General features: G+C 59.6%; 47 protein-coding genes, 1 other RNA gene and 1 pseudogene (2 of these 49 cut by a window edge). 23 read left to right on the forward strand and 26 right to left on the reverse strand.

Features of this window, described 5'->3' with window-relative positions; all coding sequences use genetic code 11:
- The 6 genes from carB to grpE all read right to left on the reverse strand — a co-directional run.
- Nucleotides 1-847 carry the beginning of a carbamoyl-phosphate synthase large subunit gene (carB, locus tag RB216_RS25140; protein ID WP_068935249.1) on the reverse strand. It extends 2375 nt beyond the left edge of the window, so only the first 847 of its 3222 coding nucleotides appear in the window; its start codon is at nucleotides 845-847; the stop codon falls past the left edge of the window.
- 105 nt (nucleotides 848-952) lie between these two features.
- Nucleotides 953-2089 carry a glutamine-hydrolyzing carbamoyl-phosphate synthase small subunit gene (gene carA, locus RB216_RS25145; RefSeq protein WP_028617975.1) on the reverse strand — a complete coding sequence of 379 codons (1137 nt, stop codon included), beginning with the start codon at nucleotides 2087-2089 and terminating at the stop codon, nucleotides 953-955.
- Between the two features lie 258 nt (nucleotides 2090-2347).
- Nucleotides 2348-3154 carry a 4-hydroxy-tetrahydrodipicolinate reductase gene (gene dapB / locus RB216_RS25150; protein ID WP_308908014.1) on the reverse strand — a complete coding sequence of 269 codons (807 nt, stop codon included), beginning with the start codon at nucleotides 3152-3154 and terminating at the stop codon, nucleotides 2348-2350.
- A gap of 10 nt (nucleotides 3155-3164) precedes the next feature.
- Nucleotides 3165-4289, reverse strand: coding sequence for a molecular chaperone DnaJ (gene dnaJ, locus RB216_RS25155; RefSeq protein ID WP_236318550.1), 1125 nt, complete (start codon nucleotides 4287-4289; stop codon nucleotides 3165-3167).
- 318 nt (nucleotides 4290-4607) lie between these two features.
- Nucleotides 4608-6524: a molecular chaperone DnaK gene (dnaK, locus tag RB216_RS25160; protein ID WP_028617977.1), complete on the reverse strand. Its 1917-nt coding sequence runs from the start codon at nucleotides 6522-6524 to the stop codon at nucleotides 4608-4610.
- 102 nt (nucleotides 6525-6626) lie between these two features.
- Nucleotides 6627-7187, reverse strand: a complete 561-nt coding sequence (gene grpE / locus RB216_RS25165; RefSeq protein ID WP_028617978.1) for a nucleotide exchange factor GrpE — start codon at nucleotides 7185-7187, stop codon at nucleotides 6627-6629.
- Between the two features lie 254 nt (nucleotides 7188-7441).
- Between grpE and recN the strand changes: the two genes are divergently transcribed.
- On the forward strand, nucleotides 7442-9115 hold the full coding sequence (recN, locus tag RB216_RS25170) for a DNA repair protein RecN (RefSeq protein WP_308908015.1): 1674 nt from the start codon (nucleotides 7442-7444) through the stop codon (nucleotides 9113-9115).
- Between the two features lie 85 nt (nucleotides 9116-9200).
- Here recN and fur read toward each other — a convergent pair whose 3' ends face one another.
- Nucleotides 9201-9605: a ferric iron uptake transcriptional regulator gene (gene fur, locus RB216_RS25175; protein WP_003194220.1), complete on the reverse strand. Its 405-nt coding sequence runs from the start codon at nucleotides 9603-9605 to the stop codon at nucleotides 9201-9203.
- Between the two features lie 98 nt (nucleotides 9606-9703).
- Between fur and RB216_RS25180 the strand changes: the two genes are divergently transcribed.
- Nucleotides 9704-10231 (forward strand): outer membrane protein assembly factor BamE, encoded by a 528-nt coding sequence (locus tag RB216_RS25180; RefSeq protein ID WP_078050224.1) that lies wholly within the window; start codon nucleotides 9704-9706, stop codon nucleotides 10229-10231.
- A gap of 63 nt (nucleotides 10232-10294) precedes the next feature.
- On the opposite strand, the gene RB216_RS25185 is transcribed toward RB216_RS25180, so the two are convergent.
- On the reverse strand, nucleotides 10295-10597 hold the full coding sequence (locus tag RB216_RS25185) for an RnfH family protein (RefSeq protein WP_028617981.1): 303 nt from the start codon (nucleotides 10595-10597) through the stop codon (nucleotides 10295-10297).
- Nucleotides 10590-11024: a type II toxin-antitoxin system RatA family toxin gene (locus tag RB216_RS25190; protein WP_005791512.1), complete on the reverse strand. Its 435-nt coding sequence runs from the start codon at nucleotides 11022-11024 to the stop codon at nucleotides 10590-10592. Before RB216_RS25190 ends, RB216_RS25185 begins: the two co-directional genes overlap by 8 nt.
- 168 nt (nucleotides 11025-11192) lie before the next feature.
- Between RB216_RS25190 and smpB the strand changes: the two genes are divergently transcribed.
- Nucleotides 11193-11675 carry an SsrA-binding protein SmpB gene (smpB, locus tag RB216_RS25195; RefSeq protein ID WP_005791513.1) on the forward strand — a complete coding sequence of 161 codons (483 nt, stop codon included), beginning with the start codon at nucleotides 11193-11195 and terminating at the stop codon, nucleotides 11673-11675.
- A gap of 35 nt (nucleotides 11676-11710) precedes the next feature.
- On the opposite strand, the gene RB216_RS25200 is transcribed toward smpB, so the two are convergent.
- Nucleotides 11711-12478 (reverse strand): GntR family transcriptional regulator, encoded by a 768-nt coding sequence (locus RB216_RS25200; protein ID WP_028617983.1) that lies wholly within the window; start codon nucleotides 12476-12478, stop codon nucleotides 11711-11713.
- Nucleotides 12479-12729: 251 nt separating this feature from the next.
- Here RB216_RS25200 and RB216_RS25205 point away from each other — a divergent pair, with 251 nt between their 5' ends.
- The 7 genes from RB216_RS25205 to RB216_RS25235 all read left to right on the forward strand — a co-directional run bounded on the left by RB216_RS25205 (nucleotide 12730) and on the right by RB216_RS25235 (nucleotide 21544).
- The gene (locus tag RB216_RS25205; protein WP_028617984.1) at nucleotides 12730-14424 is read left to right on the forward strand and encodes a lactate permease LctP family transporter; all 1695 of its coding nucleotides are present in this window, start codon (nucleotides 12730-12732) and stop codon (nucleotides 14422-14424) included.
- 57 nt (nucleotides 14425-14481) lie between these two features.
- Complete coding sequence (locus RB216_RS25210; protein ID WP_308908016.1) at nucleotides 14482-17292, forward strand: FAD-binding and (Fe-S)-binding domain-containing protein; 2811 nt, start codon at nucleotides 14482-14484, stop codon at nucleotides 17290-17292.
- 150 nt (nucleotides 17293-17442) lie between these two features.
- A complete protein-coding gene (locus RB216_RS25215) occupies nucleotides 17443-17721 on the forward strand; it encodes a PA2433 domain-containing protein (protein ID WP_010206635.1) in 279 nt (92 codons plus the stop codon).
- 104 nt (nucleotides 17722-17825) lie between these two features.
- Nucleotides 17826-18222: a transfer-messenger RNA gene (ssrA, locus tag RB216_RS25220) on the forward strand.
- A 382-nt stretch (nucleotides 18223-18604) separates the two neighbouring features.
- Nucleotides 18605-18856 carry a DUF6124 family protein gene (locus RB216_RS25225; protein ID WP_308908017.1) on the forward strand — a complete coding sequence of 84 codons (252 nt, stop codon included), beginning with the start codon at nucleotides 18605-18607 and terminating at the stop codon, nucleotides 18854-18856.
- Nucleotides 18857-18968: 112 nt separating this feature from the next.
- Nucleotides 18969-19994: a hypothetical protein gene (locus RB216_RS25230; RefSeq protein ID WP_308908018.1), complete on the forward strand. Its 1026-nt coding sequence runs from the start codon at nucleotides 18969-18971 to the stop codon at nucleotides 19992-19994.
- 116 nt (nucleotides 19995-20110) lie between these two features.
- Nucleotides 20111-21544: an ArnT family glycosyltransferase gene (locus RB216_RS25235; protein ID WP_308908019.1), complete on the forward strand. Its 1434-nt coding sequence runs from the start codon at nucleotides 20111-20113 to the stop codon at nucleotides 21542-21544.
- A 15-nt stretch (nucleotides 21545-21559) separates the two neighbouring features.
- Here RB216_RS25235 and RB216_RS25240 read toward each other — a convergent pair whose 3' ends face one another.
- Nucleotides 21560-22048 carry a TIGR00645 family protein gene (locus RB216_RS25240; protein WP_017253710.1) on the reverse strand — a complete coding sequence of 163 codons (489 nt, stop codon included), beginning with the start codon at nucleotides 22046-22048 and terminating at the stop codon, nucleotides 21560-21562.
- A 166-nt stretch (nucleotides 22049-22214) separates the two neighbouring features.
- On the opposite strand from RB216_RS25240, the gene RB216_RS25245 reads away from it, so the two are divergent.
- Nucleotides 22215-24038, forward strand: coding sequence for a hypothetical protein (locus tag RB216_RS25245; RefSeq protein WP_122683626.1), 1824 nt, complete (start codon nucleotides 22215-22217; stop codon nucleotides 24036-24038).
- Between the two features lie 3 nt (nucleotides 24039-24041).
- On the opposite strand, the gene RB216_RS25250 is transcribed toward RB216_RS25245, so the two are convergent.
- Together RB216_RS25250 and RB216_RS25255 are read right to left on the reverse strand one after the other, a co-directional pair.
- Nucleotides 24042-24350 carry a PA4575 family protein gene (locus RB216_RS25250; protein WP_028617998.1) on the reverse strand — a complete coding sequence of 103 codons (309 nt, stop codon included), beginning with the start codon at nucleotides 24348-24350 and terminating at the stop codon, nucleotides 24042-24044.
- Nucleotides 24351-24735: 385 nt separating this feature from the next.
- Complete coding sequence (locus tag RB216_RS25255; RefSeq protein WP_028617999.1) at nucleotides 24736-27174, reverse strand: Lon protease family protein; 2439 nt, start codon at nucleotides 27172-27174, stop codon at nucleotides 24736-24738.
- 267 nt (nucleotides 27175-27441) lie between these two features.
- Here RB216_RS25255 and RB216_RS25260 point away from each other — a divergent pair, with 267 nt between their 5' ends.
- The 4 genes from RB216_RS25260 to RB216_RS25275 all read left to right on the forward strand — a co-directional run bounded on the left by RB216_RS25260 (nucleotide 27442) and on the right by RB216_RS25275 (nucleotide 30982).
- Nucleotides 27442-27930 (forward strand): DUF3015 domain-containing protein, encoded by a 489-nt coding sequence (locus RB216_RS25260; RefSeq protein ID WP_016976782.1) that lies wholly within the window; start codon nucleotides 27442-27444, stop codon nucleotides 27928-27930.
- Between the two features lie 92 nt (nucleotides 27931-28022).
- Nucleotides 28023-29876: an Lnb N-terminal periplasmic domain-containing protein gene (locus RB216_RS25265; protein WP_122683622.1), complete on the forward strand. Its 1854-nt coding sequence runs from the start codon at nucleotides 28023-28025 to the stop codon at nucleotides 29874-29876.
- A 191-nt stretch (nucleotides 29877-30067) separates the two neighbouring features.
- A complete protein-coding gene (locus RB216_RS25270) occupies nucleotides 30068-30424 on the forward strand; it encodes a hypothetical protein (RefSeq protein ID WP_308908020.1) in 357 nt (118 codons plus the stop codon).
- A 69-nt stretch (nucleotides 30425-30493) separates the two neighbouring features.
- Nucleotides 30494-30982: a GreA/GreB family elongation factor gene (locus RB216_RS25275; RefSeq protein ID WP_308908021.1), complete on the forward strand. Its 489-nt coding sequence runs from the start codon at nucleotides 30494-30496 to the stop codon at nucleotides 30980-30982.
- Here RB216_RS25275 and gdhA read toward each other — a convergent pair.
- Both gdhA and ettA read right to left on the reverse strand, forming a co-directional pair.
- Nucleotides 30979-32316 (reverse strand): NADP-specific glutamate dehydrogenase, encoded by a 1338-nt coding sequence (gene gdhA, locus RB216_RS25280; RefSeq protein ID WP_068937628.1) that lies wholly within the window; start codon nucleotides 32314-32316, stop codon nucleotides 30979-30981. The genes RB216_RS25275 and gdhA overlap by 4 nt on opposite strands.
- 247 nt (nucleotides 32317-32563) lie before the next feature.
- The gene (ettA, locus tag RB216_RS25285; protein ID WP_028618004.1) at nucleotides 32564-34228 is read right to left on the reverse strand and encodes an energy-dependent translational throttle protein EttA; all 1665 of its coding nucleotides are present in this window, start codon (nucleotides 34226-34228) and stop codon (nucleotides 32564-32566) included.
- 159 nt (nucleotides 34229-34387) lie between these two features.
- On the opposite strand from ettA, the gene RB216_RS25290 reads away from it, so the two are divergent.
- The 3 genes from RB216_RS25290 (at nucleotide 34388) to glyA (ending at nucleotide 40367) form a co-directional block, all read left to right on the forward strand.
- A complete protein-coding gene (locus RB216_RS25290; RefSeq protein ID WP_122683620.1) occupies nucleotides 34388-34999 on the forward strand; it encodes a LysE family translocator in 612 nt (203 codons plus the stop codon).
- 116 nt (nucleotides 35000-35115) lie between these two features.
- Complete coding sequence (locus tag RB216_RS25295) at nucleotides 35116-38967, forward strand: bifunctional diguanylate cyclase/phosphodiesterase (protein WP_068937627.1); 3852 nt, start codon at nucleotides 35116-35118, stop codon at nucleotides 38965-38967.
- Nucleotides 38968-39113: 146 nt separating this feature from the next.
- The gene (glyA, locus tag RB216_RS25300; protein ID WP_028618007.1) at nucleotides 39114-40367 is read left to right on the forward strand and encodes a serine hydroxymethyltransferase; all 1254 of its coding nucleotides are present in this window, start codon (nucleotides 39114-39116) and stop codon (nucleotides 40365-40367) included.
- Between the two features lie 189 nt (nucleotides 40368-40556).
- Here the strand turns inward: glyA and yjiA are convergent, their stop codons facing one another.
- The 3 genes from yjiA to RB216_RS25315 all read right to left on the reverse strand — a co-directional run bounded on the left by yjiA (nucleotide 40557) and on the right by RB216_RS25315 (nucleotide 43951).
- Complete coding sequence (gene yjiA, locus RB216_RS25305) at nucleotides 40557-41516, reverse strand: GTPase (RefSeq protein ID WP_028618008.1); 960 nt, start codon at nucleotides 41514-41516, stop codon at nucleotides 40557-40559.
- A gap of 155 nt (nucleotides 41517-41671) precedes the next feature.
- Nucleotides 41672-41869: a YbdD/YjiX family protein gene (locus RB216_RS25310; protein ID WP_016976771.1), complete on the reverse strand. Its 198-nt coding sequence runs from the start codon at nucleotides 41867-41869 to the stop codon at nucleotides 41672-41674.
- A 15-nt stretch (nucleotides 41870-41884) separates the two neighbouring features.
- Nucleotides 41885-43951 carry a carbon starvation CstA family protein gene (locus RB216_RS25315; RefSeq protein WP_028618009.1) on the reverse strand — a complete coding sequence of 689 codons (2067 nt, stop codon included), beginning with the start codon at nucleotides 43949-43951 and terminating at the stop codon, nucleotides 41885-41887.
- A 174-nt stretch (nucleotides 43952-44125) separates the two neighbouring features.
- Between RB216_RS25315 and RB216_RS25320 the strand changes: the two genes are divergently transcribed.
- Complete coding sequence (locus tag RB216_RS25320) at nucleotides 44126-44494, forward strand: PilZ domain-containing protein (RefSeq protein ID WP_028618010.1); 369 nt, start codon at nucleotides 44126-44128, stop codon at nucleotides 44492-44494.
- Between the two features lie 55 nt (nucleotides 44495-44549).
- On the opposite strand, the gene radA is transcribed toward RB216_RS25320, so the two are convergent.
- From radA to katB, 3 genes are all read right to left on the reverse strand, one after another.
- On the reverse strand, nucleotides 44550-45917 hold the full coding sequence (gene radA, locus RB216_RS25325; RefSeq protein WP_016976768.1) for a DNA repair protein RadA: 1368 nt from the start codon (nucleotides 45915-45917) through the stop codon (nucleotides 44550-44552).
- Between the two features lie 35 nt (nucleotides 45918-45952).
- Entirely contained in the window at nucleotides 45953-46492 is a 540-nt protein-coding gene (locus RB216_RS25330; protein ID WP_068931974.1) for an ankyrin repeat domain-containing protein, read from the reverse strand.
- A gap of 104 nt (nucleotides 46493-46596) precedes the next feature.
- Nucleotides 46597-48138 carry a catalase KatB gene (gene katB, locus RB216_RS25335; RefSeq protein WP_068931975.1) on the reverse strand — a complete coding sequence of 514 codons (1542 nt, stop codon included), beginning with the start codon at nucleotides 48136-48138 and terminating at the stop codon, nucleotides 46597-46599.
- Between the two features lie 287 nt (nucleotides 48139-48425).
- On the opposite strand from katB, the gene mscL reads away from it, so the two are divergent.
- On the forward strand, nucleotides 48426-48845 hold the full coding sequence (gene mscL, locus RB216_RS25340; protein WP_010206685.1) for a large-conductance mechanosensitive channel protein MscL: 420 nt from the start codon (nucleotides 48426-48428) through the stop codon (nucleotides 48843-48845).
- Nucleotides 48846-48890: 45 nt separating this feature from the next.
- On the opposite strand, the gene RB216_RS25345 is transcribed toward mscL, so the two are convergent.
- The gene (locus RB216_RS25345) at nucleotides 48891-49667 is read right to left on the reverse strand and encodes a ferredoxin--NADP reductase (protein WP_028618013.1); all 777 of its coding nucleotides are present in this window, start codon (nucleotides 49665-49667) and stop codon (nucleotides 48891-48893) included.
- Between the two features lie 398 nt (nucleotides 49668-50065).
- On the opposite strand from RB216_RS25345, the pseudogene RB216_RS25350 reads away from it, so the two are divergent.
- Together RB216_RS25350 and RB216_RS25355 are read left to right on the forward strand one after the other, a co-directional pair.
- Nucleotides 50066-50776, forward strand: a pseudogene (locus tag RB216_RS25350) (helix-turn-helix transcriptional regulator).
- A gap of 157 nt (nucleotides 50777-50933) precedes the next feature.
- Entirely contained in the window at nucleotides 50934-52058 is a 1125-nt protein-coding gene (locus tag RB216_RS25355; RefSeq protein ID WP_068931978.1) for a methyltransferase, read from the forward strand.
- 79 nt (nucleotides 52059-52137) lie between these two features.
- On the opposite strand, the gene RB216_RS25360 is transcribed toward RB216_RS25355, so the two are convergent.
- Genes RB216_RS25360 through RB216_RS25370 form a run of 3 tightly spaced genes read right to left on the reverse strand, consistent with a single transcriptional unit; the run spans nucleotide 52138 to nucleotide 54769 of the window.
- On the reverse strand, nucleotides 52138-52305 hold the full coding sequence (locus RB216_RS25360) for a DUF2474 domain-containing protein (protein WP_068931979.1): 168 nt from the start codon (nucleotides 52303-52305) through the stop codon (nucleotides 52138-52140).
- A 12-nt stretch (nucleotides 52306-52317) separates the two neighbouring features.
- A complete protein-coding gene (gene cydB / locus RB216_RS25365; protein ID WP_028618015.1) occupies nucleotides 52318-53325 on the reverse strand; it encodes a cytochrome d ubiquinol oxidase subunit II in 1008 nt (335 codons plus the stop codon).
- A 1-nt stretch (nucleotide 53326) separates the two neighbouring features.
- Nucleotides 53327-54769: a cytochrome ubiquinol oxidase subunit I gene (locus RB216_RS25370; RefSeq protein ID WP_028618016.1), complete on the reverse strand. Its 1443-nt coding sequence runs from the start codon at nucleotides 54767-54769 to the stop codon at nucleotides 53327-53329.
- A 318-nt stretch (nucleotides 54770-55087) separates the two neighbouring features.
- On the opposite strand from RB216_RS25370, the gene RB216_RS25375 reads away from it, so the two are divergent.
- Nucleotides 55088-56329, forward strand: coding sequence for an MFS transporter (locus RB216_RS25375; protein WP_236318921.1), 1242 nt, complete (start codon nucleotides 55088-55090; stop codon nucleotides 56327-56329).
- Here RB216_RS25375 and RB216_RS25380 read toward each other — a convergent pair.
- Nucleotides 56326-57671: the 3' portion of a xanthine dehydrogenase family protein molybdopterin-binding subunit gene (locus RB216_RS25380; protein WP_308908022.1), read on the reverse strand. 838 nt of this gene lie beyond the right edge of the window; 1346 of the gene's 2184 nt are visible here — the last part of the coding sequence; the start codon falls outside the window, past its right edge; it ends in the stop codon at nucleotides 56326-56328. The two genes, RB216_RS25375 and RB216_RS25380, sit on opposite strands and share 4 nt — an antisense overlap.

A 57671-nucleotide genomic window follows, 5' to 3' on the forward strand; every position in this document is an offset into this window, starting at 1 on the left:
TGGAGCCGCCGGTTTCCACGCCGATTTCACGCAGTACCGCCAGCGAGGCGTTACGCATGATCTGGTATTCCTTGTCCGTCAGGGTCTGCGCCGGCGCAACTGTGATCGAGTCACCGGTGTGCACGCCCATCGGATCGAAGTTTTCGATGGAACAGACGATGATGCAGTTGTCCTTCTTATCGCGGACAACCTCCATCTCATACTCTTTCCAGCCGATCAGGGACTCGTCAATCAGCAGCTCTTTGGTCGGCGACAGGTCCAGGCCACGAGAACAGATTTCTTCGAACTCTTCACGGTTGTAAGCGATACCGCCACCGGTGCCGCCCATGGTGAAGGACGGACGGATGATGCACGGGAAGCCCAGCTTCTCGAGCACTGTGTTGGCCTCTTCCATGCTGTGGGCGATACCCGAGCGCGGGCAGTCCAGGCCGATGGACTTCATCGCCTTGTCAAAGCGCGAACGGTCTTCGGCCTTGTCGATGGTGTCGGCATTGGCGCCGATCATTTCTACGCCGAATTTCTCCAGGACGCCTTCGCGCTCCAGATCCAGGGCGCAGTTCAGAGCGGTTTGACCACCCATGGTTGGCAGCAGCGCGTCCGGACGCTCTTTCTCGATGATCTTGGCAACAGTCTGCCACTTGATCGGCTCGATGTAAGTGGCGTCAGCCATGTCCGGGTCGGTCATGATGGTGGCCGGGTTGGAGTTCACCAGGATGACGCGGTAACCCTCTTCGCGCAGGGCTTTACAGGCCTGGGCGCCGGAGTAGTCGAATTCGCAGGCCTGGCCGATCACGATCGGGCCAGCGCCGAGAATCAGGATGCTTTTTATGTCTGTACGTTTTGGCATGGGTTTGTCACTCAAATCCGCAGGTCAGTCGGCAAGCCGTCTTGAACAATCTTTGAAGAGCCTGCGGGGGCCGCCGACGTTCGGGGCCACCCGCAGGCCGCTCAGTCAGCGTCGCTTGGCCATCTCATTGATGAAACGGTCGAACAGCGGCGCTACGTCGTTCGGGCCCGGGCTCGCTTCAGGGTGGCCCTGGAAGCTGAACGCGCTCTTGTCGGTGCGCTCAATACCCTGCAGGGAACCGTCGAACAGCGACTTGTGAATGGCGCGCACGTTGCTCGGCAGGGATGCTTCATCTACCGCAAAACCGTGGTTCTGGCTGGTGATCATCACAACACCGGTGTCCAGGTCTTGAACCGGGTGGTTGGCACCATGGTGGCCGTGGCCCATTTTCAGGGTCTTGGCACCGGAGGCCAGCGCCAGCAGCTGGTGGCCAAGGCAGATACCGAACACCGGAATCTCGGTTTCCAGTACGTCCTTGATCGCCTGGATGGCATAGTCGCATGGCTCAGGGTCACCTGGGCCGTTGGACAGGAACACGCCGTCCGGCTGCAAGGCGAGCACTTCGCTGGCAGGCGTTTGCGCCGGCACCACGGTCACGCGGCAGCCGCGCTCGACCAGCATGCGCAGGATGTTGTATTTGACGCCGTAGTCGTAGGCCACTACGTGGTAAGGCAGGTCTGCAGCTTCGATAGTTGCATGGCTGTCGGTCTTCAGGTCCCAGACAGTGGAGCGCCACTCGTACTTCTCTTTGGCACTGACGACTTTGGCCAGGTCCATGCCTTTCAGGCCTGGGAAACCTTGCGCTGCGGCAATCGCCGCCTCTTCGGAGATATTGTCACCGACCATGATGCAGCCGTTCTGCGAGCCTTTTTCACGCAGGATGCGCGTGAGGCGGCGGGTATCGATACCGGCGATCGCCACAACGTTGTTGGCTTTCAGGTAATCGGACAGCGACATCGTGTTACGCCAGTTGCTCGCAACCAGTGGCAGGTCACGAATCACCAGACCGGCCGACCAGACGCAATCAGACTCGACGTCTTCCGGTGTAGTACCGGTGTTGCCGATGTGCGGATAAGTCAGGGTAACGATCTGTTGGGCGTAGGAAGGATCGGTAAGGATTTCCTGATAGCCGGTCATGGCAGTGTTAAACACTACCTCTCCAACGGTCTGACCGTCGGCTCCAATGGCTTCGCCGCGAAAAATGCTGCCATCAGCAAGGGCGAGTATGGCTGGCTTAGTCAAGAAGACCTCCCGTAAATAAAGCCTGAAAGGGCGATCGCAGGTGTAAAAAAGCGGAGTGACGTATGGACACGTCACTCCGCTTATTCACTGAATTATTCTGCGCGCTTTTAGTGAACACACTAAAGCTGTAGCTTACAGAAAAAGGCTTTTTTGGTCCACCGCTAATGAGCCTAAAAGGCAGGGGAATGCGACAGGACGTCGCTTAGCGGGTAAAAACGGGGCCTCAGCATAAGCTTGAGGCCCTGCTTTAGCTACTGATTAGTGCAGATCCAGCACATCGCGCATGTCATACAGGCCCGGCTCGCGGCCTTCCAACCAGAGCGCCGCACGTACCGCGCCCTTGGCGAAAGTCATGCGACTGGAGGCTTTGTGCGTGATTTCCAGGCGCTCACCTTCAGTGGCGAACAACACAGTGTGATCACCCACAACATCACCACCACGCACGGTTGCGAAACCAATGGTGTCCCGCGCCCGCGCACCGGTATGACCTTCACGGCCGTACACCGCGACTTTCGACAGGTCACGACCCAACGCATCGGCAATCGCCTCACCCATGCGCAGCGCAGTGCCCGACGGCGCGTCGATCTTGTGACGGTGATGGGTTTCGATGATCTCGATATCCGCCTCATCACCCAGCACGCGCGCCGCCAGATCCAGCAGCTTGAGCGACAGATTCACACCGACACTGAAATTGGCGGCGAACACGACAGGGATATCCTTGCCCGCCTCCACCAGCAACTGCTTCTGCTCAACCGTCAAACCGGTGGTGCCGATCACCATGGCCTTGCCCGCCTTGCGGCAGAACGCCAGGTTTTTCAGCATCACGTCGGGCAGGGTGAAATCGATCAGCACATCGAATTCGTCCGCCACCTGCTCCAGATTGCCGGACAACGACACACCAATGCGCCCCAACGAGGCTAGCTCACCAGCATCCGCACCAATCAATGTGCTGCCAGGACGAACAATCGCTGCAGTCAGCCCAGAGGCCGGCGAGCGCTGCTGCACCGCCTCGACCAGTGTCTTGCCCATGCGCCCGGCAGCGCCCATTACGGCTATACGTCGCATACTCAATTCCTTACAGGTCGCCGAAGAAGCGCTTCACGCCATCGAAAAAGCCCGCAGTCTTCGGCGAGTGGGAGTCATCACCTTCCATCGAGCTACGGAACTCTTCAAGCAATTCACGCTGGCGACGGTTCAGGTTGACCGGTGTTTCCACCGCCACACGACACATCAGGTCACCAGCGCCACCACCGCGCACCGGCGCAACGCCTTTGCCACGGATGCGGAACTGTTTGCCGGTCTGCGTGCCTTCAGGGATCTTGAGCTTGACGCGACCATCAAGGGTCGGAATCTCCAACTCGCCACCCAACGCCGCATCAACAAAGCTGATTGGCACTTCACAGAACAGGTGCTTGCCGTCGCGCTGGAAGATCGAGTGCTCGCGCACGTTGATCACCACGTACAGGTCACCCGTCGGGCCGCCCTGAGTACCGGCTTCGCCTTCACCCGACAGACGAATGCGATCACCCGTGTCCACGCCCGCTGGCACTTTCACCGAAAGGGTTTTGTACTCTTCGACGCGACCTTCGCCGTGACAGGAATCGCACGGATCGGAAATGATCTTGCCCTGGCCATGGCAGCGCGGGCAGGTCTGCTGCACCGAGAAGAAGCCCTGCTGCATGCGGACCTGACCAATACCACCACACGTCGGGCACGTGATGGGCGAGGAGCCCTTCTTGGCACCCGAACCATCGCACGGCTTGCAGTTGACCAGCGTCGGCACACGGATATTGACGCTGGTGCCGCGCACGGCCTCTTCCAGGTTCAATTCCAAGGTGTAGCGCAAGTCGCTGCCACGCTGGGCGCCGCCACGCTGACCACCGCGGCCACCGCCGAAGAAGTCGCTGAACACGTCACCGAAAATATCGGAGAAGTTCTGACCGCCAAACCCGGCACTGCCGCCACCCATGCTCGGGTCGACGCCGGCATGGCCGTACTGGTCGTACGCCGCACGCTTGTTGGGATCAGACAGACATTCGTAGGCCTCATTGGCCTCCTTGAACATTTCTTCGGATTCTTTGCTATCCGGATTACGGTCCGGGTGGTGCTTCATCGCCAAGCGACGGTAGGCCTTCTTCAGGTCCGCCTCGCTGGAACCGCGCTCCACACCCAATACTTCGTAATAGTCACGCTTTGCCATAAGTCTTTGCACTCTTAAGGACGTTCAGCCAGACCCTCCTGAGCCTTGCCAAACTCGTTGAGCCCCAATACAGGCCCGGACCCAACTCACGTCAATTCAACGATCCTGGTCGTTACTACTTTTTAGCCAGGGACCCGGCCAAAAGTGCGGTATTTACTGCTCGGAAAGCAGGAGCATTCCCGATCACACCGCCAGCATCCGAACACTGTCGCATGCTGTAAAAATTCGCATACCCCAGACACGCCAACGCGGGAGCAAGCTCCCGCGCGGCGACATCCTACCAGTCACCGCTTGATAGCGGTCAACCGGGCGACCAACTTACTTCTGGTCTTTGACTTCTTCGAACTCGGCATCGACAACATCGTCGTGCTTGGCTTCAGGCTCTGCCTGTTGCGCAGCACCGTCAGCTGGCTGACCTTGTTCGGCGTACATTTTCTGAGCAACCGGTGCAGAGACTTTCGACAACTCTTCGATCTTGGCTTCGATAGCGGCCTTGTCGTCGCCTTTAACAGCGGCTTCCAGGGCAACTACAGCAGCTTCGATGGCGGTCTTCTCTTCAGCCGTCACTTTATCGCCAGCATCAGCGACCATTTTGCGTGTCGAGTGAACCAGTGCATCACCCTGGTTACGGGCGCCAGCCAGCTCAGCAAACTTGGCATCCGCATCAGCGTTGGCTTCAGCATCACGAATCATCTGTTGAATTTCTTCATCAGACAGACCGGAGTTGGCCTTGATGGTGATCTTCTGCTCTTTGCCAGTCGCCTTGTCTTTCGCGCCGACGTGCAGGATGCCGTTGGCGTCGATGTCGAAGGTTACTTCGATTTGCGGCACGCCACGCGGTGCTGGTGGAATCTCGGCCAGGTCGAACTTGCCCAGGGACTTGTTTTGAGCAGCCTGCTTACGCTCACCTTGCAGCACATGGATGGTCACGGCGCCCTGATTGTCATCGGCAGTCGAGAACACTTGCGATTTCTTGGTAGGAATCGTGGTGTTTTTCTCGATCAGCGCAGTCATTACGCCGCCCATGGTTTCGATACCCAGGGTCAGCGGGCTGACGTCCAGCAGCAGCACGTCTTTCACATCACCGGCCAATACCGCGCCCTGGATGGCAGCACCCATGGCAACCGCTTCGTCCGGGTTCACGTCTTTACGTGCTTCTTTACCGAAGAACTCGGTCACTTTCTGCTGAACCAGCGGCATACGGGTCTGACCGCCGACCAGGATCACGTCGTTGATGGAACCAACGTCGATACCAGCGTCTTTCAGCGCAATGCGGCAAGGTTCGATGGTGCGCTGAACCAGGTCTTCAACCAGAGCTTCCAACTTGGCGCGGGAGATCTTCACGTTCAAGTGCTTAGGACCGGTGGCATCTGCAGTGATGTACGGCAGGTTCACGTCGGTCGACATGCTCGAGGACAGCTCGATCTTGGCTTTCTCAGCAGCTTCTTTCAGGCGCTGCATCGCCAGCGGGTCACCCTTGAGGTTCATGCCGCTTTCTTTCTTGAATTCGTCAACGAGGTAGTCGATCAGACGAATGTCAAAGTCTTCACCACCCAGGAAGGTGTCGCCGTTGGTGGCCAACACTTCGAACTGGTGCTCGCCATCAACTTCAGCGATCTCGATGACCGACACGTCGAAAGTACCGCCACCCAGGTCATAAACGATCACAGTGTGGTCGCCTTTGGCCTTGTCCATACCGTAAGCCAGAGCAGCTGCGGTTGGTTCGTTGATGATACGTTTTACGTCCAGGCCCGCGATGCGGCCGGCGTCTTTGGTCGCCTGGCGCTGGCTGTCGTTGAAGTAAGCCGGAACGGTGATCACCGCTTCGGTCACAGCTTCACCCAGGTAGTCTTCGGCGGTCTTCTTCATCTTTTTCAAGACTTCAGCCGAGATCTGCGGTGCCGACATCTTGTTGCCATTTACTTCTACCCAGGCGTCACCGTTGTCAGCCTTGGCGATTTTGTAAGGCACCATCTTGATGTCTTTCTGCACGACTTCTTCGTCGAACTTACGACCGATCAGACGCTTTACTGCGTACAGGGTGTTGTGCGGGTTGGTGACAGCCTGGCGCTTGGCCGACTGACCAACGAGGATCTCGCCATCATTTGCGTAAGCAATGATCGACGGCGTGGTACGCGCGCCTTCGGCGTTTTCGATTACTTTGGCTTTGCCGTTTTCCATGACGGAGACACAGGAGTTGGTGGTCCCCAGGTCGATACCGATAATTTTGCCCATGATTTACTCTCCCGAAACTTGAATTTGGTTGCCGCAGCAGTGGTGGCTAACTGCGGTAGCACTTAAACGCTTGACTTATAGATGGGGGCTTTGCAGCGTATTTCAAGCCTGCTCATCAATAGAAGGCGAAACTGGTGCAGGCGCCTTGCTCACTACGACCATCGCCGGGCGCAGCAAGCGACCATTGAGCAGATAACCCTTCTGGAACGTTTTGAGCACGCTGTTCGGCTCCAGGTCATGGCTTTCCTGCATGGCCATGGCCTGATGATGCTCAGCGTTGAACGGTTCGCCGCCTTGTGGATCGACTGCTTCCAGCTGATAACGCTTCAGGGTGTCCTGGAACATTTTCAGGGTCAGTTCGATCCCTTCGCGCATCGGGCGGATGTTTTCGTCGTCCGGGTTGGACAATTCAAGGCCACGTTCCAGACTGTCGATGATCGGCAGCAAGTCATTGGCGAATTTTTCCAGTGCGAACTTGTGAGCCTTTTCTACATCCTGCTCGGCACGGCGGCGGACGTTCTGCAGATCAGCGGCAACACGCAAAGACTGGTCCTGCGCAGCGGCCAATTGCTCTTCGAGCACTTGCACACGAGTCGCCAGCTCATCGCCGACAGCCGAATTGGCGTCTGGAGTTTGCGTATCCTGCGTCTGTTCGTCAGCCATAGTTTTCTCCTTTCAAAATCATGCGCGAACTCAACTCGCGCTTCTGTTCGGGTATATGGGGCCACAATTTCCAGGTTCAAGGGCGCAAGCGTTACCAAAAGTCTTTCGACTGACCTTCATCAATTCCTGCTTGGTCATTCCTGGTTGCGCTTAAAAAAAGCCGCGTTCAAGCAAATCGAGCTAAGCACCAGGATTGTCAGCCTCAGATAAAACACTGTATAAATAACCAGACCTAAAGCCTGGGAGCGGCCGTCATGCTCGTGCACCTGTCCGTACATAACTACGCCATTGTTGAACACCTGGATCTCGAGCTGGATCGTGGGATGAGCGTAATCACAGGCGAAACCGGCGCCGGCAAGTCGATCATGCTCGACGCCCTGGGCTTGACCCTGGGTGATCGCGCCGACAGCGGCGTGGTACGCCCCGGTGCGGACAAGGCCGACATCCTGGCCACCTTCGACCTGGCGGATATTCCCGAGGCAGAGGCCTGGCTGGCCGAGCGCGACCTTAATAATGAAGGCCCGTGCATCCTTCGGCGGGTCATCACAGCGGAAGGTCGGTCCCGCGGCTATATCAATGGCACCCCCTGCCCGCTTGGCGACCTAAAAGCCCTGGGCGAACTGCTGATCGATATCCACAGCCAGCATGAACACCAGTCCCTGCTGAAAACCGATACCCATCGCCGCCTGCTTGATGAGTACGCTGGCGCCACAGACCTTGCCCGACAGGTGCAACTCGCCGCCCAGCGCTGGCGCCAGACTCGCCAGGAGCTGGAGCGACTCTCCAACTCTGGCGATGAACAACGAGCTCGACATCAATTGCTCAGCTATCAACTCGAAGAGCTGGAAAGTCTGGGCTTGGGCGAAAACGAACTGGAGCAGCTTGAGCAGGAACACAAGAACCTCACCAACGCGGAAACCTTGCTGGGCATTTGCCGCCAAGTGGTAGAGCAATGCAGTGAGAGTGACTCCGGCAATGTACTTAACGCGTTGACCGCCAGCCTCAATCGCCTCTCTAGCGTAAACAGCGCCTCCGGCTCACTGAGCGAGGCCACGACCTTGCTCACCAGCGCACAGATTCAAGTAGAGGAAGCCGTCGGTGAGCTGAATCGCTTCCTGGACCACTTCGATGCCGACCCCGCACGTCTTCAGGACATAGAAGAACGCCTCGACACTATCTATACCCTGGCGCGCAAACATCGCATCCAGCCCACCGAAGTGGCGACGATGCAGCAAAAGCTGCTGGATGAAATCGAGACCCTGAACGCCAACGATGAATCCATCGAGCGCCTGGGCGACGAGCTCGCCTCTTTCGCTCGCCATTACCAAGAGAAGGCGCGCGAACTCAGCGACTTGCGCCAGCAAGCAGCGACGAGCCTGGCCGGCGCAGTGGAGCTGGAGATCCAACGCCTGGGCATGCCCGGCGGTCGCTTCACCATTGAATTGCGCACCAACGCCAGTAACGAACTGCAGCCCCACGGGCTGGAGCAGGTCGAGCTACTGGTCAGCGCCAACCCCGGGCAACCGCTCAAGGCACTGGCAAAAGTGGCCTCCGGCGGTGAACTGTCGCGAATCAGCCTGGCCATCCAGGTGATTACTGCGCAAACCTCACGGGTGCCAACGCTGGTGTTCGACGAAGTCGATGTGGGGATCGGTGGGCCGACGGCAGAAATTGTTGGCCAGTTGTTGCGGCGCCTGGGGGATCGTGGCCAGGTACTGACGGTCACCCACTTGCCACAGGTGGCAGCCCAGGGGCATCAGCACCTGTTTGTGCACAAGGTGCGCGGCAGTGATGCAACACACACAGCCGTGTCCAAGTTGAATAAGTCGGAACGCGTTGAAGAAGTGGCACGCATGCTCGGCGGGATCGACTTGACCAAGGAGTCCTTGGCGCACGCGAAAAAAATGGTCGTGGCCGCGAAGGCCTGACCGGATAATTTCGCCTCTATAGAAAGCACGAAGGCGACCCTGAGGTCGCCTTCGATCATTTTGCAGCGCGAATCTGCAGCGCTTGTTACTTTTTCTTACGGATGTACAAGACCAGATTATGGTCAACCAGATCGAAGCCATGCTCCTCAGCAATCTTGTGCTGCAGCGCTTCGATTTCCGGACTGGTGAACTCGATAACCTCATTGGTATCCAGGTCAACCATGTGGTCGTGATGACCACCGTCAGCCAGTTCAAATACTGCATGACCGCCGTCGAAATTATGACGAACCACCAGCCCTGCGGCTTCAAACTGGGTCAGTACACGGTAAACCGTGGCCAGGCCGACGTCCTCGTTAGACTCCATCAGCGCCTTATAGACATCCTCGGCACTCATGTGACGCTGCTCAGCAGAATCGAGCATTTGTAGAATCTTGACTCGTGGCAGAGTCACTTTGAGACCGGCTTTGCGTAGTTCGCTATTTTCAACCATGGTTAGCTTTCTCGCGGATGCTGCTTCGCAGCTTCTCTTAATACGGGTATGATCGGCGTTTACGTTGTCCCAGCCAAGATAGTGGAAGTCGCCCACCGATGCAAAACACCAAGCTCTTGCTAACCAGTTTCACCTTTGTGGGACTGCTCGCACTCGCCGGTTGTTCATTCCCCGGGGTTTACAAAATCGACATCCAGCAGGGCAATGTCGTCACGCAGGACATGATAGACCAGTTACGCCCCGGAATGACCCGACGGCAAGTACGGTTTATCATGGGTAACCCCCTGCTGACCGACACATTCCATGCCGATCGCTGGGATTATCTCTACAGCCTGCAGCCTGGTGGCGGTGAACGCCAACAGGAGCGCGTCAGCGTCGTTTTCAATGGCAATGACCAGCTTGTCAGCCTGTCCGGCGACTTCATGCCCGGCGTAAGCCGTGATGAAGCCTTGCTTGGCAAAGACAATGGCACCAACGTCACTGCGCCGGCGCAGGAAGGCGAGAAGCCGAAGTCCGAAGTGCCGGCCAAGCCAGGCTCTCTGCTCGACAAGATCCAGAAAGACGTCGACGGCGTGGAAACGGTTCCCGTCCCGACGCCACAGCCTCTGGATACCAGCCCGCAGTAATTTTGCGACGCTCAACAAAAAGCCCGGCATGCCGGGCTTTTTGTTGCCTGCCATTTGGCCGACCTATGAATTCTGTTGCTTGGCCAGCGCCGCCTTGGCTGCGCGCAACCTGCGTATTTCTTTTGGGTCCGCCAGCAAGGGGCGGTAAATCTCAATGCGATCACCCGCCTGCACACAACGCACTTCAGCGTCCGCGACCACTTTGCCGAATATACCCAAAACGCAGCCAGCCAGATCCAACTCAGGGAATTGCGCTGCAATACCTGACGCCTGCACCGCCGAACGCAGGCTAGTGCCGGCTGGCACCGTCACCGCCAATAGAACCTGACGATCCACGCCGGCGTACACCACCTCAATCTCAACCATGCAGTTGCTTGGCTCGCTGGCAGAATGCATCCACCAGGGTATTGGCCGCCTGATTGAACAAAGGCCCCAACGTCGCGCGCACGATAGGCCCCGCATAATCAAAGGAAAGGTCCAGGCTGATCTTGCAGGCCTTGTCCGTTAAGGCCTTGAATACCCATACCCCGTGGAGCTGGGTAAACGGCCCCTCCTGTAAATTCATTTCAATGGATTTCCCAGGCACCAGCACATTGCGCGTCACAAAATGCTGGCTCAGGCCGCCCTTCGCGACCCCGACACTGGCGACCATGTGCTCATCACTGCTTTCCAGCACCTCGGCCGTTGAGCACCACGGCAGGAATTCCGGGTAACGCGCCACGTCGTTGACCAGGTCATAGAGCGCCTGTGCCGGATAGGGCAGCAGCGCTGAACGTTGAATATGCGTCGTCATGTGTGCGTCATTTCCACAGCTGAGCAGCAAACATCGCGGAAGAACAGCCCGATCCGCGAAAGAAAAAAACCAGAGAACTGCCCGCATTGTCCGGGATTCGTCCAACACGCTCAAGCACGCAGGTTGACCGTAGCCGACAGGCTCGCAACTCCCTATAATGCCGCCCCTATGGCTAAACAAAAGAAACACCCCACAGGGACCATCGCGCAAAATAAAAAGGCGCGACACGATTACTTCATCGAACATCGGTTCGAGGCTGGTCTGGTCCTGGCCGGCTGGGAAGTAAAGAGTCTGCGTGCCAGCAAGCTGCAACTGGTCGACAGTTACGTGCTGCTCAAGGATGGCGAGGCATGGCTGCTTGGCAGTCATATCACCCCGCTGACCACTGCGAGCACTCACGTGATTGCCGATCCGGTGCGCACGCGCAAGCTGCTGCTCAATGCCCGCGAACTGGAAAAGCTCGCCGCCGCCGTACAGCAGAAGGGCTACGCCTGCGTCTGCCTTTCCTGGTACTGGAGCAAGCACCTGGTCAAATGCGAGATTGCCTTGGGCAAGGGCAAGAAGGAATACGACAAGCGCGATACCGAGCGCGAGCGCGACTCCAATCGCGAACTGCATCGCGCCGTGCGCAACAAGGGCAAGGAAGACTGATCCTTGCTGTGATGTAGCCTTGGGAGGTCCCTCGGCTACATCCCCTTGCGCCGCTCCGCACGCGCCACGCGCTGAACTTCCTGACGCACTTCTTCCAACACTTCCTGCACATACAGCAGGTGACGCGTTGAGACTTCCCGTGCCTGCTCGGCGCGCCCCTCGATAATCGCCAGGTACAGATCCCGGTGCTGACTGATCAGCATGTCGCGGGTTTCCGTTCGCTGCTGATACATGCCGCCGATGTTGGTCACCACGTTACGTTTGAGCAGGTCGAACAGACCGCGAATGGTGTGCAGCAACACCGCGTTGTGGCTGGCCTCGGCGATAGCCAAGTGAAACCGCGCATCCGCTGCGCCCTCCTCGGCCCGACTCACCTCATCGGACCGGGTGTAGCAATCCTGTAGCGCTTCAAAGGCAGCCGTAAGACGCTCGCGATCAACCTCCGTCGCGCGCAACGCGGCGTAGTAGGCGCAAGAGGCCTCAAGGGTCTGACGAAACTCCAGAAGATCACGCTGAGCCTCAGGGTTGTTCTCCAACAGGTGCAACAGCGGGTCACTGAACGTCGAGCCCAATGATTCAGCCACGTAGTTACCACCGCCCTGGCGGCTGACGAGCAAACCTTTGGCTGACAGTTTCTGGATCGCCTCCCGCAAAGAAGGACGCGATACCCCGAATTGCTCAGCCAACGCACGCTCGGCGGGCAAGCGCTCACCCGACTTCAGCGTGCCCTCAAGGATCATGCCCTCAAGCTGCTCGACAATGTCATCGGACAAGCGGCGCTGACGCACCTGATCAAACCCCATCACTCACTCTCCACCATCCCGACCACTCGCCGGGGCTCTATTCTCGCCTATCGCAGCACTTGCAGCACCTATCAGAACGCCTTCGTTTCAGCCGATCAGCACACCCTGCTTACCGACTTACGACCAAAGTTTCGCGGGCGGCAAATTGACACACCCCCACCAAGGCTTTTACTCTAGCCCACAGCGATTGTAAATTGGTATTACCAATTATCCAAGCTGACCAAACAACAACAATCAGGGGCCACCCCACTATGCAAACCTGGCAACAGCTCTATAGCCCGCTCGGCAGCCTCGGCCTGTCCGCATTGGCGGCCGTTATTCCGATCGTATTCTTCTTCCTCGCCCTGGCCGTGTTTCGCCTCAAAGGCCATGTGGCTGGCAGCATCACCTTGGCGCTGTCGATCCTGGTGGCGATCTTCGCCTTCCAGATGCCGGTGGACATGGCACTGGCCGCCGCCGGTTACGGCTTTGCCTACGGCCTGTGGCCCATCGCGTGGATCATCGTCGCGGCGGTGTTTCTCTACAAACTCACGGTCAAAAGCGGTCAGTTCGAGATCATCCGCAGCTCGGTTCTGTCGATCACCGACGACCAACGCCTGCAAGTGTTGTTGATCGGCTTCTGCTTTGGCGCCTTCCTGGAAGGTGCCGCCGGTTTCGGTGCCCCCGTGGCAATCACCGCTGCACTGCTGGTCGGCCTGGGCTTCAACCCGCTGTACGCCGCCGGCCTGTGCCTGATTGCCAACACTGCCCCCGTGGCCTTTGGGGCGCTGGGCATCCCGATTATCGTTGCGGGCCAGGTGACTGGCATCGACGCATTCAAGATCGGCGCCATGACCGGTCGCCAACTGCCGCTGCTGTCGCTGTTCGTGCCGTTCTGGCTGGTGTTCATGATGGACGGCGTGCGCGGCGTGCGTGAAACCTGGCCCGCTGCGCTGGTCGCAGGCTTGAGCTTTGCCGTCACCCAATACTTCACCTCCAACTTCATCGGCCCGGAACTGCCGGACATCACCTCGGCCCTGGCCAGTCTGATTTCCCTGACGTTGTTCCTGAAAGTCTGGCAGCCAAAACGCACCGCAGGCGCACAAATCGCCGGCGCCACCTCCAGCGCGGCGGTCACCGCCAGTGCCGGCGGTTTCGGCCTGCCACGCAACACCATCGTCTCGCCCTACAGCCTCGGGCAGATTTTCAAGGCCTGGTCGCCGTTCCTGATTCTCACCGTGCTGGTCACCATCTGGACCCTCAAGCCGTTCAAGGCGATGTTTGCTGCCGGGGGCTCGATGTACAGCTGGGTATTCAACTTCGCAATCCCACACCTGGACCAACTGGTGATCAAGGTCGCGCCGATCGTGACCAACCCCACCGCGATTCCGGCCGTGTTCAAACTGGACCCGATTTCGGCGACCGGCACTGCGATTTTCTTCTCCGCGCTGATCTCGATGCTGGTACTGAAAATCGACATCAAGACTGGTCTTACCACTTTAAAAGAGACCTTCTACGAACTGCGCTGGCCGATCCTGTCGATTGGGATGGTGTTGGCCTTCGCCTTCGTCACCAACTACTCCGGCATGTCTTCGACCATGGCACTGGTATTGGCCGGCACGGGCGCAGCCTTTCCGTTCTTCTCGCCGTTCCTCGGCTGGCTGGGGGTTTTCCTGACAGGCTCTGATACCTCATCCAACGCCCTGTTCAGCTCCCTGCAGGCCACCACCGCGCACCAGATCGGCGTCAATGACACCCTGCTGGTCGCCGCCAACACCAGCGGCGGCGTCACCGGCAAAATGATCTCGCCTCAATCCATCGCTGTGGCGTGCGCCGCTACCGGCCTGGTGGGCAAGGAGTCCGACCTGTTCCGCTTTACTCTCAAGCACAGCCTGTTCTTCGCCACCATCGTCGGGCTGATCACCCTGGCCCAGGCCTACTGGTTCACCGGTATGCTGGTGCACTAAGACCTGCACGTAATGCCGCCGGATACGATTCCGGCGTCAGCTATTTCTGGAGGACCGATGAGCCTGCCTGCTGCTTTCCTGAGCGACGTCGCACAACTGATCCCGAAAGATCGACGTTTCGACGACCCCCTTTCCACACTCGCTTTCGGCACTGACGCCAGCTTTTACCGACTGATCCCACAATTGGTGATCCGCGTGGAGTCAGAAGACGAAGTCGTTGCCTTGCTGCAACTGGCTCAGCGCGACCACGTACCGGTGACCTTCCGCGCCGCCGGCACCAGCCTGTCCGGGCAAGCCATCAGCGATTCGGTACTGATCGTGCTGGGCGACAACTGGAATGGCCGCGAGATTCGCGGGCAAGGCACGCAAATCCGCCTGCAACCCGGCGTGATCGGCGCCCAGGCCAATGCGTGGCTGGCGCCGTTCGGGCGCAAGATCGGGCCGGACCCGGCGTCGATCAACGCCTGCAAGATCGGCGGTATCGTCGCCAACAATGCCAGCGGCATGTGCTGCGGCACCGCGCAGAACACCTACCACACGCTGGCCGGCATACGCCTGGTACTGGCTGACGGCAGCCGCTTGGATACTGAAGACGCCACCAGCGTTAAGGCGTTTCGTGAACAACACGGCGCGCTGCTTGAGCGGCTGGCGACATTGGGTCGCGAGACGCGGGCCAATGCCGAATTAGCGGCCAAGATTCGCCACAAGTACCGTCTGAAAAACACCACCGGGCTGTCGCTGAATGCCCTGGTGGATTTCGATGAGCCGTTGGATATCCTCAGCCATCTGCTGGTGGGCTCCGAGGGCACCCTTGGGTTTATCAGCGCGGTCACCTACGACACCGTCATAGACCACCCGAATAAAGCCTCTGCGTTGATTGTGTTTCCAGATGTCGAGACCTGCTGCAACGCGGTCACCGTGCTCAAAACCCAGCCAGTCTCGGCCGTCGAGTTGCTGGACCGACGCAGCATGCGCTCGGTACAAAACAAGCCAGGCATGCCGGCTTTCGTACAGCAACTTTCGGAAAATGCCTGCGCCCTGTTGATCGAGTCCCGCGCGGCATCATCGACTTTGCTGCATGAGCAACTGGCGCTGATCATGGCGTCCCTGGCTCAATTTCCGGTTGAGAAACAGGTCGACTTCACCGAAGACCCTGTGGAAAACGCCCGCCTGTGGGCGATCCGTAAAGACACCTTTCCCGCCGTCGGCGCCGTGCGCAAAACCGGCACCACCGTGATCATCGAAGACGTGACCTTCCCGGTTGAGCAACTGGCAATCGGCGTGAATCGCTTGATCGCGCTCTTCGACAAACATCAGTACGACGAGGCGATCCTTTTCGGACACGCGCTGGAAGGCAATCTGCACTTTGTGTTCACCCAAGGCTTCAACAGCGCGGAAGAAGTCACACGCTACCAAGCGTTCATGGACGACGTGGCGCAACTGGTGGCCGTCGAGTTTGGAGGCTCGCTTAAAGCTGAACACGGCACCGGGCGCAATATGGCGCCGTTCGTGGAACTGGAATGGGGCAGCGACGCCTATCAATTGATGTGGCAACTCAAGCGCCTGCTCGACCCCAACGGCATTCTCAACCCGGACGTGGTGCTCAGCGAAGACCCGCAAATCCACCTCAAGCACCTCAAGCCGCTACCCGCCGCTGATGAGCTTGTGGATAAGTGCATCGAATGCGGATTCTGCGAACCGGTGTGCCCGTCGAAAGGCCTGACCTTGAGCCCGCGCCAGCGCATCGTGATCTGGCGCGACATCCAGGCGAAGAAACGCACCGGTGTCGACACCACTGAGTTGGAAGCCGCGTATCACTACCAGGGCATCGACACCTGCGCCGCGACCGGCCTTTGCGCTCAACGCTGCCCTGTAGGAATCAATACCGGCGACCTGGTGAAAAAACTGCGCAGCCGTGACGCCAACAGCACGAAAACCGCCGAATGGCTCGCCACCCATTTTTCCACCGCCCTGCAAGGCGCGCGCTTTACCCTGCATGTGGCCAACGGCGCCCGCATGCTGCTCGGCGCACCGCGCCTGGCGAAGCTATCGGCCAGCGTGACCAAGCTGTCCAAGGGGCAAATCCCACAGTGGACCAACGCCATGCCGCAACCGGAAAAAGCTATCCGTTTCAGCCCGGCGGTGACGGACGAACGACCACGGGTGGTCTACCTCGCCGCCTGCGTTTCACGCGCCATGGGCCCTGCAGCGGGGGATAAGGAACAGATGTCGCTGTACGACAAAACCCGCAGCCTGCTGGAAAAAGCCGGTTACCAAGTCGTATTCCCCGACAATCAGGACAGCCTGTGCTGCGGCCAGCCTTTCGCTTCCAAGGGCTACGCCGAACAGGCCGAACACAAGCGCCAGGAACTGATCGGCGCCCTACTTCACGCCAGCCGTGGAGGGCTCGATCCGATCTACTGCGACACCAGCCCCTGCACCCTGCGCCTCGTGCAGGACCTGGGCGAAACGCGGCTGGACCTCTACGATCCCGTGCGCTTTATCCGCACCCACTTGATGGACCGTCTCGACTTCACACCTCAGGAAGCCCCCATCGCCGTGCACGTCACCTGCAGCACCCAACACCTGGGTGAGAGCCAGGCGCTGATCGATCTGGCTCGACGCTGTTCCAACAGCGTGGTCATCCCTGAAGGCATCCATTGCTGCGGATTTGCCGGTGACAAGGGCTTCACCACGCCGGAACTCAACGCCCACTCACTGCGCACCCTCAAGGACGCGGTGCAATACTGCAGCGAAGGCATCTCCACCAGCCGCACCTGCGAGATCGGTCTGAGCCAGCATGGCGGTATTGATTATCACGGGTTGGTCTACCTGGTTGACCGCGTCACTCAAGCCCGCGCTCACTGATCCTGCAAAAATGAACCTGCATAAAAACAGAACCCTCGCGCGCCGGCGTAGTCATCTGCATAGGCCTCGACAAACGAGGCTCATCAGTGATGTCGCTGGCAGCCGTTGAACGCCAGCAGCGTCGAGCCCTTTTGTGCAAGGAGATACCCTATGAAGCGTTCCGCTCTTGCTGGCTTGTTCATTACTGCTGCGATGCTGGCTTCCCCTGTATTCGCTGCGGGCGAGCCAGATTTGTGCAAAATCAATCTGGACAAAATCAACAACGGCAAAGCGCTGCTCGCCACTGACACCAGTGGCAAAAGCGGCGAGATAGACACTGCCGTCTCCCAAGCCAAAGCGGCCCACGCCGCGGGCGATGACAAAAAGTGCATCGAGATCACCTCGAAGGCGCTGCAAGACCTGCAGAACAGCGAAAAAGGTGGCCAATAGGCTGCTCAGTCACGGAAGACCAACCTTCGGGTTGGCCTTCCGTGACGGTTTGGCGTACACTGCAAAGGCTTGTCACTCACTATGAAACAACGAGTTACAAGCACGGGGCCGTTTAGGATTCGACGCCGGTTGCGAAACTTTAGGTGCATGCCGAGTTGGTAACAGAACTCGTAAATCCACTGTTGCAACTTCTTATAGTTGCCAATGACGAAAACTACGGCCAGGAATTCGCTCTCGCTGCGTAAGCAGCCTTAGCCCTGAGCTTCTGGTACCTTCGGGTCCAGCAATCACCAGGGGATGTCTGTAAACCCAAAGTGATTGTCATATAGAACAGAATCGCCGTGCAGTACGTTGTGGACGAAGCGGCTAAAACTTACACAACTCGCCCAAAGCACCCTGCCCTTCGGGTCGCTGAGGGTTAACTTAATAGAAACGGCTACGCATGTAGTACCGACAGCGGAGTACTGGCGGACGGGGGTTCAAATCCCCCCGGCTCCACCAATTCGAAGCATCAACAGAACCCGCCTAGTGCGGGTTCTGTTGTTTCTAGGGTTTGGAAAGCCCGACAGGACGGACCTTCAGAATTTTCCTTCAAGCTACCGCGCCCTTGATGAACTGGCGCAACCCCCGCCACAACGCTAACTTCCCCCAGTCGCTGCTCATCAGCGACCGGCTTTGACAGGCCGAAAAGTGTAACCTTTCACACCCCTTGATAAGACGGCATGCTTGACGCACTCCGCCTCGTTCATGGCGGCTGTGCGTGGGGCATCTTCGGGTGCGCCGGGTTCCTACACTTCCGGTCTGTCAACCCGCGTACAGCTGCCACCCATTCCTGTTTGACAGCAGGGGGCGGTAGCTCCTTAAACAGTGTGGGAGCTTCATCATGAAAAAGATCACCCCCAATCCCCCCTCCGCAACCCTCTTCACCCTCGCCCCAGACATCTCCCCCGAAGCTCTGCTAATCCAAGCCAGCGAAACCCTCGCCTCCCTCAACGCCATGACCACCGACCTGGCTTTCGAACTCGAGGGCGCACACCGTCACAAGCTGCTGGCCACCCAGCAACTGGTCGTGCTGGGCGAACTGCTGGTCGAGCGCGTGCTGGTCCTCACCCAAGACACACAAACATTCCAGTAACAAAAAGGCCGAGACGCGTTCAGCGACTCGGCCTTTTGTTGTGCGTCTGGAATCCCGCCACACTTGCGATTACCCTGCTCTCCTCTATCAGACATCCGGAAGTCCGATACCCGTGTTCAAGCCACTCGCCGCTCTCGCCCTCGCCTGCGCCCCTCTGCTCGCAACCGCCGCCAACCTGGCCGGTGTCTGGACGGGCACCTTGGGCAAATCCGCGATCACCGTCTGTTTCAACGGTGCCCACGGCGCCAATGGCAGTTATTACTACCAACGGATTCTTACGCCCATTCAACTGACCCAAGCCAACGCCAGCGAGCCCTGGGTGGAAGAAGGCCAAACCGGTTTCTGGCAGTTGGACGACCCGCAGGGCGATACGTTGACCGGCACCTGGAGCAAAGCCTTGGGCGGCAAAGGCCTGGTGCTGACGCTCAAGCGTGCGGACACGGACAGTTGCGCCAGCGACACCTACAACAACCCGCTGGAGGCGACGCCGCCTGCGGTGAAGGTCGAGAAGAAGACCTTCGCCGAACACGCCTATCAGGTGAAGACTCAAGGCGGGCAGGTCATCCTGAAACTCGAGGGCGACGGGGAAGCCATCGATAAGATCAACCGGGATCTCGCACGCATGGCCATCAATCCGGATGGCCAGACCGATTTTTATAGAGAGCGGCGCAACTCACTGGACCAGGGCGGCAGCACCACGACCAGCGAGATCACGGTGGAACCGTTCTACTGGTCATCACAGTGGGTCACCGTGCGTTTCTATCGCTGGTCGGCGGGGTACGGGCGCGGCGGAATCAGTTGGGGCCTGCACAGTTGGAACCTGCAAACCGGTGAAAAAGTCGACCCTTGGACGTGGTTGGGCGGCCATGAGGAATGGGATACGCCCTATTCGGGCCAGGTCAAACTGCCGGCCGCTTTCAGCACCTGGTTGGCCAAGCAGACCACCACGGACGAAGGATGCCCAGCCGTGACCAGCTATTCCTCGTTCGACTTGAGCTTCAACACCCAAGGGCTGCAACTGTCGACACCCGCTCAGGGCGATGGCTGCGATAACGAGCTGAGCTTCACTTGGGAGCAACTGCAGCCCGTGCTGAGCCCGCAAGGTCAAGCCGCACTGCCTAGCTTGATGGCTCCCTGACCGACCTTACAAAAAACCAACACTCGTTCACGAAATATTCAGAAACGCCCACGGATACTAGCCCATTGCAATGACCGTTCCCCCGGACGGTCCTCCTGCCCTGGTAGCCACACTCCATGACGCGCCCTGCTCCCCTGCTGCTCCTGCTTGCTGGTCTGTTGTTCTTCTTTGCCCTGGGAAACCATGAGCTGCAAGGCTCCACCGAAGCCCGCGTCGCCGGGATCGCCATGGCCATGCACCTGGACAATAACTGGGTAGTGCCCCAGTTGTTTCGCGAGCCCTTCCTGGAAAAACCGCCCCTGAGCCTGTGGATAGACGCCGGGGCGATTCGCCTGTTCGGCGGCACCACTTGGGCGGTACGCCTGGCCTCGGCGTTTGCCGGGTTGTTCAGCGTGATGCTGCTTTACACGATGCTGCGCCGGTTCGGACGACCGCAGACGCTGGCGTTCAGCGCCGCGTTGATTCTGGCGACCATGGCTAGCTACTGGAGCAATGTGCGCGGTGTCGGTGAGGATTCGCTGCTCACCCTCGGCGTGACCACCGCGTTGCTGGCGTTCTACCAAGCCGTACGGCCCGACCGCCAAGGTTCCAGCACAGGCGCATGGGCACTGTTTACCGCCGGGATGGTGATCGCTACCCTCAGCAAAGGCGTGCTGGGCCTGGCCATGCCGGGCATTGTGATTTTCGCGTACCTGGCCAGCACCAGCCTGATGGACAAACGCCTGCAGATTGGCAACTGGCTCAAGCCAGCGCTGTTTACCTTGCTGGCGCTGGTGCCGCTGATGATCTGGCTGGGATTCCTGTTCCAACGCGGCGGCATGCAGGCGGTGGCCGAAGTGTTGCTGACCAACAGCGTCGGCCGTTTCAGCGGCTCGTTTGTCGAGGCCGGGCATTACGAGCCGTTCTACTACTACATCGCCAAGCTGCCCGAGGCGTTCCTGCCTTGGAATATCCTGGTGTACCTGGGCCTGTGGCACTTCCGCAAAAGCCTGGTGCGCAACCGCTACCACCTGTTCTTCAGCGTCTGGCTGGTGGCACAGTTCACCCTGCTGACCCTGGCGTCGAGCAAACGCACCGTTTACCTGATGGCACTCGCGCCAGCCGCCGCCGTCCTGGCAGCGGAATATGCGCGGGTGCTGCTGGACTGGCTGAAAACCCACAAACCCGCGCTGCACAAGCATCACAGAACGGTAGTGGGCAGCGTGTTCACCCTGGCCGTGGGGTGCTACCTGATCGCCGCCTTCTGGTTCGCCCCCAAAGCGGATGTGCGCCAGTCGTTCGTACCGGTGATCAGCCAGGTTCAGACGTTGAAAGATGAAGGCAGGGAGGTGGTGCTGTACCGGCCCAACGAGCGCATCGCCGGGGCCAGCGTGTTTTACCTGCAGGCCTATTTACCGATTCTGCAAACCGAGGCCGAGTTGCACAGTTACCTCGGCGCCAAGCCCGGCAACGTTGCGTTGCTGGACCATACCGATGACCTGGCGGCCCCGGTGAAGGTGATCAAGCAAATGTCGATCAATCGCCAGCCTTACTACTTCGTGGAGCAGTAAGGCCAGCGCAGGGCATCAGTGCTTGGTGACCTTGTCCAGGTAACCCATGGCAAACGCCGAGATCACAAACGTCATATGGATGATCACGTACCACATCAAGTGCTGCGGATCGACGTTCTTGGCGTCCATGAAGATGCGCAGCAAGTGGATGGAGGAAATCGCCACGATGGAGGCCGCCACTTTCATCTTCAGCGACGAAGAATCCATGGTGCCCAGCCAGTTGAGCTTTTCCTTGTTTTCATCGATATCCAGCTGCGAGACAAAGTTCTCGTAGCCGGAAATCATCACCATCACCAGCAAGCCACCGACCAGTGCCATGTCGATCAACGACAGCAGCACCAGGATCAGCTCGGACTCGGCCATCGAGAACACGCTCGGCAGCAGGTGAATCACTTCCTGGAAGAATTTCAGCGCCAGCGCCAGCAACCCCAGGGACAAGCCGAAATAAATAGGCGCCAGCAGCCAACGCGAGGCGTACATAGCATTTTCGATAAAGCGTTCCATTGGATCTCACACAGCTAGGCTAGAAATGGCGGCGAGTATACCAGCCGCCACAAGACAGCTGTAACCGCGAGAAAACTGACCTGTGCGGCATCTGTAAGAGAATTTTTCTGCTAGTGTCGAGCCCAATTACAACTCCGCTCGATGACGTCGGACAGGAAAAACTCAGATGATGGATGTGCGATCCCCTTTGGCCAGTATCGGCCTGTGCGCGGCATTGCTGCTGGCTGGCGGCTGCTCCCCCAGCGACGAGCAGAAGCAAACCACCCTCGAAGAGAAAACCGCCAAGTTCGAACAATCCCTCGACAGCATCCAGGACCCCAAGCTGCGCGACGCCGTCGCTGACCTGGGGGGGTCGCTGCTGTTGCTGGAGCGGGCGCGGGTCAAGCTCGCCACCAAGCCCATCGAAACCGAATACGGCGACGACACCCTGGCCCTGCTCAAGCACTACCCCACGCCCCAGGCGCTGGTGGACACTTACATCAATGGCCTGTTCGTGCTGCGCAAGACCTCCCATTCCGACTACCTGACGGATTTACAGCCGGTCTTCCCCTTTAACTTCAACGTCCCCGACCAATTCCCCTTCCCCCATGGGCTGGAATGGCAATCGGTGACCCTGAGCAACAACAAGGTGATCCCCTTCCAGCCGGAATGGTCGGAAACCGATCCGGGCATCCAACTGAGCCCCAGCAGTTCCAACCTGACCAACCCCGATGACCTGACGGTGACCTACCCGTTCATCGAGGGGATCGAGACGGAAAACAAGAGCCAGCCACAGCCTGTCAGCCTCAAGGGCACAGTTGAAGTGGTGGCGCCGGGCAAGGTGCTGACCTTTGATCTGTCGAAAAAGGACGTGGGCCACAAGCGCACCGAAGGCAACATCACCCTCAACCTGGTCTTGCTGGAAAAAAACTACGCCGAGATCGAGCTGACCAACAGCCAGCCACTGGCATCGGAAGTCGGCGACGAATCGCCTAACCCTCTGCTGGTGCAGGCGCGGGACAGCACCGGGCAGTTCCTCACACGCTCGGGTTCGATCAACGAAAGCAACGCCCAAGTCACGTTCTACGAGAAACAACTGGCCGAAATGCAAAAGCAGAAGGCTTGGTCGGAGGCCTTCGAAAAACAGCTGACCGATGAGCAGAAAGCCTTCGAACGCAAGCAGAGCAGCCATTACGCCAAGGTGTACTTCAATGGCGTGATCGACAACCTGCAAGTCAACGTGCTGGATTTTTCCACCGCCACACGCACCCGCAAAGACCTCGACCTGCCGGTGCTGCGCTTCGACAAGAACAGCCTGCAGAAAACCGTGCAGGCCCTGCCAATGCCAGTCACCGTGTATGACGACAGCGCTGCCAACTGGCTCAAAGACGCGAGCATGACCGAGGACCAGCTGAAAAACAGCGTCACCATCAGCCAGTCGGTCGAAGACGCCAGCGCGGCGCACATCGTGTTTGACCACCCATTCACCTTCAATGACGACCTGGTGGGCAGCGAGCGCAACAGCAGTGAATCACCGGTGACCTTCTTCACCGCCGACGAAAAAGGCGAGCGCGGCGAGCCGATCGAACTGCCGACCGAGGCCTTTGAGTTGAACCCGGCACGCGGCACCCTGACTTATGACCTCAACCTGTTCCCGGAAAATCCGGCCTTTGTGGTGGGCTCGATTCCGCTGTTCCTGGCGACCATCGATAAAAACGAGATTGACGCGAGCAAGCTACCCAAAGGGCTCGAACTCAAAGACAACGCGCTGATCGTCGACCAGAAAGCCTTTCCCGCTGACAGCTGGCGTTTCTACGCCAAGGACGCCAGCGGCAACTACCTCAAGGAAATCCTCGGCGTCAGCCACCGCGCCGAGGAATACGGCACAGCGATGTTTGACGTGCATTACTTCTACGGCCAGCCGACCACGCTGGAAAGCTACCAGCGCACCGACCTGAGCACCGTGCAATATGGCTTCGAGGTCAAGCTGGACAAACCCGAGAGCAAGTAGCGGTCAGTGGTGGGTGGCACCGTTGAGCTGTCGCAGATGGGCCTGCATGTGCAGGCACCAGATCTGCGGGTCACCCGCCTTCTCGTAGCCGTGCTGAGTCAGGCTGTCCACAATGGATTCTAGAATATTTTCCGCCGCGAAGGGCCCGGGGAACGGGCCTTGAGACTTTATGGTGGAAGGTTGTTCACCGGTCATTCCGGCGGCAAACAACAACGTCCACATCCCGTTATCCCCCGCGAGAGGGCGAATGGAACATTCGATACGGGTGACCAGGCCGAAGCACTGGCGGGTAAGGCAAAGGTTGCGCGGCATGGCGGCGACCCTCGGTAGATCGGTATTCAACCTGCGCCTGTGGCGAGGCTGTTTCTATCCAGCGACTCCTGTGGATATCCCTTGAGCACAGAATAGAAGAAAACCACGACAAACCAAGGTTGTAGGGACAGACGGCCGTTGGCCCTACAGCTGCGCCAATTTTGTGACGGTTTTGCCCGTAATGTGGTGAGCGGGCTTGCCCCGCGCTGGGCTGCGAAGCGGCCCCAGTGGGACCGGTGCGGTGTGCCAGTGAGATTGAATTGTCTGGTTTTGGGGCTGCTTCGCAGCCCGGCGCGGGGCAAGCCCGCTCACCACAACAAGCCCGCTCACCACAACAAGCGTGCTCACCACCACAGCCCACCAGTCACGACAACTCACTCAGCCATCAGGTGGGCTTGGCTTCGGCCAACGCCTGCTGTGCCAACTCCTTCTCCGCTTCCTTGAGGTCTTCCTCGCTGATCATCTCGGCAATCGCGCGCAACCGCTCTACCACGCGCGCGTTCACCGTGCCTTCCGGGAACTGCCCCTCGGCATCCGGCTCACCGGCATCCTCGCCCACCAGCAGGCTCAGCGCCTCGTCGGCCTGGCGCACGGCATAGATGTGGAACTGCCCGGCGCGCACGGCCTGCAGCACCTTCTCATCCAGCATCAGCGTAGCGACGTTGGCCTGGGGAATGATCGCGCCCTGTTCACCGGTCAAACCGCGCGCTTCACACAGGCGGAAGAAACCTTCGATCTTCTCGTTGACCCCACCCACCGCCTGCACTTCACCAAACTGGTTGATCGAGCCGGTGATGGCAAAGCACTGCTTGAGCGGCGTTTTCGACAAGGCCGAGATCAAGGTGCACGCCTCGCCCAAGGACGCACTGTCGCCGTCCACATAACCATAGGATTGCTCCAGCGCGATGCTCGCCGAGATCGCCAGCGGGAATTCCTGGGCATACCGGCTGCCCAGGTAACCCGTGAGGATCATCACGCCCTTGGAGTGAATCGGCTGGCCAAGGTTGACCTCACGCTCGATGTCGACAATGCCGCTGCCACCCGGATACACCGTGGCGGAAATCCGCGCCGGCACGCCGAAGGCCGAGTCACCGACTTCCAGCACCGTCAGCCCGTTGCACTTGCCCACCGCGGCACCGGCCGTGTCGATGAGGATGACCCCGGCGAGCATGTCGTCGAGAATCCGCGCCGACACGCGCCCGGTGCGCGTGGCCTTGGCCTTGAGGGCGCGCTCGATATGGCCAGCATCGGTCATCTCGTCGCCCGCCAGGTGGCGAATGAAGTCTGCTTCGCTGACTAACTGGAACAAGTCGCCAATACGCGCCGACAAACGGCCCTGATGCTCGGCCAACCGCGCACTGTAAGTGGCCAACCGCGCCACCGCATCCGAGGTCAGCGGCGCCATGCCTTCTTCCGAGGTACGGGTTTTGAGCAGCTGCGCAAACTGCTCCAGACTTTCGTCGACCATCGGGATGTCTTCATCGAAGTCCACCAGTACGCGGAACATCTCCTGGAAATCCGGATCGGCGTCCTGCAATGCGTAGTACAGCTGACGCGAACCGATGATGATCACTTTGACCTGCAACGGGATCATCTGCGGGTTGAGGGTCACGGTGGCCAGGCGGCCCAGCTCGCCCAGCGGTGACTCCATCTTCAGTTTGCGCGACTGCAGGGAACGCTTGAGCGCGTCCCACACAAACGGCTCGCCGAGCATTTTTTCGGCTTCCAGGATCAGGAAGCCGCCGTTGGCACGGTGCAGCGCGCCCGGACGCAACTGGCGATAAGTGGTGTAGAGCGCGCCCTGGTCGGTGCTGTATTCGATGCGGCCGAACAGGTTGTCGTAGGTCGGGTGCGGTTCAAACACCACCGGGGCGCCGCCGTTGACCGGATGCCCTACCACCAGGCTTGGGCAATATTGTTCTTCCAGCAGCTTGCGCGCCTGGGCGTCGGTCTTGGCGTCGTCGACCAATTGCTCGACCACGGTCTTGAGCAGATAGACCTGCATGGCTTGCAGGTAACCGCAGACGGCGGCGTTTTCCGCGTACTTTTCCGACAGCGGTGCAAGCAAAGGCTGCAGGGCCAGGGTGATGGTTTCTTCGTTGAACTGGCGCAGTTGGTTATTTGACTCACGCTTCCACTGCGGCAGGCTGGCCAGTTCTTCGTTGAGGCGCTCTTCCAGCTCGGAAATGTCCGTGTGGAAACGCTCGCGGTCGGCTTCCGGCAACTGCGAGAACTCGGCCTCGTCGAGCGCCTTGCCGTCGAGCATCGGGGTAAAAGCGATGTTGCTACTGTCGCGGTAAAGCGCCACGTCCTTTTCCAGGGCCAGGCGTTCGATCACGTCCAGGGCCTTGTCGTAGCGCTGGTTGAAGGCGCGGTCGATGGCGCTTTTACGCTGTTGATAGGTCGGGTGTTCGAAGACCGCCGGAAAGGTGGCGACGAGGTTGTCGACCAAACCGTTGATGTCGTTGATGAACGCCGCCGCAGCGCCGCCGGGCAATTCCAGGGCACGAGGCTCGCGAGGCTCATCGAAATTATTCACATAGACCCAATCCGCCGGGGTCTGCAGGCGCTTGCCTTCGGCTTTCAGGTAGCGTTTGACGAACGAAAAGCGGCCGGTACCGGGCTCACCCATGACAAACACGTTGTAACCGGGGCGTGGCATGGCCACACCGAACTGCAAGGCTTCAACCGCACGTTCCTGGCCAAGCACACCGCGAAAGGGCTCCAAATCATTGGTGGTCGAGAAGCTGAACTGTTCAGCGGAGAAAGGGCGAGTCAGCGCTTCGGGCGCTAGACGCAAGCTGGCAGCAACAGGATCAGGCATCGGGCTTCCTTACATCAGGCGGGGCAGATGACGGCATTCTGGCTCCCGGTCACGCGCTCTGGCAAGGCGCGCTTTCGGGAAAGCATAGACGTGGGAGATGAGCTGCAGAAATATCGCGACATCGCGGATTGTTTTATAAAAATGCACGGAACCCTTGGAACGTGCCTAAACTCCAAACTGCGCGGGTTGGACTAATAACTGGCCCCTAGGGCGCTGCGACGCGCCTGAACCCTTGTCCATTGGTTTGCACACAAAGAGAACAAAGCTATGAAACGGATCCTTCTCGGTACTCTCTTCACCGTCGTCTCCCTCAATGCAATGGCAGAAGCACCAGGTGGCCCGAACTGCGGTTGGGGCAACATGTTGTTCGAAGGCCAGCGCGGCACGCCAGCTCACTTCCTGGCTTCCACCACCAACGGTACTTCGGGTAACGCCACGTTCGGCATGACCTCGGGCACCAACGGCTGTAACACCAACAGCGCCCTGACCTACGGCGGCAAGTCCTGGATTGCCATGAATGGCATGATGAACGAGCTGTCCGAAGACATGGCCAAGGGCAACGGCGAAGCGCTGACCACCTACGCCGTGGTACTGGGCGTGGCACCGGAAGATCGCGAGCACTTCGCGGCCGTGACCCACGAGCACTTCCAGCAAATCTTCAGCAAAGCTGACGTGACCGCTGACGACGTGCACAACAACACCATTGCGGTACTGAAAAGCGATGCCCGTCTGGCGAAATACGCAACCCAGGCTTAAGCTCGATCCGCCCGCGCCTGCTTAAGGCGCGGGTTTTATTTTGGACCCGCCTCCCCTTTGGGTCTCTTTTATATCCGACTTAAGTTGCCCCTATGCTCAAACGCTTTGCCTGGATGGCACTCTTCGCCTGCGCCCCGCTGTATGCGGCCCCGCACCTTGATGATCAACGTTTGCAGCAATTGGCGAATGATCCGTTCTGGCTTTCCCTGGGCCATTACGAAGCCGGCAAGATCAGTGGCTGGCGCAGTTACGTCAGCGACAAACAGTTCTTCCTCGCGGCCGATGGCGCCCACCACCCGGACGCCGAGCTCAAGGCCACCGTTGATGCGCTCTACGCACCGGCCAGCCTGGGTGAAAAACACGCCCAATGCGTTTACCCCGCACGGACCCGCTGGCTCAAGGATCAGTTGCACCTCACTGACCTGCCTGCCGTGGACTGCACAGAATTCAAGCAATGGTTCAAGGACGTCGCCCCCCATAGCGCGGTGATGATCTTCCCGGCGGCCTACCTCAACAGCCCGTCGTCGATGTTCGGCCACACGTTGCTGCGCATCGACCAGGCCGACGTGCAGAGCAACAACACCGCCCTGCTCAGCTACGCGATCAACTTCGGCGCCTACATCGAAGGCTCCGACAACAGCATCCTCTACGCCTGGAAAGGCCTGATGGGCGGTTATCCCGGCCTGTTCGCCCTGGTGCCTTATCAGGAAAAGCTGTCGGAGTACCGCAGCCTTGAGAACCGCGACCTGTGGGAATATCGCCTCAACCTCACTCAAGTCGAGACCGAGCGCATGGTCGAGCACGTGTGGGAGCTCAAACAGATCCAGTTCGATTACTTCTTCTTTGACGAAAACTGCTCCTATCGCCTGCTGGAATTGCTGCAAGTGGCGCGTCCCGGCCTGCGCCTGACCGAACAGTTCCCGCTCACGGCCATCCCGACCGACACGGTCAAGGCCGTGAAAGATGCCGGCCTGGTGGAGAAAATTGACTACCGGCCCTCCCGTGAACGTGAGCTGCTGGAGCGCGCCAAGCCGCTGGACAGTGACGAGCAGCAATGGGTACTGAAGGTCAGCGACGACCAGAAGCAATTGCAAGAGCCAGCCTTCAAGGCCCTGCCCCGCGATCGCCAGGCCCTGATCATCGACGCCGCCTACCGCCTCGGCCGCTACCGCGCCAACGGCCTGGAACGCGACACCGAACGCTCCCAGCGCAGCTTCGAACTATTGCGCGCGATCAACCAGAACCCGGCGCCCGACCTCAAGATCACACCCCCTGGTCTCCCGGAAAACGGCCATGAATCACGCACCTGGCAAGCCGGCATCGGCACCCGTGGCGACAAGGCCTTCGGTGAATACGGCCTGCGCATGGCCTACCACGACCTCAACGACAACGCCGAAGGTTTCCCCCTGGGCGCGCAGATCGAAATCCTGCAGATGAAACTGCGCCAGTACGAAGGCAACCACTGGCAACTGCAGCAGCTGGACCTGGCCACCATCCGCTCCCTGACCCCACGTAACGCCCTGTTGCAGCCGTGGTCATGGCAAGTCACTGGCGGCCTGGAGCGGGTACCGGGCAAGCACGACGACGAAACCCTGGTCGCCCACGTCAACGGCGGCGCTGGCGGCACCTGGCAACTGCGCGACGACATGCTCGGCTTCGCCCTCGGCACCGTGCGCGTGGAGCACAACAATGACTTCAGCGAAGCCATCTCACCTGCCGCAGGCTTCAACACGGGCGTGCTGTGGAAAAACCCGCTGGGCAATCTGAGCCTGGAAGCCAAGGGCGATTTCTTCACCAATGGCGAGGTGCGTCGCAGTATCAGCCTGAACCAGCAGTGGGAATTGTCGCGCAACCTCGGATTACGCCTGAGCGCTCAGCGCGAATACAGCCACCTGTCGACGCCGGTAAATGAAGTGATGCTGGAAGTGAAGTGGTACCACTATTGACCACAGGACCTGTAGGAGCCGGCTTGCTGGCGATCGCATCACCTCAGAGCAACTGATACACCGAGGTGCCTGCATCGCCAGCAAGCCAGCTCCTACACAACAACAGTATTCTCACCTCCCTTTCACACCTCCCCGACAAATCCCCTTCTAGACTCTTCCCTATCAGCCGTGAAACGGCCAGGGAGTACGCCATGTGGCGGTCTGCGGTATTGTTGTGTGCAGTGATGTGGTTGGCCGGCTGCCAATCGACCCATGAAGATTTGCTGGCCAAAGGTTACCCACCGGCCTTTGCCGACGGTTTTGACGATGGTTGCAGCAGCGGTCGCCAGGCGGCTGGCGTTATCAGCGGTGAGTTTCGCAAGAATGTGCCGCGTTATCTGAAAGACCGCGAATACGCTGAAGGCTGGGAAGACGGTTTCCGCCAGTGCAAGGCCATGCGTGAGAACGAAGAGTTGCGTGGCTACAAGGACAACCACTGGGATGACCGCGAGCGCGCCTGGCAACAGGAGAAAAACCGCGACGCCGCCAGGGCCTATCGTTCGCAATAGGTCGTTTCCAGACATCCAGCGAAACTAAAGCGCGGCGAGCATGGCCCAACTCCAGAGAGGGAGAACGTCATGAGTCGAGCTTTTGTAAACGAGGACAACGCTGCCGCCCAGGCTGATCAGCCGGTGGAGCGTCAGGTCAGTGAGCAGCCCAATCGCCTGACTGCGCAAGGTTTGGCGCAATTGCAGGCCAAGGTTGCGCAGTTGCAGCAGGCTTACAGCCTCGAGTCCGCCAAGGGCGATAAACAGCGCCAGGCGGACCTTGAGCGGGATTTGCGCTACTTCAACCAGCGGGTGCAAAGCGCCCAAGTGGTCGCGCCGGCCACCTCCACCGACAAGGTGCAGATCGGCAGTTGGGTGACCTTCGCCAATGAACAGGACGAACAGCAACGCATCCAGTTGGTCGGTGAAGACCAGGCCGATGCGAGCGCAGGCCTGATCAACTGGGGTTCGCCCCTGGGCCGCGCCTTACTGGGCGCCCAGCTCGGCGACGAAGTGCTGTGGCAGCGCCCCGTCGGCGATCAGTTAATCGAAGTGCTGCGTATTGAGCCCGAGGTTTAGACGATGCCTTGGGCCAGCATCGCGTCGGCGACTTTGACGAAGCCGGCGATGTTCGCGCCTTTCACGTAGTTGATCCGGCCGTTTTCTTCGCCGTAATGCACGCAGGCATGGTGGATCGACTGCATGATGTTGTGCAGCTTGCTGTCCACTTCACCGGCGGTCCACAGCAGGCGCATGGCGTTCTGCGACATTTCCAGGCCGCTCACGGCCACGCCGCCAGCGTTAGAAGCTTTACCCGGCGCGAACAGGGTGCCCGCCTCGATAAAGATATCCACAGCCTCGAGCGTGGTCGGCATGTTGGCGCCTTCGGCCACGCAGATGCAGCCATTGCGCAGCAAAGCGCGGGCGGCGTCGGCATCGAGTTCGTTCTGGGTCGCGCAGGGCAAGGCAATGTCGCACGCCAGTTCCCATGGCGTCTGGCCTTTGCGGAATTCCAGGCCGAAACGCTCGGCCAGTTCGCTGATGCGCCCACGCTGGACGTTTTTCAGCTCCAGCAGGGCCGACCATTGCTCTTCGGTCAAACCGCTTTCGGCGTACAGGGTGCCTTCGGAGTCGGACAGGGAAATCACCTTGCCGCCCAGGTCCATGACCTTGCGCGCCGCGTATTGCGCCACGTTGCCGGAGCCGGACACCGCCACGCGCTTGCCCTCAACCCGCTGGTTGTTGCGCTTGAGCATCTCTTCAGCGAAGTACACGCAGCCGAACCCCGTGGCTTCCGGGCGGATCAGGCTGCCGCCGTAGGTCATGCCCTTGCCGGTCAGCACGGAGGTGAACTGGTTGCTCAGGCGCTTGTATTGACCGAACAGGAAGCCGATCTCACGGGCGCCCACGCCGATATCGCCGGCCGGCACGTCCACGTCCGCGCCGATGTGGCGATACAGCTCACTCATGAAGGCCTGGCAGAAGCGCATGACTTCAGCGTCGCTCTTGCCCTTGGGGTCGAAGTCCGAGCCGCCTTTGCCGCCGCCCATGGGCAGCGAGGTCAGGGAATTCTTGAAGGTCTGCTCGAAGGCGAGGAACTTCAACACGCCCAGGTTCACAGATGGATGGAAGCGCAAGCCGCCTTTGTAGGGGCCGATGGCGCTGTTCATCTGGATACGGAAACCGCGATTGACCTGGACCTTGCCGTGATCATCCACCCACGACACCCGGAAGGTAATCGCGCGTTCTGGCTCGCAGATGCGCTCCAGGATGCCCGATGTCAGGTAATGAGGATTGGCTTCCAGAAACGGCCACAGACTGCGTAGGACTTCTTCTACGGCCTGGTGGAATTCCGGCTGGTCCGGGTCGCGTTTCTTGAGGCGGGCAAGGAAGGATTCGACGGATTCGATCATGGAAAGTCTCGGCAAATTTTTAGTTGTTAACGGAGATTGAGCCGGACTTTATCAATTCATTCCGCACTGCGACAGGGCAAAATGTCGCCTTTGTGAATTTAAATGGTGCGTTTTATATAACTGTATCCAGTTTTAGCGGCTTTTATGCACCCTTTCAGGGATTCAAATCAAACCGCACGCACCATCAAATTCCAGGCAAAAAAAAACGGAGCCCGAAGGCTCCGCTCTTTCAAACCACCAACCCGAATCAGGCCAGTTTTTTGTGACGCACACGGTGCGGCTGGGCAGCAGCGTCGCCCAAGCGTTTTTTACGGTCCGCTTCGTACTCGGTGTAGTTACCTTCGAAGAACACCGCCTGGGAGTCGTCTTCGTACGCCAGGATGTGGGTCGCGACGCGGTCAAGGAACCACCGATCGTGAGAGATCACAATGGCAGCGCCCGGGAAGTCCAGCAGGGCTTCTTCCAGGGAACGCAGGGTTTCAACGTCGAGGTCGTTGGACGGTTCGTCGAGCAGCAGGACGTTGCCGCCCTCTTTCAGGGTCAGGGCCAGGTGCAAGCGACCGCGCTCACCACCGGACAGGTCCTTGACGAACTTCTGTTGGTCGCCACCCTTGAAGTTGAAACGGCCGACATAAGTACGCGACGGGATTTCATAGTTGCCGATGCGGATCTGGTCGGAACCGTCGGAAATCTGCTGGAACACGGTCTTGCTGCCATCCAGGTCTTCACGGCTCTGGTCCACACAGGCCAGCTGCACGGTTTCGCCGACTTCGATGGTGCCCGAATCCGGGGTTTCCTTGCCCATCAGCATACGGAACAGCGTGGACTTACCCGCACCGTTACCACCAATAACGCCGACGATCGCGCCTTTTGGCATAGAGAACGACAGGTTGTCGATCAGCACGCGGTCGCCATAACCTTTGGAAACGTTCTTGAACTCGATGACCTTGTCGCCCAGGCGCGGACCGGCCGGGATGTAGATCTCGTTGGTTTCCGAACGCTTCTGGAATTCCTGCGACTGCATTTCTTCAAAGCGTTGCAGACGGGCCTTGGATTTGGACTGGCGGGCCTTGGCGCCTTTGCGCACCCACTCCAGTTCTTCCTTCATGGCTTTTTCATGGGCCGATTGCTGCTTGGATTCGGCGGCCAGACGGTCGGACTTGGCTTCCAGCCAACCGGAGTAGTTACCCTCGTAAGGGATACCCGCGCCACGGTCGAGCTCGAGGATCCAGCCGGCCACGTTGTCCAGGAAGTACCGGTCGTGCGTGATCGCGACCACGGTGCCTGGGAAGTCGTGAAGGAAATGTTCCAGCCAGGCGACGGAATCGGCGTCCAAGTGGTTGGTCGGTTCGTCGAGCAGCAGCATGTCAGGGGCCGACAGCAGCAGGCGGCACAGGGCCACGCGACGCTTTTCACCACCGGACAGGAATTCGACCTTGGCGTCCCACGCTGGCAGGCGCAGTGCGTCGGCGGCGACTTCCAATTGGCGCTCCAGGTTGTGACCGTCGCCGGCTTGCAGGATGGCTTCGAGCTTGGCCTGTTCGGCGGCCAGTTTGTCGAAGTCGGCATCTTCTTCAGCGTAAGCCGCGTAGACCTCGTCCAGGCGCGCCTGGGCGTTCTTGATCACGCTGACGGCTTCTTCAACCACTTCACGCACGGTCTTGGTCGGGTCCAGGATCGGCTCTTGCGGCAGGTAGCCGATGTTCAGTTCTGGCATCGGGCGGGCTTCGCCTTCGAACTCGGTGTCGACGCCGGCCATGATTTTCAACAGGGTGGATTTACCCGAACCGTTGAGGCCGAGTACGCCTATCTTGGCGCCTGGGAAGAAGGACAGCGAAATGTTTTTCAGGATTTCCCGCTTCGGAGGGACAACTTTGCCCAGCCGATGCATGGTGAAGACGTATTGAGCCAAAATGTGGACCTCATAAAAGTAAGAACAGGCCTACGTAGCGTCATGGCGCTGTACATAGTGTTGCGAATCCTCAAGGTTAACCTAAGTGACCGAGCGTATCGAAGCCTATCTGTTAGATTAGCCGGCCAAAACCCTCAGGGGTTCCAGGAGACACCCTTCATGCTTGGCGTCCTATCCGCACTCGGGCTACTGCTATTAATGCCGGGGCCTACCAACACGCTGCTGCTGCGCTCGGGATTACTCACAGGGTTCCGGCGCGCCTGGCCGCTGAGCCTACTGGAGTGCCTGGCCTACCTGACGCAGATCTCGTTCTGGGGCTACTTGCTCAGCCATATCGGCGACAACGCGCCCTGGAGCCTGAAGCTCATGCAGTTTGCTTCGGTCTGCTATTTGATCAGGACTTGCTACCTGCTGTGGCGCCACCCCGACGAAACACTCCACACCGAGGCCGAGGCACGGGTATCCACGCTGAACTTCTTTTTGCTCACGCTGATCAACCCCAAGGGATTACTGATCGTGTCGTTTATCGTCCCGATGCAGACATTTATCGACTTGACCTTGTACGTGCATTTCGTCGCACAGTTCAGCGCCGTGGTGATACCGGTGGGCTGCGTCTGGGTGCTGCTGGGGGCCCGCATCAAACGAGGCGGGTACGCGTGGTTGACGCCGCACACCATCAACCGCACGGCCTCTGTGGTTATCAGCCTGTTCACGCTGGCGATCCTGACCCGGCTGGCGGACAGCCTGATCCACACCGGCGGCGCCCTATAGTGCCCGCCAGGCGGGGCTGGCACTTTGCCACAAGTCAAGGCATGCTAGCCGCCCTCCGGGCGTCCGGCTTATAGTGCACGTCGCGCGCCAGTCCAGCCAAACCGCAGGATCACAGCTTGTCCAAAGTCACGCCGCCAACTCCCCTGCGCGCCGCTCATATAGCGCCGGGAGCGCCCCTGCACGGCACCCTCAAAGGCGCATTGGCGACGCTCGTCCTCATGTTGCTCGCGTTATTGTTCTGGCAACTGCTCGACCAGTTGCAGCAAAACCAGAAGAACCAGCAGCAATACACCATCGACTACAGCGCCGACCTGGCTGAACAGATCAGCCTGAACATGGCCCTCAGCGCGAAAATCGCCCTGAACCTGCTGCCGATGGTCGAGCCGCCGCGTGACAGCGAACAGCAACAGGCGCTGATGCGCACCTTGCAACGCTCGCTACCCGAGCTGCGCAGCGTCGCCCTGCTCGCCCCCAGCGGCGCGATAATCAGTGACAGCGCCACCGACAGCCAGGACGCCGCCTGGTTGGCAGAGCTGGTGCAACGTAGCCACGCGCAGTCCTATTACCTGAGCAACAGCAACGACGGCACCCTCATCTATCTGTTGCTGCACCAGCCCAGCGGCGGCTCGCGGATGTATTGGGCGCTGCGCCTGGCACCCAACTACCTGAGCAACCTCACCCGCCAGGACGGCCAGGGCCAGCGCCCGCTGTGGGTCATCGAGAATCGCATCAACCACCGGGTTGTCAGCCGAGACAGCGGCATGCCGGCGCAATGGGCGTCTGCGCTAACCCCGGACGAGCTGAATAAAAGCGTACTGGTCACCCCTCTAAGCAAAAGCGACTGGCAACTGCGCGGGCTGTTCGACCGTACTGCGGTGCTGGAGCAACTGCTGCCGGCCTTCATCGGCAAATGCCTGCTGGGCCTGGCGTTCTCGCTGATCCCGGTGATCGTGCTGCTGAACATGCGCCGCCGCCAGCGCCAGGTGCATGAAGGCCGCCGGCGCTACCAGGACATTTTCGAAGGCACCGGCGTGGCCCTGTGCGTGCTCGACTTGTCGGGCCTGAATGCGTTCTTCGACAAGACCCGACTGGAGACCCGCGAGCAACTGCACGCCTGGCTGCAGGACAACCCCGACGAACGCCAGCAACTGCTCAAGGAGCTGCGCATCACCGAAGTCAACCAGGTGGCGGTGCGCCTGTTGAACGTGGGTTCCTGTGAAGAAGCCTGGGAGCGTCTGATCGATGACTCCCCGCGCAATGCCACGTCCATCGGCTACCAGATTCTTGAGGCGGTACTGACCCAGCAGAGCCAGTTGGAACTGGAAATCCAGCTCAAGGACGTGGCGGGCAACGAGCAATACCTTTGGCTGGTGATGCGCTTGCCGGAGCAGCAGGACGACTTCAAGGCAGTGATCCTCAGCATCAGCGATATCACCAGCCGCAAGCTGATCGAGCTGTCGCTGGTGGAGCGTGAAAGCTTCTGGTCGGACGTGGTACGCACCGTGCCTGACCACTTGTATGTGCAGGACGTGATCAGCCAGCGCATGATTTTCAGCAATCACCATCTGGGCCACACCCTCGGCTACAACAAAGCCGAACTGCAGCAAATGGGCGAGTACTTCTGGGAAATCCTACTGCACCCCGAAGACGCCGAGCATTACCACGATTTGCGCCAGCAGCAGCGCCAGATCGGCTACGCCACCCAATTGCAATGCCAATTGCGCTTCCGCCACCGCAACAACCAATGGCGGCGCTTTGACATCCGCGAGCAGGCCCTGGCCCGCGACAAGACGGCGCAGATCACCCGCATCATTGGGGTAGCCAAGGACATCACCGACCAGATCGAGGCCAGCGAATCCCTGCGTGACAGCGAACAGCGCTACCGCATGCTGGCCGAAAGCATCAGCGACGTGATCTGCTCCACCGACAGCCAGTTGGCCCTCAACTACGTCAGCCCCTCGGTCAATGCCGTACTCGGTTATGACGTGGACTGGGTGTTCAAAAATGGCTGGCAGTCGATCATCGCCAACCCGCAGCAGCTGACCGGCATTTACAGCCTGATGGAACAAGTCAGCCGCGCGCTGGGCAACATCGAGGCACTGAACACGCTGCGCGACGAGGTGCAGACCCAACTGTTCCTGTTCGACTGCCTGCGCGCAGATGGTCGCAAAGTGCCGATCGAGCTGCGCCTGGTGTTGGTATGGGACGAACACGGCGCCTTCGAGGGCGTCCTCGGCGTGGGCCGCGACATCAGCCAGCAACGCCGCGCCGAAAAAGACCTGCGCATGGCGGCCACGGTATTCGAGCACTCCACCTCGGCGATTCTGATCACCGACCCCGCCGGTTATATCGTGCAGGCCAACGAGGCGTTCAGCCGGGTCAGCGGCTATGCGGTCAGCGATGTGCTCGACCAGTTGCCGAATATGCTCACCGTCGACGAACAGCAGGAAGCCCACCTGCGCTACGTACTCAAGCAGTTGCACCAGCACAGCACTTGGGAAGGCGAAGTGTGGCTCAAGCGGCGCAACGGCGAGCATTACCCGGCGTGGGTCGGCATTACCGCCGTGTTCGACGATGAAGGCGACCTGGCCAGCTACGTGTGTTTCTTCAGTGACATCAGCGAGCGCAAGGCCAGCGAGCAGCGCATCCACCGCCTGGCCTACTACGACGCCCTGACCCACCTGCCCAACCGTACGCTGTTCCAGGACCGCCTGCATACCGCGTTGCAGTCGGCAGAACGGCAGAAGTCGTGGGTGGTGCTGATGTTCCTCGACCTCGACCGCTTCAAACCGATCAACGACTCCCTGGGCCACGCCGCCGGCGACCGCATGCTCAAGGAAATGGCCACGCGCCTGCTGGGTTGCGTGGCCGAAGACGACACCGTGGCGCGCATGGGCGGCGACGAGTTCACGCTGCTGCTGCAACCGCGGATCAGCCGCGAAATGGCGTTGAACCGTGCGATTCATGTGGCCGAGCAGATCCTTGCCAGCCTAGTGAAGCCGTTCGTGCTGGAAGGCCGCGAGTTTTTTGTCACCGCCAGTATCGGCATCGCCCTGAGCCCTCAGGACGGCAACGAGCTGAGTCAGTTGATGAAAAACGCCGACACCGCGATGTATCACGCCAAGGAACGCGGCAAGAACAACTTCCAGTTCTACCAGGCCGACATGAACGCCAGCGCCCTGGAACGCCTGGAGCTGGAAAGCGACCTGCGCCACGCCCTGGACCAGAACGAATTCGTGCTCTATTACCAGCCGCAGTTCAGCGGCGACGGCAAACGCCTGACCGGTGCCGAAGCCCTGCTGCGCTGGCGTCACCCGCGTCGTGGCCTGGTGCCGCCGGGGGACTTCATCCCGGTACTGGAAGAGTTGGGCCTAGTGGTGGACGTGGGCGACTGGGTGATCAGCGAAGCCTGCCGACAGCTCAAGACCTGGCACCAGAACAAGGTGCGTGTGCCGAAAGTCTCGGTGAACATCTCGGCGCGGCAATTCTCCGACGGCCAGTTGGGCACCCGTATCGCCACCATCCTCAAGGACACCGGGCTGCCGCCGGCATGCCTGGAGCTTGAGCTGACCGAAAGTATCCTGATGCGGGAAGTCAACGAGGCCATGCAGATCCTCGACAGCCTGAAAAACCTGGGCCTGAGCATTGCGGTCGACGACTTCGGCACGGGCTATTCGTCGCTCAACTACCTCAAGCAATTCCCCATCGATGTGTTGAAGATCGACCGCACCTTCGTGGATGGCCTGCCATCAGGCGAGCAAGACGCGCAGATCGCCCGCGCCATTATCGCCATGGCCCATAGCCTGAACCTGGCGGTAATCGCCGAGGGTGTGGAAACCCATGAGCAGTTGGACTTCCTGCGTGAGCATGGGTGTGACGAGGTGCAGGGTTACCTGTTCGGGCGGCCGATGCCGGCGAACCGGTTCGAGGCGCAGTTCAGCAATGATGCGCTGTTCATGTTCGACTGAAACCCTGTGGTGAGGCCACTGGCCTCATCGCCGCCTATCCCCAGATGAGCCCCGCTTATCCGCGACATGATGTCCTTTCATATGCCATCTAAAACCCATTGGGTTAGAATGCCTTCCTTTTCAGCCCCCGATCCTTGAGGACCGCCATGTTCAGCCGTGATTTGACTATTGCCAAGTACGACGCCGATCTCTTCGCCGCCATGGAGCAAGAAGCCGTGCGCCAGGAAGAGCACATTGAGCTGATCGCTTCGGAAAACTACACCAGCCCTGCGGTGATGGAGGCTCAAGGTTCGGTTCTGACCAACAAGTACGCCGAAGGTTACCCAGGCAAGCGCTACTACGGTGGTTGCGAGTACGTCGACGTGGTTGAGCAGCTGGCCATCGACCGTGCAAAAGAACTGTTCGGCGCCGACTACGCCAACGTCCAGCCGCACGCCGGTTCCCAAGCCAACAGCGCCGTTTACCTGGCCCTGCTGCAAGGCGGCGACACCATCCTGGGCATGAGCCTGGCCCACGGCGGTCACCTGACCCACGGCGCCAGCGTTTCGTCCTCCGGCAAGCTGTACAACGCCGTTCAGTACGGTATCGATGCCAACGGCCTGATCGACTACGACGAAGTCGAGCGCCTGGCAGTTGAACACAAGCCAAAAATGATCGTGGCCGGTTTCTCTGCCTACTCGCAGATCCTGGACTTCCCACGTTTCCGCGCTATCGCCGACAAGGTTGGTGCGTACCTGTTCGTCGACATGGCCCACGTGGCCGGTCTGGTCGCCGCTGGCGTCTACCCGAACCCGGTTCCTTACGCTGACGTCGTGACCACCACTACCCACAAGACCCTGCGCGGTCCACGTGGCGGCCTGATCCTGGCTCGCGCCAACGCCGACATCGAGAAGAAGCTGAACTCCGCTGTATTCCCAGGCGCCCAAGGCGGCCCGCTGGAGCACGTGATCGCCGCCAAAGCGATCTGCTTCAAGGAAGCCCTGCAGCCTGAGTTCAAGACCTACCAGCAACAAGTGGTCAAGAACGCCCAGGCCATGGCCAGCGTGTTCATCGAGCGCGGCTTCGACGTAGTCTCCGGCGGTACCGAGAACCACCTGTTCCTGCTGTCCCTGATCAAGCAGGACATTTCCGGTAAAGATGCTGATGCTGCCTTGGGCAAAGCCTTCATCACCGTAAACAAGAACTCCGTGCCGAACGACCCACGTTCGCCGTTCGTCACCTCCGGCCTGCGCTTCGGTACTCCGGCTGTGACCACGCGTGGCTTCAAGGAAGCAGAGTGCAAGGAACTGGCTGGCTGGATCTGCGACATCCTGGCTGACCTGAACAACGAAGCCGTGATCGACGCGGTGCGTGAGAAGGTCAAGGCCATCTGCAAGAAGCTGCCGGTGTACGGCGCTTGATTGCAGTTGCTTGAATGAAAAAGCCCGGCTCAAGAGCCGGGCTTTTTTATGGGCAAAATTTGAGTTGAAATGCAATCAATGTGGGAGCTGGCTTGCTCGCGAAAGCAGTGGTTCAGTCAGCACATGTATCCACTGAAAGACCGCTTTCGCGAGCAAGCCAGCTCCCACATTTTTTGATCGTATTTCAATTCAGGATTGGTAAACCCGTGCAAATCCTTCGCGGATTTTGTCTTCCGGTAACTCATCGGCAATAAACACAATCACACTCTCGCGCGCCTCGCCCTCTTCCCACTCCGTGTCCCAATCAAAGCCGTAGAGCTTGAGCACACCCTGGAACACCATGCGCCGGTCTTCACCGGCAATATTCAGCACGCCCTTGTAACGCAACAGCTGCTTGCCGTGGTCCTCCAGCAGTTCATTCATGAACTCGCTGAGGCGATCGATATCCAGCGGCTGGTCGGTGCGCAGCACCAGGCTGGAGATACGGTCGATGGACGGCGCAGCGCGCACCGGGCGCAGGCTCATGCCAGCGTTGAGGTTGAAGCCGCGCACATCGAGCAGTTCAGCCAGGTCGATGTTGCCATGGTCCACCACACGGATCGGCGCACGGCGGTTGATGCGGGTAAGGCGTTCACTGAGTGCATCGAAGGTGGCGTCATCCACCAGGTCGCGCTTGCTCACCAGCAGGCGGTCGGCAAAGCCGATCTGGGCCTGGGCGATGGTCTGGGTCAGGTGGTGCTCGGCGTGGGCGGCGTCCACCAGGGTGATGATGCCGTCGAGGATGTAGCGCTCGCGCAGGTCCTCGTCGATGAAAAAAGTCTGGGCCACAGGGGCCGGGTCGGCCAGGCCGGTGCACTCGATCACCAGGCGGTCGAAGGCGATCTCGCCGCTGTCCAGGCGTTCGAGTAGCAGATACAGGGCTTTGGTCAGGTCGGTGTGGATGGTGCAACACACGCAGCCGTTGGACAGGGTCATGACTTGCACCGGCTCGGCGCCCAGCAGTTGGGTGTCGATACCAGCGTCACTGAATTCGTTTTCGATCACGGCGATTTTAAGGCCGTGCTCGGCTTTGAGCAGATGGCGTAGCAAGGTGGTCTTGCCGGCGCCGAGGAAGCCGCTGAGGACGGTGACCGGAATGGGAGAGGACAAAAGCAGTTCTCCTTATAACTGAAGGAACACAAACAAATGTGGGAGCGGGCTTGCTCGCGAATACGGTGTATCAGTCAGCACATACATCAACTGACAAACCGCCTTCGCGAGCAAGCCCGCTCCCACAAGGGATCGCCGCCACCCGAACTACCGGGTCAGCAGCACTTGGGCCCACCCTTGCCGCCGTAACGGGCTTCCTGGCGTTCCCGGAAGAACGCCTTGTAGTCCATCACCGGCTTGTCCGGGTGTTTGGTTTGCATATGCTCGACGTACGTATCGTAGTCGGGCATGCCGACCATCAGGCGCGCGGCCTGACCGAGGTATTTACCGAGGCGATTGATGTCATTGAACATGGTTGCAATCCTCGATCACGCGTCCGGAACAGCCTGGAACGGGGCTTCTTTATCCGTGCGTTCTTTGTTGCCCCAGGCGGCGACGCCGACCTTGAGCGCATAGAACAGGATGCTGAAGACCACGAACAGGAACAGCGCCGTCAGCGTTGCGTTGGTGTAGGCGTTCCAGATCACGTGCTGCATCTGGTCGATGCTCTTCGCCGGGGCAAGAATCTGGCCGTTGGCCAATGCGTCGCTGTATTTCTTCGCCAGCGACAGGAAGCCGATCGCCGGGTTGGCGTCGAACAGCTTGATGAAGCCTGCAGTGGTGGTGCAGATCAGCAGCCAGACAGCCGGCAGCATGGTCACCCAGATGTAGCGTTGGCGTTTCATTTTGATCAGCACAACGGTGGCCAGCATCAGCGCGATACCTGCCAGCATTTGGTTGGAGATACCGAACAGAGGCCACAAGGTGTTGATGCCGCCCAGTGGGTCGATCACGCCCTGGTACAGCAGGTAACCCCACATCGCCACGCAACCCGCGGTCGCGATCAGGTTGGCGGTCCACGACTCGGTGCGTTTCAGCGCCGGCACGAAGGAACCCAGCAGGTCTTGCAGCATGAAGCGACCGGCACGGGTGCCCGCGTCCACGGCTGTGAGGATGAACAGCGCTTCGAACAGGATCGCAAAGTGGTACCAGAACGCCATGGTGTTTTCACCCGGCAGCACACTGTGCAGGATCTGCGCGATACCAACCGCCAGGGTCGGTGCACCGCCGGCACGCGCCAGGATGGTGGTTTCACCGATGTCGTGGGCGACCGCCGTCAGTGCTTCCGGGGTAATGGCAAAGCCCCAGCTGCTGACAGTTTGCGCCACCGTCACCACATCACTGCCCACCACGGCAGCCGGGCTGTTCATGGCGAAGTACACGCCAGGCTCGATCACCGAAGCGGCAACCATGGCCATGATGGCCACGAACGACTCCATCAACATGCCGCCGTAACCGATGTAGCGCGCGTTGGTTTCGTTATCCAACAGTTTCGGCGTAGTGCCCGAGGAGATCAGCGCGTGGAAACCCGAGACCGCACCACAGGCAATGGTGATGAACAGGAACGGGAACAGGCCGCCCTTCCACACCGGGCCGGTGCCGTCGATGAACTGGGTCAGGGCCGGCATTTTCAGCTCTGGCATGGTGACCAGGATGCCAATCGCCAGGGCGATGATGGTGCCGATTTTGAGGAAGGTGGAGAGGTAATCACGCGGCGCCAGGATCAGCCATACCGGCAGCACTGCGGCGACGAAACCGTAGCCGATCAGCATCCAGGTAATTTGAATGCCGGTGAAGGTGAAGGCCTTGGCCCAGACCGGGTCAGCGGCAATCTGCCCGCCCAGCCAGATCGAACCGAGCAGCAACAGCACGCCGATGATCGAGATTTCACCAATGCGACCCGGGCGGATGTAGCGCATGTAAATGCCCATGAACATCGCGATCGGGATGGTCGCCATCACCGTGAAGATCCCCCATGGGCTCTCGGCCAGGGCCTTGACCACGATCAGCGCCAACACCGCGAGGATGATGATCATGATCAGGAAGCAGCCGAACAGCGCGATGGTCCCCGGAATGCGGCCCATCTCTTCGCGAACCATGTCCCCCAGGGAACGGCCGTTGCGACGAGTGGACAGGAACAAGACCATGAAGTCCTGCACCGCACCGGCCAGCACCACGCCGGCAATCAGCCAGAGCGTGCCGGGCAGGTAGCCCATTTGCGCCGCCAGCACCGGGCCGACCAGCGGACCTGCACCGGCAATCGCCGCAAAGTGGTGACCGAACAGGATGTGTTTGTTGGTCGGCACATAGTCCAGACCGTCATTGTTGAGCACTGCGGGGGTGGCCCGCCGTGGATCGAGTTGCATCACGTTGTTAGCGATGAACAGACTGTAGTAACGGTACGCAACCAGGTAGATGGCCACAGCAGCGACCACAATCCACAAGGCATTGATCGCCTCGCCGCGGCGCAAGGCCACTACGCCTAGGGCGCACGCTCCTACGATTGCCAGCACCAGCCAGGGTAGGTGGCGTAGCAGGCTATTATTATTTTTCATTTTTATATTCCAGCCAGGGTGGACAGAAAGGACAGCCATCCCGAGTTTAGCGCTGTTGGCCTCAAAGGCCACCCCCCTACGTTGGTCTAGAGCCTCCTGCGCACAAAAAAAGCAGAAATACCGGGCCAATGATGGCGCAGGGCTACAATTCCCGTATCTCCAGAGGGTTTCACCATGACCGAGCAACCGTCTGACCGCCGCCGTTTTCGCCGCATCGCCTTTGACGCCAAGACAGAACTGCGGCAAAACGGCCGCGACTGGACGGTGCGATTGGTGGATTTGTCGTTAAAAGGCTTGTTGATACGACGGCCCGACGACTGGAAGGGCAACAAGGCGCTGCCGTTCGACGTCGATATCCGCCTAGACCCCAAGGCGCATATAAAGATGCAAGTGCGACTGACCCATGAGGATCACGGGCAATTGGGTTTTGTGTGCCAGCACATCGACCTGGACTCGATCAGCCATTTGCGACGATTGATCGAGTTGAACCTGGGTGACGAGGAGGAACTGCACCGAGAATTGGCGGCCTTGCTGGAGACCTGAATGTTCGCCCAACCCTTGTAGGAGCCGGCTTGCCGGCTCCTACAAGGGTATGCGTTTACTCGAAAAGTGCATCCAACGCCTGTTCCAGTCGCGTCACGCCAATGATCTTTATCCCAGGCGGCGACTCCTTGGGCGCATTGCCTTTAGGTACGATTGCCCGTTTGAAGCCGTGCTTGGCGGCTTCCTTCAAGCGTTCCTGGCCACTTGGCACCGGACGCACCTCGCCCGACAGGCCCACTTCACCAAACACCAGCAAATCATGGGGCAACGGCCGGTTACGCAGGCTGGACATGACTGCCGCCATTAGCGCCAGGTCGGACGCGGTTTCCAGCACCTTGACCCCGCCGACCACGTTGAGGAACACGTCCTGGTCGTGGGTCGGAATACCGCCGTGACGGTGCAATACCGCAAGCAACATCGCCAGTCGATTCTGATCCAGGCCCAAGGTTACGCGGCGAGGGTTGGCGAGATGGCTGTCATCCACCAGCGCCTGCACTTCCACCAGCATCGGGCGGGTGCCTTCCCACGTTGCCATCACCACACTGCCTGGGACTTCTTCCTGGGCACGCGTGAGAAAAATCGCCGAAGGGTTGGAGACTTCTTTAAGCCCCCGGTCAGTCATGGCGAACACGCCCAATTCGTTGACCGCGCCGAACCGGTTCTTCACCGCCCGCAGCAAACGCAGACGGCCATCGGATTCACCTTCGAAGTACAGCACGGTGTCGACCATATGCTCCAACACCCGCGGCCCGGCCAGTGCGCCCTCTTTGGTCACATGACCGACCAGGAAGATAGCGGTGCCGCTCTGCTTGGCATAGCGCACCAGCAGCGCCGCGCTTTCACGCACCTGGGATACGCCGCCCGGTGCCGACTGCAATTGCTCAGTGAAAATCGTCTGGATCGAGTCGATCACCATGACCTTGGGCTTTTCAATACGCGCCGTGGCAATGATGCTTTCGATGCAGGTCTCGGTCATCACCCGCAGTTGATCCTGGGGCAGCCCCAGGCGACGGGCGCGCATAGCCACCTGTTGTTGGGATTCCTCGCCGGTGACATACAGCGCTGGCATGCGGCTGGCGATGCTGCACAGGGTTTGCAGCAGGATCGTCGATTTGCCGATGCCCGGATCGCCGCCGATCAGTACCACCGAGCCGTCCACCAGGCCGCCGCCCAGCACCCGGTCCAATTCACCGGAGGCCGTGGAGAAACGCGGGATCTCTTCGACGCTGACTTCGGCCAGCGTCTTGATCTGCGCCTGTTGCCCGGTCCAGCCGGCGCGGCCGGTGGGGGCCGCAGCGCCGCCGCTTTCGATCATGGTTTCAGTCAGGGTGTTCCATGCACCGCACTCGGTGCACTGGCCGGCCCACTTGGGAAAGGTCGCGCCGCACTCCGTGCAGCCGTACATGCGCTTGGCCTTTGCCATTTAAGAACCTCCAACCGAAAAACCGCGATGATAGCTCAGCGCGGCGCCGGGGTCCGGATTTCACCGCTGGCCAATCGTGAAGCGCTGTTGCCGATCGGGTCTTCGGCGTTGAGGTCGGCGCCCTTGGCCTTCAATTCATCCAGCAACTCGAGCCGCTTGAACAGCCCGGCATACATGGCCGCCGTCTGCCCGGCGCCGTTGCGTTGGTCGGGGTTGCAGTCGGTCGCTAGCAGGCGTTTGGCGATTTTCAACTCGCCCTTGAAGATCGCGCCCATCAGCGCCGTGTTGCCGCGCTTGTCCTGCACGCAGGCGTCGGCTCCGGCATTGAGCAAGCGTTCCACGAACGGGCCCTGGCCGTGGTAAGCGGCGAGGATCAGCGCGGTGTAGCCCTTGTCATCCTGGGTGTTGAGGCTGTAGCCGGAGTCGATAAAGGTGTTGAGCATGTCGAGGTCGCCTCGTCGGGCGGCGTCGAAATAGTAGTCCTGTAGTTGTGTCTTGAGCTTCGCAGGGTCGGCCGGTTCGGCCCACGCGCCGAACGCCAGGCATGCCAACACAGCGCCTATGAAAATTCGCATAGCCAATCCTCCGTATTACCCCCTTTGTAGGAGCCGGCTTGCCGGCGATGGCGTATTCGAGGACGTCATCGCCGGCAAGCCGGCGCCTACAGGGGGTTGCATGGTCAGTCGGTGAGTTTGTCCGCCAGCGCCTTCACGCGCGCCAGGTCACCCTTGGCAACCTTGGCCACGCCGGTGCCATATTCCGGGTCGGCCTTGTACAGGAACGACAGGATGATGTGCTTGCTCTCGTCATCGGTGGTCGCCAGCGAGCCACCAAAGTTCTCGATCAAGTCCTGACGCTCCTTCTTCGTGAAGGAGCGGTACAGATCACCGGCCTGCTTGAAGTTCTGCTCGCGCTGGATCTTCGCCTGCTGGGTGCTGCCCGACAGGGTCGACTGGCTGTAGCGCGCGGTTTGCGGCTCGTCCCGTGGCAGCAGACGGCTTGGCTGGTAGTTCACGCCAGTGGTGGTCTTGCCGAAGTTCATCGCGCCGTCCTGGTTACCGTTGTTGACGGTCACCCGTGGGGCGTTGATCGGCAGTTGCAGGGCGTTGGCGCCCAGGCGATACATCTGGGTGTCGGCGTAGGAGAATACGCGGCCTTGCAGCAGGCGGTCCTCAGACGGCTCGATGCCCGGCACCAGGTTGGCCGGGGCCATGGCCACTTGCTCGGTTTCCTGGAACACGTTGGCGGGGTTGCGGTTCAGCACCATCTGCCCGACTTTGCGCTCAGGCACATTCGGCCAGATCTTGGTGGCGTCCAGTGGATCGAAGTCGAACTTGGCCAGGTCCTCAGGCTTGAGCACCTGCACGTACAGGTCCCACTTGGGGAAGTCGCCCTTGTTGATATGCGTGACCAGATCGTTGGTCATGTGGCTGTAATCACGGCCCTGCACTTCGGTGACTTGCTTGGGATCAAGGTTCTTGATGCCTTGCAGGCTCTTCCAGTGGAACTTGACGTAGTGCACCTCACCCTTAGCGTTGATCAGCTTGTAGGCATGCACGCCGTTGCCGTCCATTTCCCGATAGCTGGCCGGGGTGCCGGAGTCGGAGTACAGCTCGGTCAGCGTGCGCGTGGACTCTGGCACATGGGAGAAGAAGTCGAAGCGACGGGAATCGTCATCCAGGTTGGTACGCGGGTCCGGTTTGAAAGCGTGGACCATGTCCGGGAACTTGATGGCATCGCGGATAAAGAACGTCGGGAAGTTGTTGCCCACCAGGTCCCAGTTGCCATCGGCGGTGTAGAACTTGGTGGCGAAACCACGCGGGTCGCGCAGGGTTTCCGGGGAGTGGTTACCGTGGACCACGGCGGAGAAGCGCACGAACACCGGGGTGGCTTCGCCGGCCGCGAACACCTTGGCCTTGGTCAGGTCGCTGAGGGTGTCGGTGACGGTGAAAGTACCGTGGGCGCCGGTACCACGGGCGTGGACCACGCGCTCAGGGATGCGCTCGCGGTCGAAGCGCTGCAGCTTCTGGATCAACTGCACGTCTTGCAGCAACACCGGGCCATTGGCGCCGGCGGTCTGCGAGTTCTGGTTGTCACCCACCGCAGCACCGTTGTCGCGGGTCAGGTTGGCGGCGTGTACGGACAGGGAAAGCAGGCTGGCGGTCGCCAGTACCAGCGCGTATCGCGCTGAAACAGGCGCGCGGCTCATTGGATTCTTCATCGAGGTTTCCTCTGGTTTTTTTAGTGCACATTCAGTTGTGCTTGCCAGAGGCTAGTGACCCGAGAGTCAGAAGATAAATAGAAAACTCACAACAACCCGATTAACAAAATAATCTGTTAAGTCACTGATATCAGGCGTATTTCGCGCGCGACTGGTGGCACTTTGCAAACTATTTGCGTTTTAATGTGTCGATAAAAACTAACAGTGTTAACGGTTGTGTCGGGCAAGCCCGCTACGACTGTCTTACACTGAGTCCCACCCTTCTCATCTGTAACAAGGAATAACCTATGGGCGTGATCAGTGAGTTCAAGGCCTTCGCGGTCAAAGGTAATGTGGTCGACATGGCCGTCGGTATTATCATCGGCGCAGCCTTCGGCAAAATTGTTTCCTCGTTTGTAGGCGACGTGGTGATGCCGCCAATCGGTCTGTTGATCGGTGGCGTGGACTTCGGTGACCTGGCGATAACGCTCAAGGCAGCACAGGGCGATGTGCCTGCGGTGGTGCTGGCCTACGGCAAGTTCATTCAGAGCGTCATCGACTTTGTGATTGTCGCGTTCGCGATTTTCATGGGTGTGAAAGCGATCAACCGCCTGAAGCGTGAAGAGGCCGTGGCGCCAAGCCTGCCGCCGACGCCGACCAAGGAAGAAGTGTTGCTGGGTGAGATCCGCGATCTGCTCAAGGCACAGAATGACAAGCCGCGCCTGTAAAGACCGGCTTGAGAAAAAAGGCGCCTGCTAGAGGCGCCTTTTTTATTACCAGTAGTTTTCCACCGCGACTTGGCCGGGGCGACGGCTCAAGCTCAGGTTCATGTCACGCTGCTTGAGCAATTGGCGTGTGTCATCGACCATCTGCGGGTTGCCGCAGATCAGCACGCGCGAATGCTCCGGGGTCAACTCGACGCCGGCTGCACGCTCAAGCTCGCCATTTTCGATCAGTGTGGTGATGCGCCCATTCAACGCGCCAGGATGCTGCTCACGAGTGACGGTGGGAACGTAGGTGAGTTTGTGTGCGTATTCGGCGAGGTATTCAAGCTCACCCAGTTCCTTGATCAGCGTCTGATACGCGAGTTCCTTGGCTTCCCGTGCGCTGTACACCAGGATGATGCGCTCGAATTTCTCCCAGACCTCGAAGTCCTGCAGGATCGACAAAAACGGCGCCACCCCGGTGCCCGTCCCCAGCATCCACAAGTCGCGGCCATCCACGAAACGGTTCAAGGTCAGGAAGCCCGTGGCCTGGCGCTCAACCATCAAGGTATCGCCTACCCTCAGGCGGCTCAGTTCGCTGGTGAACTCACCCCCGGGGACGACGATCGAGAAGAAATCCAGATGCTCGTCAAACGGTGAGGACACCAGCGAATAGGCGCGCCATACGGTGCTGCCGTCCGCCTTGGTAACCCCCAAACGCACAAACTGCCCCGCCGTGAAACGAAAGCCCGCATCGCGGGTAGTGCGCAGGGTAAACAGGCTGGGGGTCAGCGATTGCACGTCGAGCAAGGTCTGGCGGGTAAATTTCTCAGCGCTGGCGGTCATGGGGGGCTCCGTTCTACAGGTGCCCTAGTGTCCCTCAAAGTGACGAGCGCAAACACCGCTGATTTGTACTGGCATTCGCGCTTGTCAAGGCGTCGGTATATGGACCGAGACTAACCATTTGGCTATTAGCAAACACTAAGTGACCTATCAGATGATGCAGTGTTTTTAATAGCCATCAATTTGACAGCACTGACAACTCTCTAATTTGTATTAAAAAGATTAAACACGCGCGCAACCTATACAAACTTTTACTCTTTGCACAACGCGGGACTTCTTCAAAACAAAAAATTTTTAACTTTTTTCACTTAAATATGTAGGCCATATCCTACAATCAGTCTCGTGCAGCTGCGGGGGTAAGGACGTACCCGCAGCCAGTAGCATCTCATGGAGAGTGACCGATGATTAGCTGGCGCAATACAAGGCTCCCAAAACTGGAAGGCGAGAACCAGATAACCAGTGTTTTTGAAATGGCCCTCAATCACACGTTAGAACTTGGCTTCCAATTTTGTTCCTTTACGATGAGTTCTCAACTACCCAATAACCAAACGAAACCAATTCACATAAATAACTATCCGAATGAATAGAATGATATCTACAAAAAAGCACACTTTTTCGATGTAGACCCGGTTGTAGCCCACTGCAAACGTTGCGTATTGCCCATCCTCTGGGAAGAAAAGGCATTTGGTGCCGCGCCCAGTTTATGGCAACTGGCCCAATCCCATGGCGTACACCTAGGCTGGACTCAAGCAGTACATGATTTCCAGGGTGTCTTCAGCATGCTGACCTTGGGCCGTAGTAAAGGTGAAGTCAGCCCGGAGGAGTTGTATGAAAAAGCCGGCCAGGTGCTGTGGCTGTGTCATGCCCTGCATGCGGTGGTGGCACAGAAATTTGCCGACGAACCCAGTTTCAAAGAGCCATGCAAGCTGACCCCGCGAGAAACAGAAATCCTCAGATGGTCAGGTTTAGGCAAGACCGCCGCAGAAATCGCCACAATCCTGTGCCTGTCAGAGCGTACGATAGGGTTTCACATCGCCGGTGCACTCAAGAAACTGGGGGTCAATAACAAGATCGCCGCAGTCCTCAGGGCATCCCAAATGGGCTGTTTTTAATCGCCTGGAAACACCGCATGTAATCCCTCTGGAAAAAAAGTAACATTTACAGTCAATTCTGAGTGTTGATGCTGCCCCCCGGCCCGCACCGTAGTTCACTCAGAGGGTTCTGCAGCGATTGCAGAACTCCCATCGACGACCCAGAGCCTCCCCCGCCATGCCCCTGCTCGAAAGCCCCTTCGCCCAACTCGACCTGATCCGTCAGCCAGAGCAACATAACGATCCTCTGCAAGCCTTCGATGCCGCCGACGAATACCTGCTCAACCATCTGGCCGAGCAGCAACCGACTGCTGCGACTCGCGTGCTGGTGCTCAATGACAGCTTCGGCGCGCTGGCGGCCAGCCTTCAGGGGCAGGTTCAGGTCACGTCCAGCGGTGATTCGTTCCTGGCTGCCCAGGGCCTGGAGAAGAACCTGGTACGTAACGGCAAGGCGTTTGATGCAGTGGCATTCATCCCCGCCAGCCAGGTTCCGGCTGGGCCTTTCGACTGTGTGCTGATCCGCGTACCGAAAACCCTGGCGCTGCTGGAAGAGCAACTGATCCGCCTGCAGGGACAACTCGCGCCCGGAGCTCAAGTTATCGCCGGGGCGATGATCAAGCACTTACCTAGGGCCGCTGGCGAATTACTGGAGCGTTACATCGGGACGATGCAGGCGTCGCTTGCGGTGAAAAAGGCGCGACTGCTGATTGCCACGGCGCAAGAGCGCCCGGCAGCCAGCTCGCCCTACCCCACCCGCTACACCCTGGACACGCCGGCGATCGAACTGCTGAACCACGCCAACGTGTTCTGCCGCGAAAGCCTGGACATCGGCACCCGTGCGTTCCTGCCCCACCTACCGAAAAACCTGGGCAACGCCCGTGTCGCGGACCTGGGCTGCGGCAATGGTGTCCTGGCGATTGCCAGCGCACTGCAAAACCCCGAAGCGCATTACACTTTGGTGGATGAATCCTATATGGCCGTGCAATCGGCGGCCGAAAACTGGCAAGCCGCTCTCGGGGCGCGCGACGTAGTCATACGCGCCGCCGATGGCCTCGCCGGCCAGGAACCCGGTTCACTGGACGTCGTTCTGTGCAACCCACCCTTCCATCAACAACAGGTGGTCGGTGACTTCCTCGCCTGGCGCATGTTCCAGCAGGCGCGTGAAGCGCTGGTGGTGGGCGGTGCCCTTTATATAGTCGGCAACCGTCATCTGGGTTATCACACCAAACTGGCGCGCTTATTCCGGGGTGTCGAGCAAGTCGCCACCACGCCAAAGTTCGTGATCCTCAAAGCCCGTAAATAAACCCCGTAAATAAAAAAACCCTGCTTCTCTCGCGAAAAGCAGGGTTGGAAAGCCGAGCCGTCAGGCCCGGATCGGGATGTCAGTGGGTGGTCAAGCCGGCCGCATTCATGAACATGCGCATCAGGCTGGCCACGACAAACAGGGCCAGCACGCTGCCGGTCCAGATCATCACCAGCCACCCCAGGCGCCGCCACAACGGCTGTTTCTCGGCCTGTTCGATCTCGTGCAACGAAGGTTTGCCGGACATGAAACGCCCCTCCTAGTGATAACCGTCTTCGTGGGTGACCTTGCCGCGGAACACGTAGTAGCTCCAGAAGGTGTAGCCCAGGATGAACGGGATGATGAACAAGGTGCCGACCAACATGAAGCCCTGGCTCTGCGGCGGTGCGGCGGCGTCCCAGATCGACACGGAGGGCGGAATGATATTCGGCCACAGGCTGATGCCCAAGCCACTGTAGCCCAGGAAAATCAGCACCAGCGTCAGCAGGAATGGCGTGTAGTGCGCATTACGCGCCACCGCGCGGATCAGCCCGTACATGGTCACAAGCACCAGGATCGGAACCGGCAGGAACCAGAACAGATTCGGCAGGGTGAACCAGCGCGAGGCGATTTCCGGGTGCGTCAATGGCGTCCAGATGCTCACGATGCCGATCACCGCCAACACCACAAAGGCCAGTGGCCGTGCCAGGTCGTGCATCTTTTCCTGCAACGGGCCTTCGGTCTTCATGATCAGCCAAGTGCAGCCGAGCAAGGCATAGGCCACGATCAGCGCCACGCCACAGAACATCGTGAACGGCGTGGCCCAGTCCAGTGAACCACCGGCAAACTGGCGATTCACCACGGGAATGCCGTCGATAAACGCCCCCAGTGCCACGCCTTGGAAGAACGTCGCCGCCAGCGAACCGCCGATAAACGCCTTGTCCCACAGGTGACGCTTATGGTCCTTGGCCTTGAAGCGGAACTCGAACGCCACGCCACGGAAGATCAGCCCGATCAGCATCAGGATCAGCGGCAGGTACAGCGCCGACAACACCACCGAATAGGCCAGCGGGAATGCGCCAAACAACGCCGCGCCGCCCAGTACCAGCCAGGTTTCGTTGCCGTCCCAGACCGGGGCCACGGTGTTCATCATCACGTCACGGTCGGTCTTGCCGGGGATAAACGGAAACAGGATGCCGATACCCAGGTCGAAGCCGTCCATGACCACGTACATCATGATGCCGAAGATAATGATCACGGCCCAGATCAGCGGAAGATCAATACCCATCTCAATGCCCCTTGTGCTGGATGTGGGTGCGGTCGTCATCGTTGCCATCATCATCGGCGGCGGACAACGGACGGGCCGGTGTGCGTTTCTGGCCAGGGCCACCGTGGGTTGGCTCGGTGCTTTCGTGGGTCACAGGGCCTTTGCGCACCAGGCGCATCATGTAGCCCAGGCCTGCGCCGAACAGCGCGAAGTACACCACCACGAACAACACCAGGGTGATCGTCATCTGCGCCAGGCTATGCCCGGATGAAGCATCCGCCGTGCGCATCAAGCCATACACCACCCACGGCTGACGGCCGATCTCGGTGGTGAACCAGCCGGCAAGAATCGCGATCAGGCCGGACGGCCCCATCCACAACGCCAGGTAGAGGAACGGTTTGGATGTGTACATCTTGTCGCCCCGGCGCAGCCAGAGGCTGAACAGACCGGTGAAAATCATCAGGAAGCCCAGGCCGACCATGACCCGGAACGACCAGAACACGATGGTCGAGTTAGGGCGGTCTTCCGGTGGGAATTCCTTGAGCGCCGGCACTTGTTTATCCAACGAGTGGGTGAGGATCAGGCTGCCCAAGTACGGGATCTCGACGGCGTACTTGGTCCTTTCCTCCTTCATGTCCGGCCAACCGAACAAGATCAATGGCGTCGGTTCGTTGCCGATGTTTTCCCAGTGACCTTCAATCGCGGCGATTTTCGCCGGCTGGTGCTTCAAGGTATTCAGCCCGTGGAAGTCACCGATCACCGCCTGGATAGGCGCGACGATCAGGGCCATCCACATGGCCATCGAGAGCATTTTGCGAATCGCCGGGTTGTCCTTGCCGCGCAGCAAGTGCCAAGCCGCCGAGGAGCCGACGAAGAACGCAGTCGCTACGAACGCCGCCGTGGCCATGTGCGCCAGGCGATAAGGGAACGAGGGGTTGAAGACCACGGCGAACCAATCGGTCGGGATCACACGGCCATCAATGATTTCAAAGCCCTGGGGCGTCTGCATCCAGCTGTTGGACGAGAGGATCCAGAACGTGGAAATCAGCGTACCGACGGCCACCATCACGGTGGAGAAGAAGTGCAGATTGCGCCCCACCTTGTTCCAGCCAAACAGCATTACGCCCAGGAAACCGGCCTCGAGGAAGAAGGCCGTGAGCACTTCGTATGTAAGAAGCGGCCCGGTGACGGCGCCAGCGAAGTCTGAGAAACGGCTCCAGTTAGTGCCGAACTGGTAGGCCATGACCAACCCGGAGACCACGCCCATGCCGAAGTTGACGGCAAAGATCTTCGACCAGAAATGGTAGAGGTCACGGTAGGTGTCGTTGTGCGTCTTGAGCCACAAGCCTTCCAGCACCGCGAGGTAACTGGCCAGGCCGATGGTGATCGCCGGGAACAGGATGTGGAAAGAGATGGTGAACGCGAATTGAATTCGGGCGAGATCTAGCGCCTCCAAACCGAACATAAGTCTTCCTCTGTCAGGTAATACCGGCTGCTGGCGGGAGCCTGCACCCACTGCCCCCACGGATATGGAGTCTGGCGAATTTCAATTCGTTTCTTTTTTTAACCCACCGCGTAGGGAATCTGGCCCTAAGGCCGCCAGATCGATGCCCAGGCGGACATTGATCTGGATCAAGCATTGCTGAAAGAGTAGTCCCATTTTCGGGATTGAACTGTGTGGTCTTTTGCCGCGTGACAGACTGCCTCAGATCAGTTCTTGCAACTATCTGTTACAACTTGATGATAATCTCGGCGCTCCCTCCGGCCCTGACCTGAATCCCCGATGCCTAGTGAACCCGCGTTGTTGTTGCGTCACCACCGCCCTTTCATCGCGTTCTGGCTGGCGCGCATCTTTACCGCCAGCGGTTTTCAGATGCTCACGGTGGCTATCGGTTGGAACCTCTATCAACTGACCGGCAATGTGCTGGACCTGGGCTTGGTCGGCCTGGTGGAATTCGTGCCTCGCGTACTGTTCATGTTGCACACCGGGCATGTGGCAGACCGCTATGAACGGCGCAAGGTCGCCGCCATCTGCCAGACCGTGCAGGCACTGATTGCCTTGAGCCTGGCCATCGGCGGGCTGACCGGCAATGTGACCCGCGAGATGATCTTCATCCTCGCCTTCCTGCTCGGTGCCGCGCGTTCGTTTGAAATGCCCACCACCCAGGCGATGCTGCCCAGCATCGTCCCCAGCATTTTATTCCCGCGAGCCGTGGCCTCCTCGCAGTCGGCCCAGCAACTGGCAACCATCGTCGCACCCGCCCTCGGCGGTTTGCTGTACGCGTTTGGCAGCGTCTGGGTCTATGGCCCCACGGTAGTGCTGTACCTCATCGCCTGCATGCTGACCCTCAACCTGCCCGCCCGCCAGACACCACTCAACAAAGGCAAGGCCACCTTGGATTCTCTGCTGGCTGGCATCCGCTTCATCCGCAGCCGCCCGGATATCCTCGGTGCCATCTCGCTCGACCTGTTCGCCGTGCTGCTGGGTGGCGCCACCGCGTTGCTGCCGGTGTTTGCCAAAGACATTCTGTTGACCGGCGCCTGGGGCCTGGGCCTGCTGCGTTCGGCGCCGGCGGTGGGCGCGTTATTGATGTCGCTGTGGCTGGCGCGGTTCTCAGTGGACCGCCATGTGGGCCGCGTGATGTTCACGGCCGTCGGCGTGTTCGGCGTGGCGACCATCGCCTTTGGCCTGTCCACCTCGTTCTGGTTCTCCCTGGCGGTGCTGGTGGTGCTGGGCGCGGCGGACATGATCAGCATGGTGATCCGCGCCTCGTTCGTGCAGCTGGAGACGCCGGATGAAATGCGCGGGCGGGTCAGTGCGGTCAACGGCCTGTTTATCGGCGCGTCCAACCAGTTGGGCGAGTTCGAATCCGGGATTACCGCCCACTGGTTCGGCACCGTGCCCGCCGTGGTCATGGGCGGGATCGGTACGCTGGTGGTGACCGGGGTCTGGATCAAGCTGTTCCCGACCCTGGCCAACCGTGACCGCATGCATGTGCCCGTGGAAGAACAAGCGAAGGTCTAGAGCACCTTGTCGAGGGTGATGGGAAACTCTCGCACCCGCTTGCCGGTGGCGTGATAAATCGCATTGGCCACCGCCGCTGCCACCCCGACGATACCGATCTCCCCAACACCCTTGGACCCCAGGGCGTTGACGATCTCGTCGTGTTCTTCGACAAACACCACGTCAATGTCGCCAATATCGGCGTTAACCGGAATGTGGTACTCCGCCAGGCTGTGGTTCATGTAGCGCCCCAGCTGATGGTCGATCTGGGTTTCTTCATGCAATGCCATGCCGATGCCCCATACGACACCGCCGAGGATCTGGCTACGGGCCATCTTCGGGTTGACCACACGTCCGGCGGCAATCGCGCTGACCACCCTGCGGACCTTGATGGTGCCCAGGTCTTCGTCCACTTGCACCTCGACGAAGACGGCTGAGTGAGTGGCGGTGCTGTAGCCCTCGCGTTTTTTGTCGGGCTCACTGTCGACCTGCACTTGCAGCGCGTCTTCGCCGCTGTCCTTGACCAACTGCGCCAGTGACACACTCACGTCGCCGGTATGCAGTAGACCGTCTTCGAAGCGCACGGCTTCGGCGTCCTTGAACACCGGGTAAGTCTGCCGTGCGATGTTCAGCAGCTTGGCATTCAAGGCCTCGCAGGCTTGCTGCACGGCAGTGCCGACGGAGGACACCGTGAATGAACCGCCCTGCAACGGCGCGGTGGGCAATGATGAGTCGCCCAGCAGAAACGCCACATCTTCCACCGCCACACCGCTGGCCTGCGCCGCGATCTGGGTCATCACCGTGTACGTACCGGTGCCGATATCGGTGGTGGCGCTGCTGACGGTCAGCTTGCCCTGCGCATCGATGTGCGCCTTGGCGCTGGCCTTCATCTGCATGGCTTCCCACACGCCGCCGGCCATGCCCCAACCGATCAACTGGCGGCCGTCGCGCATGCTGCGCGGTTCCGGGTTGCGCTGGCTCCAGCCAAAACGCTCGGCGCCTTCGCGGTAACACTCGCGCAGGACTTTGCTCGACCAGGGCTTGTCTTCGTTCTGGTTGCGCTCGGCGTAGTTGATCAGCCGCAGTTGCACCGGGTCCATCCCCAGTGCGCAGGCCAGCTCGTCCATGGCGCACTCCAGGCCGATCACGCCGAGGGCGGCGCCCGGCGCGCGCATGTCCAAAGGCGTGAACACGTCCAGGGGCACCAACTTATAAGTAAGCTGCACGTTGTCGCAGTGGTAGAGCATGCCGCTCCATTCCACGACGTGTTCACTGAAGTCTTCGAAACGCGAAGTCTGGCCAATGGCGGTGTGCCCCAACGCCAGCAGGCGCCCATTAGCGGCAGCGCCGAGTTGCAGGCGCT

This window comes from Pseudomonas canadensis, from assembly GCF_030980095.1.
GTDB classification, from domain to species: Bacteria; Pseudomonadota; Gammaproteobacteria; order Pseudomonadales; family Pseudomonadaceae; genus Aquipseudomonas; species Aquipseudomonas canadensis.

Coding starts and splice junctions, on each gene's coding strand:
- grpE (WP_028617978.1), bottom strand. CDS start 7,187: ATGGCTGACGAACAGACGCAGGATACGCAAACTCCAGACGCCAATTCG.
- RB216_RS25240 (WP_017253710.1), bottom strand. CDS start 22,048: ATGGAACGCTTTATCGAAAATGCTATGTACGCCTCGCGTTGGCTGCTG.
- RB216_RS25310 (WP_016976771.1), bottom strand. CDS start 41,869: ATGTTCAATGACATCAATCGCCTCGGTAAATACCTCGGTCAGGCCGCG.
- fur (WP_003194220.1), bottom strand. CDS start 9,605: ATGGTTGAAAATAGCGAACTACGCAAAGCCGGTCTCAAAGTGACTCTG.
- RB216_RS25345 (WP_028618013.1), bottom strand. CDS start 49,667: ATGACCGCCAGCGCTGAGAAATTTACCCGCCAGACCTTGCTCGACGTG.
- gdhA (WP_068937628.1), bottom strand. CDS start 32,316: ATGATCGAATCCGTCGAATCCTTCCTTGCCCGCCTCAAGAAACGCGAC.
- RB216_RS25180 (WP_078050224.1), top strand. CDS start 9,704: ATGCAAAACACCAAGCTCTTGCTAACCAGTTTCACCTTTGTGGGACTG.
- dapB (WP_308908014.1), bottom strand. CDS start 3,154: ATGCGACGTATAGCCGTAATGGGCGCTGCCGGGCGCATGGGCAAGACA.
- mscL (WP_010206685.1), top strand. CDS start 48,426: ATGGGCGTGATCAGTGAGTTCAAGGCCTTCGCGGTCAAAGGTAATGTG.
- radA (WP_016976768.1), bottom strand. CDS start 45,917: ATGGCAAAGGCCAAGCGCATGTACGGCTGCACGGAGTGCGGCGCGACC.
- RB216_RS25190 (WP_005791512.1), bottom strand. CDS start 11,024: ATGACGACGCATATTCAACGTTCAGCGCTGCTGCCCTATCCGGCACAG.
- RB216_RS25330 (WP_068931974.1), bottom strand. CDS start 46,492: ATGCGAATTTTCATAGGCGCTGTGTTGGCATGCCTGGCGTTCGGCGCG.
- RB216_RS25245 (WP_122683626.1), top strand. CDS start 22,215: ATGATGGATGTGCGATCCCCTTTGGCCAGTATCGGCCTGTGCGCGGCA.
- RB216_RS25360 (WP_068931979.1), bottom strand. CDS start 52,305: ATGTCCGGCAAACCTTCGTTGCACGAGATCGAACAGGCCGAGAAACAG.
- RB216_RS25215 (WP_010206635.1), top strand. CDS start 17,443: ATGAAGCGTTCCGCTCTTGCTGGCTTGTTCATTACTGCTGCGATGCTG.
- RB216_RS25185 (WP_028617981.1), bottom strand. CDS start 10,597: ATGGTTGAGATTGAGGTGGTGTACGCCGGCGTGGATCGTCAGGTTCTA.
- RB216_RS25210 (WP_308908016.1), top strand. CDS start 14,482: ATGAGCCTGCCTGCTGCTTTCCTGAGCGACGTCGCACAACTGATCCCG.
- RB216_RS25200 (WP_028617983.1), bottom strand. CDS start 12,478: ATGGGGTTTGATCAGGTGCGTCAGCGCCGCTTGTCCGATGACATTGTC.
- RB216_RS25205 (WP_028617984.1), top strand. CDS start 12,730: ATGCAAACCTGGCAACAGCTCTATAGCCCGCTCGGCAGCCTCGGCCTG.
- katB (WP_068931975.1), bottom strand. CDS start 48,138: ATGAAGAATCCAATGAGCCGCGCGCCTGTTTCAGCGCGATACGCGCTG.
- RB216_RS25250 (WP_028617998.1), bottom strand. CDS start 24,350: ATGCCGCGCAACCTTTGCCTTACCCGCCAGTGCTTCGGCCTGGTCACC.
- RB216_RS25255 (WP_028617999.1), bottom strand. CDS start 27,174: ATGCCTGATCCTGTTGCTGCCAGCTTGCGTCTAGCGCCCGAAGCGCTG.
- dnaK (WP_028617977.1), bottom strand. CDS start 6,524: ATGGGCAAAATTATCGGTATCGACCTGGGGACCACCAACTCCTGTGTC.
- glyA (WP_028618007.1), top strand. CDS start 39,114: ATGTTCAGCCGTGATTTGACTATTGCCAAGTACGACGCCGATCTCTTC.
- RB216_RS25375 (WP_236318921.1), top strand. CDS start 55,088: ATGCCTAGTGAACCCGCGTTGTTGTTGCGTCACCACCGCCCTTTCATC.
- RB216_RS25275 (WP_308908021.1), top strand. CDS start 30,494: ATGAGTCGAGCTTTTGTAAACGAGGACAACGCTGCCGCCCAGGCTGAT.
- RB216_RS25370 (WP_028618016.1), bottom strand. CDS start 54,769: ATGTTCGGTTTGGAGGCGCTAGATCTCGCCCGAATTCAATTCGCGTTC.
- RB216_RS25315 (WP_028618009.1), bottom strand. CDS start 43,951: ATGAAAAATAATAATAGCCTGCTACGCCACCTACCCTGGCTGGTGCTG.
- cydB (WP_028618015.1), bottom strand. CDS start 53,325: ATGGGTATTGATCTTCCGCTGATCTGGGCCGTGATCATTATCTTCGGC.
- RB216_RS25270 (WP_308908020.1), top strand. CDS start 30,068: ATGTGGCGGTCTGCGGTATTGTTGTGTGCAGTGATGTGGTTGGCCGGC.
- dnaJ (WP_236318550.1), bottom strand. CDS start 4,289: ATGGCAAAGCGTGACTATTACGAAGTATTGGGTGTGGAGCGCGGTTCC.
- smpB (WP_005791513.1), top strand. CDS start 11,193: ATGGCTAAACAAAAGAAACACCCCACAGGGACCATCGCGCAAAATAAA.
- RB216_RS25225 (WP_308908017.1), top strand. CDS start 18,605: ATGAAAAAGATCACCCCCAATCCCCCCTCCGCAACCCTCTTCACCCTC.
- RB216_RS25320 (WP_028618010.1), top strand. CDS start 44,126: ATGACCGAGCAACCGTCTGACCGCCGCCGTTTTCGCCGCATCGCCTTT.
- RB216_RS25235 (WP_308908019.1), top strand. CDS start 20,111: ATGACGCGCCCTGCTCCCCTGCTGCTCCTGCTTGCTGGTCTGTTGTTC.
- RB216_RS25260 (WP_016976782.1), top strand. CDS start 27,442: ATGAAACGGATCCTTCTCGGTACTCTCTTCACCGTCGTCTCCCTCAAT.
- RB216_RS25265 (WP_122683622.1), top strand. CDS start 28,023: ATGCTCAAACGCTTTGCCTGGATGGCACTCTTCGCCTGCGCCCCGCTG.
- RB216_RS25355 (WP_068931978.1), top strand. CDS start 50,934: ATGCCCCTGCTCGAAAGCCCCTTCGCCCAACTCGACCTGATCCGTCAG.
- RB216_RS25290 (WP_122683620.1), top strand. CDS start 34,388: ATGCTTGGCGTCCTATCCGCACTCGGGCTACTGCTATTAATGCCGGGG.
- recN (WP_308908015.1), top strand. CDS start 7,442: ATGCTCGTGCACCTGTCCGTACATAACTACGCCATTGTTGAACACCTG.